At 69.6% G+C, this 57091-nt stretch carries 54 protein-coding genes and 2 pseudogenes (2 of these 56 only partly in view); 25 read left to right on the top strand and 31 right to left on the bottom strand.

Annotation, left to right across the window (positions count from 1 at the left end; translation table 11 throughout):
- The 10 genes and pseudogenes from CPY97_RS00535 to CPY97_RS00490 form a co-directional block, all read left to right on the top strand.
- A protein-coding gene (locus CPY97_RS00535; RefSeq protein WP_096419907.1) for a DctP family TRAP transporter solute-binding subunit crosses the window boundary here: on the top strand, positions 1 to 193 show its 3' end. 851 nt of this gene lie to the left of the window's left edge; the window shows 193 of its 1044 coding nt (coding positions 852–1044); its start codon lies off the left edge, out of view; its stop codon occupies positions 191 to 193.
- A 36-nt stretch (positions 194 to 229) separates the two neighbouring features.
- Positions 230 to 802 (top strand): TRAP transporter small permease, encoded by a 573-nt coding sequence (locus CPY97_RS00530; protein WP_096419905.1) that lies wholly within the window; start codon positions 230 to 232, stop codon positions 800 to 802.
- Positions 799 to 2094 carry a TRAP transporter large permease gene (locus CPY97_RS00525; RefSeq protein ID WP_231923978.1) on the top strand — a complete coding sequence of 432 codons (1296 nt, stop codon included), beginning with the start codon at positions 799 to 801 and terminating at the stop codon, positions 2092 to 2094. The genes CPY97_RS00530 and CPY97_RS00525 overlap by 4 nt, the downstream gene beginning before the upstream one ends.
- Before the next feature lie 35 nt (positions 2095 to 2129).
- Positions 2130 to 3590 carry an aldehyde dehydrogenase family protein gene (locus CPY97_RS00520; RefSeq protein ID WP_161494029.1) on the top strand — a complete coding sequence of 487 codons (1461 nt, stop codon included), beginning with the start codon at positions 2130 to 2132 and terminating at the stop codon, positions 3588 to 3590.
- Between the two features lie 39 nt (positions 3591 to 3629).
- Positions 3630 to 4790 (top strand): iron-containing alcohol dehydrogenase, encoded by a 1161-nt coding sequence (locus CPY97_RS00515; protein WP_096419901.1) that lies wholly within the window; start codon positions 3630 to 3632, stop codon positions 4788 to 4790.
- Positions 4781 to 5881 carry an Ldh family oxidoreductase gene (locus CPY97_RS00510; RefSeq protein ID WP_096419899.1) on the top strand — a complete coding sequence of 367 codons (1101 nt, stop codon included), beginning with the start codon at positions 4781 to 4783 and terminating at the stop codon, positions 5879 to 5881. The genes CPY97_RS00515 and CPY97_RS00510 overlap by 10 nt, the downstream gene beginning before the upstream one ends.
- Complete coding sequence (locus CPY97_RS00505; RefSeq protein ID WP_096419897.1) at positions 5859 to 6554, top strand: RraA family protein; 696 nt, start codon at positions 5859 to 5861, stop codon at positions 6552 to 6554. The genes CPY97_RS00510 and CPY97_RS00505 overlap by 23 nt, the downstream gene beginning before the upstream one ends.
- Positions 6551 to 7513 carry a 2-hydroxyacid dehydrogenase gene (locus tag CPY97_RS00500; RefSeq protein ID WP_096419895.1) on the top strand — a complete coding sequence of 321 codons (963 nt, stop codon included), beginning with the start codon at positions 6551 to 6553 and terminating at the stop codon, positions 7511 to 7513. The genes CPY97_RS00505 and CPY97_RS00500 overlap by 4 nt, the downstream gene beginning before the upstream one ends.
- A gap of 99 nt (positions 7514 to 7612) precedes the next feature.
- Positions 7613 to 7849, top strand: a pseudogene (locus CPY97_RS00495) (helix-turn-helix domain-containing protein); the annotation flags it as partial.
- 68 nt (positions 7850 to 7917) lie between these two features.
- A pseudogene (locus tag CPY97_RS00490) lies at positions 7918 to 8687 on the top strand (IS3 family transposase); the annotation flags it as partial.
- A 25-nt stretch (positions 8688 to 8712) separates the two neighbouring features.
- Here the strand turns inward: CPY97_RS00490 and CPY97_RS00485 are convergent.
- The 7 genes from CPY97_RS00485 to CPY97_RS00455 all read right to left on the bottom strand — a co-directional run bounded on the left by CPY97_RS00485 (position 8713) and on the right by CPY97_RS00455 (position 15391).
- A complete protein-coding gene (locus tag CPY97_RS00485; protein ID WP_096419893.1) occupies positions 8713 to 10158 on the bottom strand; it encodes an FGGY-family carbohydrate kinase in 1446 nt (481 codons plus the stop codon).
- 1 nt (position 10159) lies between these two features.
- Entirely contained in the window at positions 10160 to 11005 is an 846-nt protein-coding gene (locus CPY97_RS00480) for a class I fructose-bisphosphate aldolase (protein ID WP_096419891.1), read from the bottom strand.
- The gene (locus CPY97_RS00475; protein WP_197702235.1) at positions 11002 to 12096 is read right to left on the bottom strand and encodes an alcohol dehydrogenase catalytic domain-containing protein; all 1095 of its coding nucleotides are present in this window, start codon (positions 12094 to 12096) and stop codon (positions 11002 to 11004) included. The genes CPY97_RS00480 and CPY97_RS00475 overlap by 4 nt, the downstream gene beginning before the upstream one ends.
- Entirely contained in the window at positions 12093 to 12932 is an 840-nt protein-coding gene (locus tag CPY97_RS00470) for a DeoR/GlpR family DNA-binding transcription regulator (protein WP_096419890.1), read from the bottom strand. The genes CPY97_RS00475 and CPY97_RS00470 overlap by 4 nt, the downstream gene beginning before the upstream one ends.
- A gap of 730 nt (positions 12933 to 13662) precedes the next feature.
- A complete protein-coding gene (locus tag CPY97_RS00465; protein ID WP_096419888.1) occupies positions 13663 to 14817 on the bottom strand; it encodes a glycerate kinase in 1155 nt (384 codons plus the stop codon).
- Positions 14814 to 15080 (bottom strand): hypothetical protein, encoded by a 267-nt coding sequence (locus tag CPY97_RS00460; protein ID WP_150129148.1) that lies wholly within the window; start codon positions 15078 to 15080, stop codon positions 14814 to 14816. The genes CPY97_RS00465 and CPY97_RS00460 overlap by 4 nt, the downstream gene beginning before the upstream one ends.
- Before the next feature lie 47 nt (positions 15081 to 15127).
- Entirely contained in the window at positions 15128 to 15391 is a 264-nt protein-coding gene (locus CPY97_RS00455; protein WP_150129147.1) for a hypothetical protein, read from the bottom strand.
- Between the two features lie 194 nt (positions 15392 to 15585).
- Between CPY97_RS00455 and CPY97_RS00450 the strand changes: the two genes are divergently transcribed.
- On the top strand, positions 15586 to 16758 hold the full coding sequence (locus CPY97_RS00450; protein ID WP_150129146.1) for an IS701 family transposase: 1173 nt from the start codon (positions 15586 to 15588) through the stop codon (positions 16756 to 16758).
- Between the two features lie 176 nt (positions 16759 to 16934).
- Here the strand turns inward: CPY97_RS00450 and CPY97_RS00445 are convergent, their stop codons facing one another.
- From CPY97_RS00445 to CPY97_RS00405, 9 genes are all read right to left on the bottom strand, one after another.
- Positions 16935 to 17339: a PGPGW domain-containing protein gene (locus CPY97_RS00445; RefSeq protein WP_231923976.1), complete on the bottom strand. Its 405-nt coding sequence runs from the start codon at positions 17337 to 17339 to the stop codon at positions 16935 to 16937.
- A gap of 547 nt (positions 17340 to 17886) precedes the next feature.
- Positions 17887 to 18960 carry a threonine aldolase family protein gene (locus CPY97_RS00440; RefSeq protein WP_096423235.1) on the bottom strand — a complete coding sequence of 358 codons (1074 nt, stop codon included), beginning with the start codon at positions 18958 to 18960 and terminating at the stop codon, positions 17887 to 17889.
- A gap of 77 nt (positions 18961 to 19037) precedes the next feature.
- Positions 19038 to 20129, bottom strand: coding sequence for an ABC transporter permease (locus CPY97_RS00435; protein ID WP_096419880.1), 1092 nt, complete (start codon positions 20127 to 20129; stop codon positions 19038 to 19040).
- Positions 20129 to 21010 carry an ABC transporter ATP-binding protein gene (locus CPY97_RS00430; protein ID WP_096419878.1) on the bottom strand — a complete coding sequence of 294 codons (882 nt, stop codon included), beginning with the start codon at positions 21008 to 21010 and terminating at the stop codon, positions 20129 to 20131. The genes CPY97_RS00435 and CPY97_RS00430 overlap by 1 nt, the downstream gene beginning before the upstream one ends.
- Before the next feature lie 109 nt (positions 21011 to 21119).
- Positions 21120 to 21824 (bottom strand): response regulator, encoded by a 705-nt coding sequence (locus CPY97_RS00425; RefSeq protein ID WP_096423234.1) that lies wholly within the window; start codon positions 21822 to 21824, stop codon positions 21120 to 21122.
- Between the two features lie 5 nt (positions 21825 to 21829).
- Positions 21830 to 22966 (bottom strand): sensor histidine kinase, encoded by a 1137-nt coding sequence (locus tag CPY97_RS00420; RefSeq protein ID WP_096419876.1) that lies wholly within the window; start codon positions 22964 to 22966, stop codon positions 21830 to 21832.
- Positions 22967 to 23084: 118 nt separating this feature from the next.
- The gene (locus CPY97_RS00415; RefSeq protein ID WP_096419874.1) at positions 23085 to 23735 is read right to left on the bottom strand and encodes an SDR family oxidoreductase; all 651 of its coding nucleotides are present in this window, start codon (positions 23733 to 23735) and stop codon (positions 23085 to 23087) included.
- Positions 23735 to 25213, bottom strand: coding sequence for a DUF6421 family protein (locus CPY97_RS00410; RefSeq protein WP_096419872.1), 1479 nt, complete (start codon positions 25211 to 25213; stop codon positions 23735 to 23737). The genes CPY97_RS00415 and CPY97_RS00410 overlap by 1 nt, the downstream gene beginning before the upstream one ends.
- 199 nt (positions 25214 to 25412) lie before the next feature.
- The gene (locus CPY97_RS00405; protein ID WP_096419870.1) at positions 25413 to 25820 is read right to left on the bottom strand and encodes a hypothetical protein; all 408 of its coding nucleotides are present in this window, start codon (positions 25818 to 25820) and stop codon (positions 25413 to 25415) included.
- 80 nt (positions 25821 to 25900) lie between these two features.
- Between CPY97_RS00405 and CPY97_RS00400 the strand changes: the two genes are divergently transcribed.
- Entirely contained in the window at positions 25901 to 26824 is a 924-nt protein-coding gene (locus CPY97_RS00400) for an AEC family transporter (protein ID WP_096423233.1), read from the top strand.
- Here the strand turns inward: CPY97_RS00400 and CPY97_RS00395 are convergent.
- Both CPY97_RS00395 and CPY97_RS00390 read right to left on the bottom strand, forming a co-directional pair.
- A complete protein-coding gene (locus tag CPY97_RS00395) occupies positions 26821 to 27450 on the bottom strand; it encodes a DedA family protein (RefSeq protein WP_231923975.1) in 630 nt (209 codons plus the stop codon). The two genes, CPY97_RS00400 and CPY97_RS00395, sit on opposite strands and share 4 nt — an antisense overlap.
- 72 nt (positions 27451 to 27522) lie before the next feature.
- Positions 27523 to 28362 carry an exodeoxyribonuclease III gene (locus CPY97_RS00390; protein WP_096419868.1) on the bottom strand — a complete coding sequence of 280 codons (840 nt, stop codon included), beginning with the start codon at positions 28360 to 28362 and terminating at the stop codon, positions 27523 to 27525.
- Positions 28363 to 28389: 27 nt separating this feature from the next.
- Here CPY97_RS00390 and pyrE point away from each other — a divergent pair, with 27 nt between their 5' ends.
- Positions 28390 to 28938 carry an orotate phosphoribosyltransferase gene (gene pyrE / locus CPY97_RS00385; RefSeq protein ID WP_096419866.1) on the top strand — a complete coding sequence of 183 codons (549 nt, stop codon included), beginning with the start codon at positions 28390 to 28392 and terminating at the stop codon, positions 28936 to 28938.
- Positions 28935 to 30179 (top strand): hypothetical protein, encoded by a 1245-nt coding sequence (locus tag CPY97_RS00380; protein WP_096419864.1) that lies wholly within the window; start codon positions 28935 to 28937, stop codon positions 30177 to 30179. Before pyrE ends, CPY97_RS00380 begins: the two co-directional genes overlap by 4 nt.
- 33 nt (positions 30180 to 30212) lie before the next feature.
- Here CPY97_RS00380 and CPY97_RS00375 read toward each other — a convergent pair whose 3' ends face one another.
- The 5 genes from CPY97_RS00375 to CPY97_RS00355 form a co-directional block, all read right to left on the bottom strand.
- The gene (locus CPY97_RS00375) at positions 30213 to 31034 is read right to left on the bottom strand and encodes an HAD-IIA family hydrolase (RefSeq protein WP_096419862.1); all 822 of its coding nucleotides are present in this window, start codon (positions 31032 to 31034) and stop codon (positions 30213 to 30215) included.
- Positions 31035 to 31044: 10 nt separating this feature from the next.
- Complete coding sequence (locus tag CPY97_RS00370; RefSeq protein WP_096419860.1) at positions 31045 to 31962, bottom strand: DNA-methyltransferase; 918 nt, start codon at positions 31960 to 31962, stop codon at positions 31045 to 31047.
- Complete coding sequence (locus tag CPY97_RS00365; RefSeq protein ID WP_096419858.1) at positions 31959 to 34667, bottom strand: DNA methyltransferase; 2709 nt, start codon at positions 34665 to 34667, stop codon at positions 31959 to 31961. The genes CPY97_RS00370 and CPY97_RS00365 overlap by 4 nt, the downstream gene beginning before the upstream one ends.
- A 2-nt stretch (positions 34668 to 34669) precedes the next feature.
- Positions 34670 to 34927, bottom strand: a complete 258-nt coding sequence (locus CPY97_RS00360) for a hypothetical protein (protein ID WP_096419856.1) — start codon at positions 34925 to 34927, stop codon at positions 34670 to 34672.
- A gap of 159 nt (positions 34928 to 35086) precedes the next feature.
- Positions 35087 to 36475: an HNH endonuclease signature motif containing protein gene (locus CPY97_RS00355; RefSeq protein WP_161494028.1), complete on the bottom strand. Its 1389-nt coding sequence runs from the start codon at positions 36473 to 36475 to the stop codon at positions 35087 to 35089.
- 171 nt (positions 36476 to 36646) lie between these two features.
- On the opposite strand from CPY97_RS00355, the gene CPY97_RS00350 reads away from it, so the two are divergent.
- Positions 36647 to 37342 carry a TrmH family RNA methyltransferase gene (locus CPY97_RS00350; RefSeq protein ID WP_096419852.1) on the top strand — a complete coding sequence of 232 codons (696 nt, stop codon included), beginning with the start codon at positions 36647 to 36649 and terminating at the stop codon, positions 37340 to 37342.
- Positions 37343 to 37373: 31 nt separating this feature from the next.
- On the top strand, positions 37374 to 37742 hold the full coding sequence (locus CPY97_RS00345; RefSeq protein ID WP_096419850.1) for a nuclear transport factor 2 family protein: 369 nt from the start codon (positions 37374 to 37376) through the stop codon (positions 37740 to 37742).
- Between the two features lie 5 nt (positions 37743 to 37747).
- Here CPY97_RS00345 and CPY97_RS00340 read toward each other — a convergent pair whose 3' ends face one another.
- Both CPY97_RS00340 and CPY97_RS00335 read right to left on the bottom strand, forming a co-directional pair.
- Positions 37748 to 38200 carry a DUF2256 and DUF3253 domain-containing protein gene (locus CPY97_RS00340; RefSeq protein ID WP_096419848.1) on the bottom strand — a complete coding sequence of 151 codons (453 nt, stop codon included), beginning with the start codon at positions 38198 to 38200 and terminating at the stop codon, positions 37748 to 37750.
- Between the two features lie 34 nt (positions 38201 to 38234).
- On the bottom strand, positions 38235 to 39533 hold the full coding sequence (locus CPY97_RS00335) for an MFS transporter (protein ID WP_096419846.1): 1299 nt from the start codon (positions 39531 to 39533) through the stop codon (positions 38235 to 38237).
- Positions 39534 to 39632: 99 nt separating this feature from the next.
- Here CPY97_RS00335 and CPY97_RS00330 point away from each other — a divergent pair, with 99 nt between their 5' ends.
- A complete protein-coding gene (locus CPY97_RS00330) occupies positions 39633 to 40262 on the top strand; it encodes a TetR/AcrR family transcriptional regulator (protein WP_096419844.1) in 630 nt (209 codons plus the stop codon).
- An 89-nt stretch (positions 40263 to 40351) separates the two neighbouring features.
- Entirely contained in the window at positions 40352 to 41638 is a 1287-nt protein-coding gene (locus tag CPY97_RS00325; protein WP_096419842.1) for an adenylosuccinate synthase, read from the top strand.
- Here the strand turns inward: CPY97_RS00325 and CPY97_RS00320 are convergent.
- Complete coding sequence (locus CPY97_RS00320) at positions 41635 to 42471, bottom strand: glycosyltransferase family 2 protein (RefSeq protein WP_096419841.1); 837 nt, start codon at positions 42469 to 42471, stop codon at positions 41635 to 41637. The genes CPY97_RS00325 and CPY97_RS00320 overlap by 4 nt on opposite strands.
- Before the next feature lie 179 nt (positions 42472 to 42650).
- On the opposite strand from CPY97_RS00320, the gene CPY97_RS00315 reads away from it, so the two are divergent.
- The 4 genes from CPY97_RS00315 to CPY97_RS00300 all read left to right on the top strand — a co-directional run bounded on the left by CPY97_RS00315 (position 42651) and on the right by CPY97_RS00300 (position 45726).
- Positions 42651 to 43715 carry an iron-containing redox enzyme family protein gene (locus CPY97_RS00315; RefSeq protein ID WP_096419839.1) on the top strand — a complete coding sequence of 355 codons (1065 nt, stop codon included), beginning with the start codon at positions 42651 to 42653 and terminating at the stop codon, positions 43713 to 43715.
- Between the two features lie 84 nt (positions 43716 to 43799).
- Positions 43800 to 44024: a CDGSH iron-sulfur domain-containing protein gene (locus CPY97_RS00310; RefSeq protein ID WP_096419837.1), complete on the top strand. Its 225-nt coding sequence runs from the start codon at positions 43800 to 43802 to the stop codon at positions 44022 to 44024.
- A gap of 19 nt (positions 44025 to 44043) precedes the next feature.
- Entirely contained in the window at positions 44044 to 44349 is a 306-nt protein-coding gene (locus CPY97_RS00305; protein ID WP_096419835.1) for a chorismate mutase, read from the top strand.
- 345 nt (positions 44350 to 44694) lie between these two features.
- Positions 44695 to 45726, top strand: a complete 1032-nt coding sequence (locus CPY97_RS00300; RefSeq protein WP_331716214.1) for a DMT family transporter — start codon at positions 44695 to 44697, stop codon at positions 45724 to 45726.
- Between the two features lie 46 nt (positions 45727 to 45772).
- Here CPY97_RS00300 and CPY97_RS00295 read toward each other — a convergent pair whose 3' ends face one another.
- The 4 genes from CPY97_RS00295 to CPY97_RS00280 are packed head-to-tail and all read right to left on the bottom strand — an operon-like array spanning position 45773 to position 49744.
- On the bottom strand, positions 45773 to 47350 hold the full coding sequence (locus tag CPY97_RS00295; RefSeq protein WP_096423230.1) for a cation acetate symporter: 1578 nt from the start codon (positions 47348 to 47350) through the stop codon (positions 45773 to 45775).
- A gap of 29 nt (positions 47351 to 47379) precedes the next feature.
- The gene (locus tag CPY97_RS00290) at positions 47380 to 47766 is read right to left on the bottom strand and encodes a heavy metal transporter (RefSeq protein WP_096419833.1); all 387 of its coding nucleotides are present in this window, start codon (positions 47764 to 47766) and stop codon (positions 47380 to 47382) included.
- Complete coding sequence (locus CPY97_RS00285; RefSeq protein ID WP_096419831.1) at positions 47763 to 48542, bottom strand: LytR/AlgR family response regulator transcription factor; 780 nt, start codon at positions 48540 to 48542, stop codon at positions 47763 to 47765. The genes CPY97_RS00290 and CPY97_RS00285 overlap by 4 nt, the downstream gene beginning before the upstream one ends.
- Complete coding sequence (locus tag CPY97_RS00280; protein ID WP_096419829.1) at positions 48539 to 49744, bottom strand: sensor histidine kinase; 1206 nt, start codon at positions 49742 to 49744, stop codon at positions 48539 to 48541. The genes CPY97_RS00285 and CPY97_RS00280 overlap by 4 nt, the downstream gene beginning before the upstream one ends.
- Positions 49745 to 49918: 174 nt before the next feature.
- Between CPY97_RS00280 and CPY97_RS00275 the strand changes: the two genes are divergently transcribed.
- Positions 49919 to 50320, top strand: a complete 402-nt coding sequence (locus CPY97_RS00275) for a DUF485 domain-containing protein (protein WP_231923974.1) — start codon at positions 49919 to 49921, stop codon at positions 50318 to 50320.
- Positions 50317 to 51939, top strand: coding sequence for a cation acetate symporter (locus CPY97_RS00270; protein WP_096419827.1), 1623 nt, complete (start codon positions 50317 to 50319; stop codon positions 51937 to 51939). The genes CPY97_RS00275 and CPY97_RS00270 overlap by 4 nt, the downstream gene beginning before the upstream one ends.
- A 338-nt stretch (positions 51940 to 52277) precedes the next feature.
- Here CPY97_RS00270 and CPY97_RS00265 read toward each other — a convergent pair whose 3' ends face one another.
- On the bottom strand, positions 52278 to 54752 hold the full coding sequence (locus CPY97_RS00265) for an HAD-IC family P-type ATPase (protein WP_231923973.1): 2475 nt from the start codon (positions 54750 to 54752) through the stop codon (positions 52278 to 52280).
- Positions 54753 to 55061: 309 nt separating this feature from the next.
- Here CPY97_RS00265 and CPY97_RS00260 point away from each other — a divergent pair, with 309 nt between their 5' ends.
- Positions 55062 to 57091, top strand: the 5' portion of a protein-coding gene (locus tag CPY97_RS00260; RefSeq protein ID WP_096419825.1) for a hydantoinase/oxoprolinase family protein. Its footprint extends 19 nt past the window's final position; the window shows 2030 of its 2049 coding nt (coding positions 1–2030); its start codon is at positions 55062 to 55064; the stop codon falls past the right edge of the window.

Below are 57091 nucleotides of genomic sequence, written 5' to 3'. Positions count from 1 at the left end.
GAAGCGTGAATCGGACGACTCTGAAGCGCAGCAGCTCCTCGCCGATCTGGAGGAACAGGGCGTGCAGATCAACGAACTGACCGAAGATGCGCGGCAGCGATTCCAGGCGCTCGCGCAGGACCTGTACCCCGAGTTTGAGGAGCTCGTGGGTGCGGAGTTCATGCAGGAGTCGCTGGACTTCCTGGGGCGCTGAACGAGCCGACTGGATCACGGACACGAGGGAACGCTCATGTCTAAGGAAAGCAGGGGAGCCGCAGGCGCTTCCGCTGAGGAGCCGCTGATCGCGGCACTCCCCGACGCCGACCAATTAAAGGAGAGCGGGCCGCTGTGGCGGGTGATCGAGGTGCTGCTCGGCATCGGTGTGCTCGGGATGCTGGTGCTCCTGTCGGTCCAGGTCGTCGGACGGCTGATCGGCTCCTCGCCGGCGTGGACAGAGGAGGCGGCACGCTTCCTGTTCATGGGTGGGGTGTTCCTCGGGTTCGCCGCAGGTTTCCGGGCGGCGGTCCACCCCCGCGTCTCCTACTTTGTGACGCGGGGGCCGGGCTGGCTAGCGAAGGTGAGCCTTCACGCGACGGTGGTCTGCGCGCTCGTCTTCTTCGGCATCCTTGCCTGGAAGTCGACCGAACTCGTCGCGCAGCAGTTCCGCAACAACGAGACGAGCCCCGCCCTGTCGATGAGCATGTGGATCGTCACGGTCCCGCTCGCGGTCGCGTCGGTCCTCGCGCTCGTCGGTGTGATCCAGTCCGTGTACTTCGACAGGAACCTCCGGCAGCGGATGTTGAAAAGCGAGGTCATCGCATGATGAGTTTGACGGTCATCGCGATCTTCTTCCTCTTGCTGGTCCTCGGCGTGCCGCTGGCGCTGGCGCTCGGAACGGGAGTGGTTGTCGCCCTGCTCGTCTTCGGGCTGCCGCTCGAGATGATGGCGCAGTCGACGTTCAGTTCGATGAACAGCTTCCTGCTCATCGCGGTGCCGCTGTTCGTTCTGGCGGGGAACGTGATGGCTGGAGGCGGTATCTCCGAGCGCATCTTCAACGGCGCATCCGTGATGTTCGGACGATTCCGCGGGGGGCTTGGGCAGGTCAACATCGCTGCGAGCGCCATCTTCGGCGGCATCTCCGGCTCGTCGGTGGCCGACGTCGTCAGCCTCGGCAAGATCGAGATCAAGGCGATGACGGACCACGGGTACCCGAAGCCCTACGGAGCGGCACTGACCATGGCGACCTCCGCCTTGTCGTCGGTCATCCCGCCCAGCATTCTTATGATCATCGCCGCGTCCGCGTCGGGGGTCTCCGTAGGAGCCGCGCTCGCGGGAGGCTTCGGGGCGGCCGTGATCTTCATCCTCGTGCTCATGGTGATGAACTACTTCATCTCGGTGTGGAAGAAGTACGGGGAGATTTCCCGGGAGTCGCTGAGGGAGAGCATCAAGACGGTCGTCGTCGGCATCCCCGCGCTCGGTGGCCCTGTCGTCCTCCTCTACGGCCTCTTCGGTGGGCTCTTCACCCCCACGGAGGCCGCGGCCGTCGCTGTCGTTTACAGCGTCGTCGTCGCCATGTTCGTCTACCGTGATATGAAGCCGCGCCAGCTGCCGGCCATGCTGATCGAGAGCGGTGTCACCACTGGGACCATCCTCTTCATCGCGATGGTCGCGAGCGCTGCGTCGTACATCTTCACGATCGACGGGCTGCCCGCTCGCGTGAGCGCCGGGCTGACGACGCTGACCACCGATCCGTTGCTGATGATGCTCCTCATCGGCGTGATCCTGCTGATCATCGGGGCCATCATGGATATCACCGCCGCGATTCTACTGACGATCCCGATCCTCATGCCGACGGCGATCGCCACGGGTATCGATCCGGTGCATTTCGTGGTGTTCCTTGTTGCGGCGCTCTCCATCGGACTGGTCACCCCGCCGGTCGGCGTGGCGCTGTTCGCGACTGTGTTCGTCGCGAAGCTCCCCATGGAGACAATCGTCAAGTCCGCACTTCCCTACTATGCGGTCCTCGGGGGCGCGGTCATTCTCCTGGCCGTCTTCCCCGACCTGGTGCTGTTGCCCGCGGAGTGGCTCACCGGCTACCAACCCGTCGGGCGCTGAACCGATCACACCGTCTCGAGACGAAAGAACATATCGTGACCTCCACACTGCTGTCCACCCGTTCCAGCTACGTTGCGGGACGCTGGCTCGATAACCCGGATGCGAAGACCGTCGAGACGCGCGATCCCGGGCGCCCGGACGAGGTCGTCGGCCGCTACGCCCTCGCCACCGAGCGGGAGACCCAGGAGGCGATCGCGTCGGCGGCCGCCGCTGCGCCGGCGTTCGCGCAGACCAACGCCGCTGAGCGCAGCGACCTCGTTTACGATTTCCTCCGATTGTGGGCGGACAGACAGGACGACCTCGCCGACATCGCCACGCGCGAGATGGGCAAGACGCGCGCCGAGTCGTATGGCGAGACCAGCCGTGTGTTCTTCGAGGCGAGGTTCTGGGCGGGCGAGGCGTTGCGTGGTGGCGGGCAGACGTTCCCGAGCACGCGGCCGAACACCGACATCCGCACCATCCGCCAGCCTATCGGCCCGGTCGCCGCGATCACGCCATGGAACTTCCCGATCCTGACCCCGGTGCGCAAGGTCATCCCCGCCCTGGTCAACGGGTGCCCCGTCCTGCTGAAGCCCGCCATGCAGGCACCGGGCACGACCGTCATCGTCGCCGAGATCCTACACGAGCTGGGGCTCCCGGCGGGCGTCTTCAGCCTGCTGCTGGGTTCCGGCCGCGAGACGGGCTTACTGCTCGTCGAATCACCCGAGATCGCGGGGATCACTTTCACAGGGTCCACCGAGGTTGGACTCGGGATCGCGACGCGTGCCGCCGCACGCAACGCCCGGACCCAGCTGGAGATGGGGGGCAAGAACGCCGCGGTGGTGTCCCAGGTCGAGGACGTCGACCGAGTCGCCAGCGAAATTGCGGGTGCAGCCTTCACCGCCTCCGGTCAGCGGTGCACCTCAATCAGCCGCGTCATCGTCGTGCCGGAGATCCGCGAGGCGCTTGAGCAGGCACTCGCCCGTGCGGCGCAGAAGTACGTGGTCGGGCACGGGCTAGAGGAGGGCACCACCATGGGGCCGGTCGTCGATCGGGCATCGTTCGAGCGGACCCAGCGCTACATCGCCGAAGCGCAGAGCAACGGCGCGCGCGTGCTGGTGGGCGGAGAGGTACTGGACCCAAGCGGCGAGAGCGGCTACTTCGTACCGCCGACCATCCTCACCGACGTCGCGCCGGGTAGCCCGCTCGCCGTCGACGAGGTCTTCGCGCCGGTGCTCGCGGTCATCCCGGTCGCAGACATCGACCAGGCCATCGCAGTCACCAACGAGACGCAGTATGGGCTGACTGCCTCCGTGTTCGCCGACAACGGAAGCGTCGCTCGCCGCGTCGCGATGGCATCCCGGTCCGGCATGGTGCACGTCAACCACGGCACGGTGAGCGAGGGTCACATTCCCTTCGGCGGGGTGGCGCAGTCTGGGCAGGGCGCGTTCGGGATCGGCGCGACGTCGACCGAGTTCTTCACCAGCCTGAAGGTTATCTACGACCAGCAGCCCTAACTTTCCGACCGATATGACGCATGACAGCGAGAGAATCACATGAAATACCATCGCCAATTCACCTTCGAGCTTCCTACTCGCATCACCTTCGGCGTCGGTGCTCTGGCCGGGCTCCCGACTGAGGTGGCAGCGCTCGGCGGTTCGTCGGTGCTACTCGTCTCCGACCCGGGCCTCGTCGCTGCCGGCGTCGTGGACCGCGTCGTCGATCTGCTCAGCGACAGCGGTCTCGAGCCGGCCGTCTTCACCGACGTCGAGCCCGAGCCCGATGCCAAGGGGGTCATGGCCGCCGCCGAGCTGGCGCGGACCTCTGGCGCGGACATAGTCGTAGGCGTCGGCGGAGGGAGCGCCCTCGACACGGCGAAGTCAGCGGCGCTGATGGCACGAAACCCCGGGCACATCCGCGACTTCGTCGGTCTGAACATTCCGAGCGCGCCGGGTCTGCCGGTCATCGCCATTCCCACCACCGCCGGAACAGGCAGCGAGTGCGCCATCTGGGCGGTCATCTCCGAGAAGGAGAAGTCGGACAAGTACGGCATCGGCGGCCGGAATATGACCGCGACTGTTGCGCTTTGCGACCCCGCGCTGACCCTAACTTTGCCCGCCCGGCAGACCGTAGGCACCGGTGCTGACGCACTCGCCCACGCGCTTGAGTCCTACGTCAACAAGGCCACGCAGCCGATTTCGGAAGCGCTCGCCGAAAAAGCCGTCGAGCTCATCGCCGGTTCCCTCCGGCAGGCGACCTTCAACGGCGCTGACCTCGACGCGCGATCCAACATGATGATCGCCGCGACGATGGCCGCCTGTGCGTTCGCACCGACACGTCTTGGCCTCGCCCACGCGATGGCGATGCCGCTCGGAGCGTTCGCGAAGATCCCGCACGGCGACGTGATCGCGATCCTTCTGCCCGAGGTGATGCGCTATAACGTGGTCGCCGCGCAGTCGAAGTTCGCCGAAATTGCCCGGCTCTTCGGCATCGACACCCGTGGAATGACGCTGCGGCAAGCTGCCGACGCCGGTGTCACGGCAGCCTCGGACCTGCTCGTCGACATTGGGGCGCCATCGAAGCTCTCCGCCTACGGGGTCACTGAAGCCGACCTTCCGAAACTCGCCGAGGAGAGCATGTCGTCGGGCAACGTCGTGGTCAATCCGCGCCCGGCGCGCGCGGCGGATCTCGTGGAAATTATGCGGAAGTGTCTGTGAACGCCCCGGAATCGTATCCCGTCCCGGCGGCGGTGTTGCGCGAGTACTGCGCCAGCATCTTCGTCGACGCCGGCGTCCCCGCCGCCGACGCCGAACTCGTCGCCGATTCCCTGGTCGAAGCGAACCTCCGCGGCATCGACTCTCACGGGATCAGCCGCGTGCCCATCTACATCGAGCGCATCCGACGGGGCCTGACAAATCCCGATCCCGACGTGCGCGTCGTCTCCGAGCGCGGCGGCGCCCTGCTCATTGACGGCGACAACGGCATGGGACAGGTCGTTACGCAGCGCGCGGTCGATGTGGCGTTCGACCGGCTATCTGAGCAGCGGGTCGTTTCGGTCGGGATACGAAATTCGAATCACTACGGGGCCGGCGCCTACTTCGGCCGCCGCGCGGCGGAACGTGGGGCCGCCGTGTTCCTATACGGCAATGCGCCGTCCACGATGGTTGCTTGGGGCGGCCGCGAGCGGTTCCTGGGCACCAACCCCTACACCTTCGCCGTTCCGGCAGGGGACCGGGCGCCCGTGGTGCTCGACATGGCCACCAGCGTCGTCGCGAGGGGCAAGATCATCCTCTCTTCACAGCTCGGCCAGGACATCCCGGAGGGGTGGGCGGTGGATGTGGCCGGCCAGCCGACGACGGATGCCGCCGCCGCTCTGGAGGGTAGTGTCCTGCCTTTCGGAGGTCCGAAGGGCTACGGGATTGCGCTGATGATCGAGATCATGGCGGCGGTGCTGTCGGGCGCGAATTGCGGACCCGAGGTCGGAGACCTCTACGACGAGCTCGAGCGACCGCAGGGCGTGGGCGCTTTCCTCAACCTGACCGACATCACCGCCTTCCAACCGCTCTCCGGGTTCGGCGACCGTATAACCGGGCTGATCGATGCCATGAAGCTCACCGCCGCAGAGGGGAGCGAGGTGCTGATCCCCGGCGAGCTTGAGCAGCGGGCCGCGGACGCCCGGTCGCGAGACGGGGTCCCGGTGCCGCCAGCCGTTGCAGCCGCCCTCGAGAAGGTCGCGGCGAAGCCATTTCCTACCGACAATGCCAGCCAGACCGCGAAGGAGACCCATGAACATCGTCCGCGTCCATGACCGTGCCGAGCCCATCGATCCGGAGATCATCCAGCGATTCGCGGAGCTACCGACGCCCGCCGTCTCCGACAGCACTCAGCGGAGCACGGGAGCGACCGCGCTGCGTCCGATCGGTGCGTCCCTGTCGTCCCTCGCCGGCAAGTCGATGGTCGGAACGGCGCTGACCGTGCGCACGCGGCCCGGCGACAATCTCGCCGTCCACATCGCCCTCGACATGGGGCGGCCAGGCGACATTCTGGTCGTCGATGCCCGAGGCGAGACAACCAACGCCATTCTCGGCGAGTTGATGACGAGCTATGCCGAGACGAAGGGCTTCCACGGGATCGTCGTCGACGGTGCTGTTCGCGACCACGATCTCATCTCGAGCGCCGGCTTCCCCGTGTTCGCCCGTGGCATCTCGCACATGGGCCCGTACAAGAGCGGGCCCGGCGAAATCCACGGAACCGCGACGATCGGGGGTGTCCCGATCGAGGACGGCGATCTTATCATCGGCGACGCGGACGGAATCGTCGTCGTCCCCGCCCGGCGCGTGCACGAGGTCCTCGAGCTGGCGGAAGCCGTCGTCGAAAAGGAGGAGGGTCAGCGCGCCGACATCGCCGCCGGGCGGTGGGATCGGTCCTGGATCGCGCCGAGCGTCGAGCTGGTGCGCGTGCACGAGCGGGCTGACGGTTGAGCAAGCGCATCGTCCTCACCCGCTTGCTGACCGAGGCGGCTATGTCGGCCGCCCGCGATCTGCCCGGCGAACTCGTCGTCCTGGGCGAGGGCGCACCGGAGCGATCGGCGCTCCTCTCCGCCGTATCGGGCGCGTCCGCCATCATGTCGCTCGTGACGGAACGGATCGACGATGAGGTACTAGCCGCGGCGGGTCCCGGCCTGCGGATCGTCGCGAACGTGGCGGCGGGCGTTGACAACATCGACCTGGCAGCTGCGGCCCGGCGCGGTGTGGCCGTGTCGAACACGCCGGGCGTCCTCGATGACGCGACAGCCGATTTGACTCTGGCACTGATCCTCGCCACGACGCGGCGCGTGGTCGAAGCCGATCGGTTTCTCCGCGCCGGAAATTCGTGGATCTGGGGGCCCAAGGAGTGGATCGGTCTCCAGCTAAGCGCAGGCGCGACGCTCGGCATCGTCGGTCTTGGGCGCATCGGCATGGCAGTAGCGCGACGCGCGCGGGCGTTCGGCGTTCGCGTCGTCGCGACGGGCTCCCGGGCGAGCGGGGACGAAGCAGCGGCTCTCGACGTCGAGGCGGTGGATCTCGACGACCTTTTCGCACTGTCGGACATCGTGACGCTGCACTGCCCCTTGACCCCGGACACCCGGGGCCTGGTCGATGCACCGCGGCTGGCGACGATGCGCCGGGGCAGCTATCTCATCAACACCGGGCGCGGTCCGCTCGTCGATGAGAACGCGCTAGCGGACGCCCTCGAATCCGGCCGTATCGCGGGCGCCGGACTAGATGTCCACGAGCACGAACCGCTGGTGAACGAGCGGTTGCGCGCGTCCGAGCGGGTGGTGCTGCTCCCTCACATCGGCAGTGCGGGCGCGGCCACCCGCGACGCCATGGGGAGACTGGCCGTGCAGAACGTCGCCGAGGTGCTCGCCGGCCGCAGCCCACTGACCCCTGTGCGCTAGGTGTACTGACCCGGATCGTTGTGATCGTGGGATGAGGTGAGCGGAGACCTCCGGCACGATGTGGGTTACCACACTCACATCACTGAACCGGAGGTCTCCGTGACTCACGCTAATGCTCCGTTGGCTCCTGAGGGTCGTCGTCGTCTTGTCCTGTTGATAACTGAAGAAGGCTGGTCTGTGCGGCGTGCTGCCGAGCGTTGCCGGGTGTCGCCCGCGACCGCGTCCCGGTGGGCGCGACGGTATCGGGAAGGGCTGCCGTTGACTGACCGCAGTTCACGGCCGCACCGGTCTCCGTCCCGGTTGCCGCAGCGCACTGAGCGGCGGATCGTCGGGGTCTGGTGAAGGTTCGGTTGAGTCCTTGACCGCGTGATCCTGGGGAGGGTTGCGCTGGAAGGATGGCAGTCATGCCGATCAAGTACACGGACGAGTTCAAGCGGGATGCTGTCGCGCTAGTGGAGTCCGGCATCGCGCAGAAGGTGGTGTGCAAGGACCTCGGGATCTCGAAGACCGCGCTGCAGACCTGGGTGCGTGATGCGAAGTTCCAGTCCCATGGGATGACCCCGTCGACCGATCCGCAGGAGCGGCGTGAGATGGCGGCCGCGCTCAAGCGGATCCGGGAGCTCGAGATGGAGAACGAGGTGCTGCGGCGGGCCGCGGCGTATCTGTCGCAGGTGCATATCACGCCCCCGAAATGATCTACCCGCTCGTCCGTGAGATGGCCGCGGCCGGTGCCCCCGTCAGGGTGCCGGTCGCGGTGGCGTGCAGGGTGCTCGGGTTCTCCGAGCAGGCGTACTACCAGTGGCTGCGCAACCCGGTCTCGGCCCGGGAAGCGGAGGAGCAGCACCTCATCGAGGTGCTGCGGCAGCTTCACGAGGAGGACCCCGAAGGCGGGTATTGGGTGCTCGCTGACGATCTCGCCGATCTCGGTGACCGGGTCTCGGAACGGCGCGTGTGGCGGCTGTGTCGCCTCGCGGGGATCCGGTCGGTGATCACGACCCGCAAGCGCCGCTACCGGAAGGCGGGCCCGCCGGTGCACGACGATCTCGTGCAGCGCGACTTCACCGCCGACGGCCCGAACCAGCTGTGGCTGACTGACATCACCGAGCACTGGACCGCGGAGGGCAAGCTGTACCTGTGCGCGATCAAAGACGTGTGGGCGAACAAGATCGTCGGCTAGGTGCATGGTGGTCGGACGGCCGTCAGGAGCCGAGGCGCGCGGCACGGTGCGTGCGCCAGGTCTCCCACCGGGTCTCCACGAGATTCCGGCGTTCGTAGCGCGGTGCGACGACCAACTCAGCTGAGTCGGCGGGTATGTGGATCCCCTCCGCGGCCGCCGCGTGCCGCGCGGCGCCGAGGGCCGACAGGTGCGATTCGGATACTACGCGAAGCTCCCGCCCGAAAGCGTCGGCAACCAGCTGGACGATATCGGCGCCCCCGGACAAGTCGGCGGAGACCCGGATGGGCCCGGTGAAGTGGCCTTCCACTTGACCCAGCACGAGCCGGTCTGCGAAGAGCACCCCCTCAATGACGGCCCATGCGGCCATCCGGGTTTCGACCGCGGCGCCGTCCCTCACGCCGACGAGGCCGGTGGCCGGCTCGGACATCCACAACGGGCCTCGCTCCGGGATAACGTGCGGAAGCCAGTACGGCGCCATCGCGATCTCCGCCGGAGGAAGCGCGGCGGCGGCGGCGATCACATCGGCCACCGCGCCCTCGGCCTGTCCACCCATCTTCCGCACGCCGACGGAGAGCGCCAGCCCGCCGTTCGTCGCCCCATGTGCCAGCCACGCTCCGTCTACGAGGTGTGCGCGCTGCAGTAGACGGCGGTTCCGGGCGTCCGGCGCGGTGCGCAGCCGGGTGACCACGTGCGTCGTGCCGAGAGTCAGCAAGGTCGCGGCATCCGAACCGAGCCCGACCGCGACGGCCGCGCTCGGGGTGTCGCCGCCCGGCACGCAGACACGGATCCCGGGAGTGAGGCCGAGGATCTCAGCCGCGTCCGGGAGGAGCGGGCCGAGCAGCGATCCGGACGGACGGACCGGCGGAAGCCGCTCGAGGGAGACGCCAAGCGCCGCCGCCGCCGGAGCCAGCCACTGCGCTCCGCCGACCACGTCGAAGCAGCCGTAATACGAAGCCTGGCTCGGATCGATCGCGACCTCGCCGGTCATGCGGTGACCGAGCACCGATCCGACGGAGCCGAACCAGCGCAACGCTCCCACGCGATCACCGTGTTCCCGTTCGAAGAGGCGGGACGCGACGACGATCGCCGTAGCCGGCGTGTACGGGTTGCCAATGCGCGCGAGTGCATCGGAACCGATCGCCGTCGCGGCGGCTGAGACAAGCCCGGGCAGGCCTGGGGCATCGAACCGGTACCCATCCGAGAGCGGTCGCCCATCCTCGCCCATAGGGACGAGGACCGGCGCATGCACCGAGATCCCGACAGTCACCGCGCGGGCGCGGGCGCCGCCGAGCTGCACGACCGCGTCCACGACGCTCGCCCACCAGCATGCCGGATCGACTCGCCCCGCAGAGAGGGAGGCGTCGTGAGCGGCTCGGCCGCGCGCGACGACCTGCCCATCGACGTCCACCAGAATCGCCTTCGTGGCGGTCGTGCCTACGTCCACACCGACGTACAGCTCGCCGCTCACGTCAGGCCGTCGTGGCGATCAGGTGCGAGCGAGCAGCTTCGGATGCCGAGACACCCTCGTGCACGATCGCACGGAGTGCCTTCACCATGCCTGCCGGGTCGGCCGCGCCCCAGACGTTGCGGCCGATAGTGAGGCCCGCGGCTCCAGCGTCGACGACCGACTCCGCGAACTGCAGCACCTCGAGGTCGGTGTCGAGCTTCGCCCCGCCGGCCACCATGACGAGGCCGGGCGTGCCGTCCACGACCTCGCGGAAGCTCTCGGCGGAACCGGTGTACCAGGTCTTGATGATGTCGACACCGCACTCCGCGGCCGCGCGCGCTGCGTAGAGGACGGACTCCACCGAGCCCTTACGGTCGCCCCATAGCTCACCGCTGGGGTAGGCATGGCAGACCGTGGGCAGTCCCAGTTCCGCGGCCCGCTCGGTGACCCGGGAGAGCATCTCGAGCATCTGCGCCTGCACCGAAGAGCCGGCGCTGATGCCGACAGCGACCGCGTCGGCTCCGAGGCGGACGGCCTCGTCCACTGACGCCACCGTCGCGTCGTAGGTGAGGTGGAATTCCACCGAGAACGTACTCGCCTTGAGAATCCACGGGCGGGAGCGTCCTCTTCCGCCGAAGAGGGTGGCGGCGATGCCCTTCGAGACAGTCACTGCGTCCGGCTCTCCCGCGTCGATCTGGGCCCAGGTGTCCCGGATAGCCGCGAGCCGGGGGGCCACTCCGCGCGGCACGGCTTGGTCAAGCGCGACGACAACCGCCTTGCCGTCCTCGCCGAAGAGGCGGCGGAGGCGGATCGAGCGGCCGAGGGCGCTCCCGGCTCCAAGCTGAGGGATGTAGCTGTCGGTGGTCATGTGGTCTCTCCTTCGGTGGCGCCCGTCGCCGGTGCGGTGGTCGCGTCGATGCTGATGCGCAGGTCGACGCCTTGTCTGGCGCGCTCGAGTCCCTGCTCGAGCTGGTCGATGGGAAGGTGCGCGGTGACGAGTCCCTCGCCGGGGATCGTTCCGGTGCGGATCATCTCGGCGACCTTCTGGAAGTCGCTCAGCTGGCACGAGGAGCTGCCCACGATGAGCGTCTCGTTGTAGTGCACCGAGTTCGCCGGGATAGTCACCTGATCGGTGCCGGTCGGGAACCCGGCGAAGATATTCACCCGTCCGCCTGGGGCGAGCATCTGTAGATACGGTTCCATGGCATCGGCTCGCCCAACGGCGACGACCATGGTGTCGAACCCGACTCCGTCGGTAAGCTCGGCGACGACCTCGGCAGTCACCTCGGACGGGTCCAGGGCGCTGGACGCTCCGGACACGACGGCGATCTCACGCCGATGGGGAGCGGGATCGACCGCGACGACGGTCGCTACGCCGAGCGCCCGAGCGAGCCGCACGTGCAACTGTCCGAGCGGACCGGCACCCACGACGAGCATCGAGCGAGCGGATGCGGCGTTGATGAGCCGTTGACCGTTGTAGGCGCACGCCAGGGGTTCGATCACGGCGGCGATGTCCGCAGGTGTGTCGCCGACCGGGACCAGGTTTCCAGCCTGCACGGCCACCGCCGGCACTCGCACGTACTCGGCGAATGCGCCGTCGATTTGGTATCCGAAGGCCTGGCGGTTGCGGCAAATGTTGCCGAGCCCCCGGACGCAACTCGCGCAGTGGCCGCATTGGACGAGCGGGTAGACGGCGACCCGGTCCCCCAGCTCCAGCTCGTCGGGGAGCCGGCCCTCGCAGGCGACGATCTCGCCCGCGAACTCGTGACCGAGTACCGAGGGGTAGACGACATTCTTGGTCTTGGTGCCATCGACGATTCTGAGGTCGGTGCCGCAGATGAGTGCTGCCTGGACACGCAGCAGCACGTCGCCCGGCTCGAGCGCCGGCACCGGGACCGTTTCGATCCGCAGGTCGCGCGGTGCGTTCAGCACGGCGCGCTTCATGGTTGTGGTGGTCACGCGATTCCTTCGCTGGTTGATCGGCTGATTGCTGCGCGGCCCGACGATGCGTCGGCCTCCGCGAGAAGGATGTTCCACGCGCCAGACTCGACGAGCGGGGTGATCATCTCCTCGGTGGCGCCGCTGTCGGTGAGCAGCTCCACTCCAGGCGGCGGCATGAACCAGTGCGTCGACCAGTTCGCGCCGAGCTTGGACGAATCCGCGACGATGATCGGCCGCCGCGCCTGAAGGATCATGAGCGACTTCATGGCGTTCTGCTCGGATGTCCGTGAGGACAAGCCGCGCGAGCTGTCGACGCAGTCCGATCCGATGAAGGCGATGTCGGCGTAGATAGACCGGACGACGTTTTCGGCGAACGGACCAAGGAGCGCTTGATTGACCTTCCGGAGGGTGCCGCCGGCGCTGATGACCGTAGCGTCGGTGTCCGACTCAGCGAGCACGGCGAGCACGTTCACACCGGTGGTGACGATGGTCAGTCCGGTGATCCCCGCGAGCTCCGCAGCGAGCCGGCTGGTGGTCGTCCCCGCGTCGAGCAATACCGTCGCGCCGGGTGGCACCAGGCGCGCGCCGGCGACGGCGATCTCAGCCTTCGCGAGCGCGTTGGTGTCCTGGCGCTCGAGGATGGAGCGTTCTGGCCTCAGTGAATTGATCAGCGCGCCACCGTGCGTGCGGATGACGAGACCGGCCTGTTCGAGGGCCTCGAGGTCCCGCCGGACAGTCACCAGGGACACCCCTAACTCCGAACGGAGATCGTCAGCGCTCACCGGCCCCTCTCGGGTCGAGAGGAGGTCGACGACCCGACGTCTACGCGACGCCGGCGAGACCGACCCGTTCACGCCGTCATCCGATTGATCATATCGATCACCATAAGTGATCTAAAAGATCAATGCAACCGGGGCACTCACGCTGTAGCTAACGCCCCGAGGAGCCGACGGTATGGTGCCCCTTAGGCCTTCACCAGGGAGGCTGCGCTGGCGGGCTTACGACAGGTGTAGGCGGAGTCGGCGGCGCGAACGCGAAGATCGCGCACGCCGAGCGTTCTCTAGACATCACGGTGGCGAGCGACCACGACACCGCCCTGGCCGGGCGAACTGTCGCTTGGGTGGCGGCAGACCCGGGTTTTCGACGGCGGTCCTCGCGACCGTGGGTCGCGGCGATCTCGTCGGCGACGCTTCGACCTGGCCGAGCATCCGGGGCCGTGGGTGCCGGACGGCGACGGAAAGCTGAGCCGATCGGTCGCGCCGGCGGCGGTGCCCGCGCCGGCGGTAGCTCACAATGCAGCTTGCGAGGGTGAGGACCGACCCGAGGCCGAGACCGGCGAAAGACACTTGCGCGCGAGGTGACCATTCGGGATGCGCGTGGGTCCGGGAGACTTACACTGCCGCGAGGTGACGACGAATCACAACTCCGCCGGACGTCGAACGGAACGTCCGGTGAACACCGGTATCGCCGGTCTCGACTGCGCTCCACGTCCCATAATCAGGTCTCACCGCGGCGTGGCTCGAGATCCCAGATCCCAGATCCCACTCCCGGCGATACTGAACGCGCCGAACCGCGGGGGCGGCATCAGAGGTTGCGCGCGAGCGCGGCGCCGGCGGCGCGCAGCCAGCGCGCGGGTTCGGCGAGGCTCGACGCTGCCGAACCCGCAAGCTGTGTGAGCGAGACGGACGCCGCGAACGCCGACGTGTCCGCGTCGCGGGCGATTCGCCCCGCTACGAGCGCGACGGGAACGCCAGCCGCGTCGGCGAGGCCGGCGACGAGCGTCGGCACCTTCCCCGCCGCGGACTGCCCGTCGAATGATCCCTCTCCCGTGACGACGAGGTCTGCCCTGGCGATCGCGGCGCGCAGCCCGACGAGGTCGGCGACCTCGGCCGCTCCCGGCCGGAGCGCGGCACCCCAGGCGAGGAGCGCGAAGCCCGTGCCGCCGGCGGCCCCCGCCCCGGGAATCTCGGTGTGCAGGCCGAGCGGCACGGTGTTCGCTCGCCGCGCGCCCGCCGAGACCGGCACCCCGCTCCGCGCCGCGATGACGAGATCCGCGAAGCGAGCGAGGGCAGCATTGGCTGCCTCGACGTCCGCGGCGTCGAGGCCCTTCTGCGGGCCGAAGACGGCGGCCGCGCCGTGGGGCCCGATGAGCGGGCTCGTGACATCGCTGAGCACCACAACGCCGCCGGACGGCAGTGGACGGATGCCGGAGAGATCGACCGACGTGGCGTCGCGAAGACCTCGTGCGCCGGGACCGATCGGCTCTCCGCTCCCGTTGAGGATGCGCGCGCCGATGGCCGAGAGCATCCCGGCACCGCCGTCCGTCGACGCGCTCGAGCCGATGCCGAGCACGAGTCGCTGGACGTCGGCGTCGAGGGCCGCAGCGATAGCCTGCCCGAAACCGATCGTCCCGGCATCCCATGGCCGGCGGTCATCGCCCAGGAGCTCGATACCGCTCGTCGAGGCGAGCTCGACGACACCGGTGCCGTCGGGCAGGCGCAACCAAGACGCGTCGACCGAGCGTCCGTGAGGGCCCGTGACCGCGACCGGAATGCGCGTGGCCCCCGCGACCGCCTCGGCGAATGCCGCGAGCGTGCCCTCACCGCCGTCGGCCATGGGTCGCAGGTCGGTCCCGACGAGGGGGTCGACGCTCCGCCACCCCGACGCAATCTCGGCTACGGCGTCGGCGGCCGCGATCGACCCCTTCAGGCTGTCCAAAGCGAGGACGATCCGTCTCATGCGGCGGGCTCCCGACGTGTCGTGTTGTCGCGCAGGCGGACATTGAAGCGTAGGGCGTCGGGATCCTGCTCCGACGCGGGGTCGACCAAGGCCTGGAGCGTCTGGTAGCCGACTTCCTGCAGCGGCCCGCAAACGGTCACGGGCGGCGAGACGTCACGGCTCGTCCGGATGTCTTCGGAGCCCGTGGCGGCGATGTCGGCGTCCACCGCGCGGCCGGCGGCGCGGATCGCAGTCATGGCTCCGATCGTGACGACGTCGCTCACGCCTAACACGACGGTCTCGGCCGGCACGGCGTCCGCGAGCGCCGCCCTCATCGGTCTGTGCCGGCTTCCCGCCTGAAACCGTCGCGGTGCATGCGATGGTCGGCCAGGCTGAACTCGGTGAAGTCCGCCATGACTTCGGCAAGCCGGGCGTCGCTCGTCACGACGCCCTCCGCCGCGGCGAGCACGATGGCAGGTGGCGCTGGAAGGCGAAGAGGAAGTCCTTGCTCCACGAGCTTCGCCACCTCTCCGGCGATCTGCGTCCGCAGACTGGCATCCCGGATTCGCGCGATGAGGTCGTCGACGTGAGCCACGGTCTCCACGATACCGGCGCGGACGAGGGCAGTTCGAGTCCGATTTGTGCGCCGTGAGGTCGGGAGGGCGTGAGGGAAAGAGAGCGGTGAGCTCGGATTGGACGATGAAGGCGCCTAGTACTACAGTCGCGTTTATTTCGCGTGGTGCGGCGCGTTAGCGTCGTTGTAGGTGATGATCGTGTTAACCCTTGGCGGTGGGTGACGATATTGCTGTGGCGGATGTGCGGGAGTGGGCGGCGGAGCTGGATGAGGTCGCTGGTCTGATCGGGCCGCGGTTCGCTCGTTCGGAGCCGCGCCGGAACGCTGTCGCGTATGTGCGAGGGCTGCTGTCGGAGCAGGAGCGGAAGAACTCGTGGACGCTGTCGGAGCACGCCGGTCAGGTGACGCCGGATCCGATGCAGCGGCTGTTGTCGACCACGGACTGGGATCCCGACCTGGTCCGTGACGATCTCCGCTCCTACGTGGTCGAGCACCTCGGCGACCGTGCCGGGATCCTGATCGTCGATGAGACCGGGTTCTTGAAGAAGGGCGACCGGTCCGCGGGCGTCGCCAGGCAGTACACGGGCACGGCGGGACGGATCGAGAACGCGCAGGTCGGCGTCTTCCTGACGTACTCGACACCCACGGGCCGGACGTTCCTGGACCGGGAGCTGTATCTGCCGAAGACGTGGACCGAGGACCGTGCCCGCTGCGCCCGCGCCGGTGTCCCGAAGGAGCGCGGGTTTCAGACGAAGCCGGAGCTCGCGATGGGCTTGCTGGCCCGCGCGATCGATGCCGACGTCCCCGCATCATGGGTGACTGGCGACGCCGTCTACGGCCAGTACTACCGGCTCCGCAAGGCGCTCGAGGATCGCGGGATGTCGTACGTGCTCGCCGTGCCGTCCAGCCAGCGGGTGATCGCGAAGACCACCGTGTCGATCCTCGGGAAGGAGTACCGCGCCGACGCGCTCATCGGCGAGCTCCCAGCCACGGCGTGGCGGACCAGGTCCGCCGGCGCGGGCTCGAAAGGCGACCGCCGATACGCGTGGGCACGCGCCCGGATCAACGGGGAACGCGACCCGGATGCCGAGTACTGGCTCCTCGCCCGCCGCAGCCTCACCGACCCGTCAGAGCTCGCGTACTACCTCTGCCACGGCCCCAAGCGCGTCGCCTTGGGCGAGCTGGTCCGCGTCGCCGGCGCGAGATGGGCGATCGAGGAGACCTTCCAAACGGCGAAAGGGCAGACCGGGCTGGACCACTACCAAGTCCGGCAGTACACCGGCTGGTACCGGCACATCACGCTCTCCATGCTCGCCCACGCCTTCCTCACCGTCACCCGGTCAAAAAGGGGGCTCGAGGAGACGACGACGGAGACCTCGTCGAGCTGAGCCTGCCCGAGATCCGACACCTCATCGCCGCGCTCGTGCTGAATGCACCCGCCGACCCCGCGCGAGTGCTCCACCGGTCACGCTGGCGCCGAAAACACCAACACACCGCCCGACGACACCATTATCTACGCCGCGGACACACGCCATAAACGCGACTGTAGTACTAGGCGGGTTCGCTAGTCGCGTGCGGCGCGGAACGGGCGTTGCGCGCGCGCCGCACGCCGCGCATCCCGTCGTCGGGCCGCCGCTGCGGCGGCCGCCTTCGCGGCACGAACGGCGTGGTCGTTGAGCTTCTTCGCGTTCTCGCTCTCGGTGCCGAGAATTGCGAGGCCCCCCAGGGCAATGAGGGTGCCCGGGCCGGGAAGCGGCATGAGTACGATGCCGAGGCCGACGGTGGTGCCGCCGACGACTTTCACGCCGGTGCGGTAGACCCTGTCGAGCCCGGGGCGCCGCCGGATCGCCTCGCGGGCCGCCGCAGCCCGCCCGCGCACCGGGCCGGTGCGGCGTGCCTCGTCGGCGCGCTCATACCCGGGGTCGCCGGGCTGCAGAACGCGCTGCTGGCCGGGTGAATCCGTGCTCACCCGGCCAGTGTGCGTCGCAACGCTTGGGAAGCGCTGACGCTCTAATTCGTGTCTGCAGAGCGATATAGCTCTGCTCAGCAGCAGAGTCCGCCGCCGCAGCCGTCGAGTTCCTCCGTCGCGTTTCTCTTCACATAGACGCACATCGATAGAGGGGCACCTCATGCGGCTATTCATCGATGAAGATCAACGAATGCGCGGTCGTGGTGATGAGCGCCGTGGTCCCGGTCGGCCGGGAACGTGGGCTGCCTGGCTGGAAGCGGCCCGACCAGGCTCCGCAAAATCAGAAGGAGGATGCGGGTTTAGTGAGGATGCGGGTTCAGTGTGGCGCGGCGATTCCGAGCTGTTTATCAACGAGAGACCGCCGCACAATCGGCACACGGGACTGTCGCGTCAACCCGGTGGGCTGGTAGACAAGCCGGTCAGCTACCCCCACACGCCGGTCTTGTCGATGATGACCGGGGCGATGCGACACCTGCCCGGGCGCACTCCTGCCCGGGCGCACTCCTGCCCCGGCCCACTCCGGTCGCGGGCGGCAGCGACTGACCCGCTAGCGCGTCAGCTCGTGGTGCACGACGCGCAGGAAGGCGTCGATGTCGTCGGCGCTCGTGTCGAAGGCGCACATCCAGCGCACCTCGCCGCGGGCGCGATCCCAGTCGTAGAAGCGGAATTTCTCCCGAATGCGGTCGGCGACCGCGTTGTCGAGCAGCGCGAACACGGCGTTCGCCTGCGTGTCCTGACTGAAGCCGAGCGAGCCGGCTGGCACCTCGCCGCTCGCGACCATCCGCTCGAGCCCCTGGCGCAGGCGCGCGGCCATGGCGTTCGCGTGCCGAGCCGAGCGCAGCCCGAGCTCGTCGTCGAAGAGCGTCAGCAGCTGCGCCGAGATGAAACGCATCTTGCTCGCCAGCTGCATGTTCATCTTGCGCAGGTAGGTGAGGCCGGGCGCGCGCTCGGGGTCGATCACGACGATCGCTTCCGCTCCGAGCAGGCCGTTCTTCGTGCCGCCGAGCGAGAGCACGTCGACCCCCGCCTCCGACGTGAACGCCGACAGTGACGTTCCGAGCGACGCGGCGGCGTTCCACACGCGGGCGCCGTCGAGGTGCAGAGCCATGCCGTTCGCGTGGGCGTGGTCGGCGATGGCGCGCACCTCGTCGGGTGTGTAGACGGTGCCCACCTCGGTTGAGTTCGTGATGCTCACGGCGAGCGGCTGCGCCCGGTGCTCGTCTCCCCAGCCCCAGGCTTCTGTGTCGATCAGTTCGGGGGTGAGCTTGCCGTCGTCGGTCGGCACGGTGAACAGCTTCAGGCCGCTGACCCGCTCGGGCGCCCCGCCCTCGTCGGTGTGGATGTGCGCGACCCCGCTCGCGATGACCGCACCCCAGCGCGGCATCAGCGCGGTGAGCGCGAGCACGTTCGCCCCGGTGCCGTTGAACACCGGGTACACCTCGGCCTGCTCGCCGAACTCGGCGCGCACCACCTCGAGCAGCCGAGCCGTGTAGTCGTCTTCGCCGTAGGCGATCTGGTGGCCCTCGTTCGCGTCGGCGAGCGCGGCGAGCACCTCGGGGTGCACCCCCGCGTAGTTGTCGCTGGCGAATCCTCGGCGGGCGGTGTCATGCAGTCGGCTCACGCGCTCATTCTCGCACCCGGATGCGCGGGGCGCGCCGTCCGTGGCGGCCACGCCCCGCGCATCCCGATTCGCGTGCTTTACCCCTTCAGCGCCTCACCGAGCTTCACCCGCGAACCCGTGCGCAGCAGCGAGTTGCGGTAGATGCGCGCACCGAGGGCGACGATGATCACCGTTGACACGGCGAGCACCACGAGCGACAGGATCGGCTCCCACCAGGCGGCCTGGTCGAGGAAGATCCGCATGGGCATTCCGACCGGAGCCGAGAACGGCACGTACGACATGATCGTCAGCACGAGGGCGTTGTCGAACAGGAAGATTACGAGGAAGTACGGAATCATCACGAGGTACGTCACCGGCGTGAGCACCGAGCCGACGTCTTCCATGCGCGACACGAGCGAGGCGCTCGCCGCGTACATGGCCGCGAGCAGCACGAAGCCGATCGCGAAGAACCCGAGGAACCAGCCGACCGCGGGCCCGAGGTCGGTCACGAGCACGTCTTGGCCGGTGAGCACGAGGCCGAGCGCCGCGAGCGCCGCGATAGCGATGATCTGCCCGAAGGCGAGTATCGAGTTGCCGACCACTTTCCCCGCGAGTAGCGCCCTGGCCGAAATCGACGACAGCAGAATCTCGACGATGCGGGTCTGCTTCTCCTCCACCACGCTCTGCGCGATCGTGCCGCCGAAGGTGACGGCCGAGAGGAAGAAGACGATGCCGAAGCCGAACGCGACGAGGTAGAGCAGGCCGAAGGGCAGCCCCGGCTCTTCCAGCAGGCGCACCTCCGGCGTGATGGACAGCGCCGTGACGAGACCGCCGGGAGCCTCGTCGAAGCCGATCACCTCGAAGGGAACAGCCGAGTCGCCGTCGAGCGGTACGACGGCCGCGTCGACCTCCTCATCGCGAACGAGTTGCTCGGCCTCGGCGATCGTCGCGGCCTCGACGACCTCGACGCCCGGCAGCGTCTCGAGTTCGGCGATGGCGGCGCCGACTCCGGCGATGGGCGCCGTCGAGTCGGCGTTCGCGCGCGAGATGAACCCGCTGATGAGGATCGACCCGAGCACGATCGCGAACAGGATGAGCGTCGAGATCACGAACGACTTCGACCGCAGGCGCTGCGTAATCTCGCGCCCGGCGACGAGGAAGACGGATTCGCGGAAACTGGTGGCGTTCATCACTGCACGACCTCTCGGAAGATTTCGGTCAGGGTGGGGCGGCGGCGTCCGAAGCGGTGCACGGCGTCGCTCGCGGTGGCGCGTTGCAGCACGGCCTGGGCGGCCGCCGGGTCGGCGTCGAAGACGACGTGGTCGCCGTCGAACTCGATGACCTCCACGCCGGTCGCGGTGCGCACCCAGTCGAGGTCGCCGTCGACGGTGAGCTCCCAGCGCGAGCCGGCGTTCCGCTCGCGCAACTCCTCTCGACTGCCGGCGGCGAGGATGCGCCCGTCACCGATCACGACGATGTCGTCGCAGAGCCGCTCGACGACATCCAATTGGTGGCTCGAGAAGAGAACCGGTGCTCCGTCCGCGGCGAACTCGCTGAGCACGCCGAGGACCGTTTCGACGGCCATGGGGTCGAGCCCCGAGAACGGCTCGTCGAGCACGAGGAAGCTGGGCGCGTGGACGAGCGCCGCGGCGATTTGCGCGCGCTGCTGGTTGCCGAGCGACAGCTTCTCGATCGGGTCGTTGCGCCGCTCGGTGAGTTCGAGCCGGTCGATCAACTCGTCGGCGCGCTCGGCCGCCTCCCCGGCGCGCATGCCGCGCAGTCGTGCGAGGTAGACGAGCTGCTCGTGCACCCGCATCTTCGGGTAGAGCCCGCGCTCTTCCGGCATGTAGCCGAAGCGTCGCCGTCCGTCGGCGCCGAGCGGCGACCCGTCGAGTCGCACCTCGCCGGCATCAGCCCCGAGGACCCCCAGGATGATGCGCATCGTCGTCGTCTTGCCCGCGCCGTTGCCACCGACGAAGCCGGTCAACCGGCCACCGCCGACGGTGAAGCTGACGTCGTCAACCGCCGTGCGGTCGCCGTAGCGCTTGGTCACACCCTCGATCTCAAGCATGCTGCCCCTTTCGTTGGTTCCCACGCTACGAATGGCCGGGATGCTCGCGCATCCGCCCGAAGGATGGTTGCCACCGCGCGCCCTCCCCCCGACGGGTGAACGGGGGCGCCTACTCGGTCGGGCTTTCGCCCGGAACGGCGCAGCCGTTCTCGTACGCGAACACGACCGCGTGCACCCGGTCGCGCAGCCCCAGCTTCTGCAGGATCTTCGACACGTGCGTCTTGACGGTCGCCTCGCCGAGCCACAGCTCGCGCGCGATCTCGGCGTTGGCGAGACCGCGGGCGAGCAGGGTGAGCACCTCGCGCTCGCGCTCCGTGAGCTCGGCGAGGCGAGCATCCGGTCCGGGGATTTCGCCGTTCGCGCCGCCGACGCCCCGCGCGCCCGTCCCCGTCGCGCGAGCGATGACTCGGCGGGTGACGTCGGGGGCAAGCAGGGCATCGCCGCTCGCGACGACCCGCACGGCCTCGACGAGCTTCTCCGGGCTGGCGTTTTTCAACAGGAACCCGGCGGCACCGGCCTCGAGGGCGGCGAACAGGTAGTCGTCGCGGTCGAACGTCGTGAGCACGAGAACGCCAGTGCCCCCGGCGGCGTCGGACGTGATCTGCCGCGTCGCCTCGAGCCCGTCCATGCCGGGCATCTGCACGTCCATACAGATGATGTCGGGGGTGAGCGCCGCGGCCTGAGCGACGGCCTCCTCGCCGTTCGCGGCCTCGCCCACCACGGCGATGTCGGGCTCGCTCTCGAGGATCGCGCGGAACCCTGAGCGCACGAGCGCGTGGTCGTCGACGAGCAGCACGCGGATGCTCGTGGCCACGTCGCTCACGCGCCCTCCTCCACAATCAGCGGTACCCGGGCACGCACCAGGTAGCCGCCGCGCGGCTGGACGGCCGCGGCGCGCGCGCCCACACCCGTGTCGGCGACGTCAAGCTCGACCGCGTCGGGCGTGAAGCGCAGGCGCAGGTCGACGCGGGCGCTCGCGCCCGCGTGCTTGAGGGCGTTCGTGACGGCTTCCTGCGCGACCCGGTACAGCGTCGTGTCGACGACGGGGCTGAGCGGTGTGGGCTCGCCGATGGTGTGCAGGGCGGCAGCGCGGCCCGCGGCTTCGAGCTCGCGCACGAGGTCGCCCAGCTGGGCGGTGCCGCGGGTGCTGGGGCCGTCGCCGGCGCTGCCGGCGGAGCCCCGAGCATCCCGTGTGGCGCCGGTCGCGCCGTCGCCGTCAGCCGCGCCGGCGGTCAGCGCCTCGGTGTCGCGCAGTGTCGTGACCAGCCGGTGCAGCTCGTCGACGGCCTGCCGCGCCGACTGCTCGATCGAGCCGAGCGCACGGGTCGCCGTGTCGGCCCCGTCGGCGCCGCGGGTTTCGAGCGCGCGGCGGGCGGCGCCGGCCTGGATGCCCATGACCGACACGTGGTGGGCGACGACGTCGTGCAGTTCGCGGCCGATGCGCACGCGGTCGAGCGCGACAGCCTGCGCGGCGGTACGTTCGCGCTCGGCCGCGAGTTCGCGGGTGCGGGCTTCGAGCTCGGCGCGTTCGCGTGCGGCGTTCCAGGCGCGGTCGCCGAACGCCCAGGCTCCGGCGAAGTAGAGGATGTTCGTGATTACCGCGATGAGGCCCGCCGCGACGCCGGGCGCGATGAGGCCGATGCCGGAGTCGTCGGGGGCGAGGCTCGTGTCGAACGCCGCGCTCGCGAGCCCGTAGAAGAGCCAGCCGAACATGGCGACGACGATCAGCGTGCGCGAGATGAGGGCGGCGCGACGCGAGGTGCTCCACGCGCCGATCGAGTACATCGCGGCGAACAGTGCGATGTTGCTGAACAGCACCTCCGGCACCTTGTTGGTGACGCCGATGATGTAGACCGCCGAGACGACGATGGTGACGGTGATAGGCGCCGACGGGCGCTGGCGGCGAGTAGCGCGTCGGGGCGCAGCTCGCTGAGGGCGGGCGGGGGGCGCCGCCAATGCCCGTCGGCGTCGGTCGCCGGCGCCGTCCCGTTCACGCTTTTCACCCGACGACGCTAACCCGCCGCATGGATGCGCGTCATCCGTCGCGCGACGGATTCTGCGCGCAGACGGCTCGCTACTCCGCGTCGTCGAGGCGCGCGACGACGCCGTTGAGCTCGTCGGCGGGGAGGTCCCACAGGGCGACGACGGATTGCGCGAGGGCGTCGATGACTCCCTCGTCGTCGAGCGCGCGGACCACGAATGTCACGGCGGCGGCCGGCTTCGTCGTCACCCGCCAGCCGTTCGCGATCGCCTGCACCCAGGTCTCGGCCGCCGCCTTCACGGCGACGTAGTTGGCCATGCCCCAGCGCGGGGCAGCCACCGATGCCGAGCTGACGATCGCGAGCCGCCCGGCGTCTGACGCGCCGAGGTCATCGCGTAGCTCGCGCGACGTGACCCGCAGCGTGGTCAGCACGCGGTGCTCGAGCCACTGCCAGTCGTCGTCGGAAACGCCCGGCCGCCAGCCGCCCACCAGGTGGATGAAGCCGTCGATACCGCCGCGGCGCTCGCGAAGGTCGGTGGCGAACGACGCGACGGCGGATGCGTCGCCCAGGTCGAGCGCGTGCGTCTCGGCCGCCACGATCTCCTCGAGCGCGTCGGCCCGCGAGGTGACGGCGACGACGTGGGCGCCGGCCGCCGTCAGGGCCGCGCACACCTCGCGGCCCGCGGTGCCGCCCGCCCCGCCGACGACGATGGTGCGCCCGGCAACGCCCGCTGTGTCAGCCACTAGACCTCGGAGGTGCCGGTGATGCCGGCGGTCGACTCGATCACGCCGGCCATCTTCTTCTGCAGCGCCTCGTAGAACATCGACAGCGGGAACTCGTCGTCCATGACGAGGTCGGTCCAGCCCTTGAGCGGACCCTCGAGCACCTCCTGCGGCAGCCCCTTCGCCCACTGCGAGGCGGGGTGCGGGGTCAGGGTGGAGGACACGAGCTCGTAGGCGGCGAGCCAGTGGGCGCTCTTCGGCCGGTCGATCGAGCGCCAGTAGAGGTCGTTGACGGCGTCCGACAGGGCGACGACGACGTCGGGCACGTGCTCCCAGTCGATGGCGAGCTGGGTGTCGGTCCAGTGCAGCACGCCCTTTTGGTGCATCCAGGCGAACAGCAGCTGTCCGCCGACGGCGTCGTAATTGCGGATGCGCGTGCCCGTGATCGCGAATCGGAAGATGCGGTCGAAGATCACCGCATACTGCACGAGCTGCGCGTGCTGGCGGGTGACCTCGTCGGTCGCCTCGTCGCGGACGAGCGCCACGGACTCGCGGAAGGCCGTGAGGTCGCAGCGCAGCTCTTCCAGCGAGTAGAGGAAGAACGGCATGCGCTGCTTGATCATGAACGGGTCGAACGGCAGGTCGCCGCGCATGTGCGAGCGGTCGTGAATCATGTCCCACATTACGAAGGTGCGCTCGGTCAACCCCTGGTCGTCGAGCATGGCGGCGGCGTCGGCGGGGAGGTCGAGCTTCGTGATCTCGGCGGCGGCGCGCACCACGCGTCGGTAGCGGGCGGCTTCGCGGTCGGCGAAGATCGCGCCCCACGTGAACGTCGGCAGTTGGGCGGCCGTGCCCTCGGGCGCCCCGGCGGGAACGCGCGGGGTGACCGCGACCGACTCAGGGAACAGCGTGGCCGAGTTCGTGTCGTAGCCCGGCGTGAAGTCGGCGAAGCGGATGCCGAGGTACAGCGGGTTGCCGTACTTCGTGGCCTCCAGCTCGGCGACGAAGTCGGGCCAGATGACGTCGAACACGACGGCTTCGACGAGCCGGTCGCTTGAGCCGTTCTGCGTGTACATGGGGAAGACGACGAGGTGCGCGACGCCGTCGCGACGCTCGGCGGCCGGGGTGAACGCGTCGAGCGCGTCGTAGAAGTCGGGCACGCCGAAGCCGCCGTCGCGCCAACGCTCGAAGTCGGTGGCCGCGGTGACCAGGTACTCGCGGTCGTAGGGGATCAGCGGCGCGAAGTGACGCAGCGCATCGACGATGACCGCGACGTTGTCTGCCGCCTCGCCGTGTGCATCCGCCTCGGGGATCGAGCCGTCCTTGATCTGGTGCGGGCGAATCGCGATCGCGGCGGCCTTGAGGGCTGCCCACTTCGGGTCGGCGACGATCTCGGCGGCCGACGGACCCTCGACGCGGGCGTCTTCCACGACCTCGGGCTCTCCGATTACGGTGGCGCCGGCGGCGCGGCTGGTGGCGCGCTGAGCGGTGTCGGTCATGGTGTCCCTCCCGTCGAGATCGTGGTGTCGGCGCGCGTGGTTGCGCCCTCCTTCGAGGGTAGGCGTAAAGCCGCCCACTTTGATTGCCCACTACACAATAAAAGCGCTCTGGATGCACGCTGAGCGCATCAAGATTGCACCAGGCTCGTCAGCGTGCAGATTTTGCGCGCGAACGGGAGCCGCTCCGACCCGGTGGTAACTAGCCCTGCGACTCCTTCTCGGCGATGATGTACTGCACCGTCACGGTCGAGGTGCCGTCCTCCGACGGGCTGGCGCTCACCGAGACGGTGTAGACATCGTTTTCGTAGACGCGGCTCGCGAGCCCGCCGAAGTCGGCTTCGGAGATCAGCGTGTAGCCCGCGCCCTCCAGGTCGCCGTAGATCGCGTCGACGACGCCGGCGCCCGCGACGATGATGGTCGCGGCCCAGTTACCGGGCGTGCCGAGCGAGAAGATGACGTCGCCGTCGGGCGTCGGAACGTCGCTCGGCCAGCTCGAGGGCAGCGTCGAGGGCGGTGCGCGGGGTGCGACGCATGGGAACTCCTGGGGTGGTGTGGGTGGACGGGCCGCTGCACCTCCAGTGTTCTCCGCTCCGCGTCGCGTCGCCATAGGTAGTCGCTACCCATGCCCGAATCGTGACCACCTCCCGCGTGCGCGAGACGCGACAGAACGTGCGCGAGACTGGTTCCGTGCTCGGAGTGCTCACGGGATTCGCCATCATCGGCGCGGTCGTGGCGACGGGCTACCTGGTGGCACGCATCCGCCTGCTGCCCGACACCGCGCAGCCGGTGCTCGGTCGCCTCGCCTTCTTCGTGTTGTCGCCGGCACTGCTGTTCACGGTGCTCGCTGAGGCCGACACGTCAGAACTGTTCTCGGCGCTCTTGCCCGTGTCGATCGCGGCCGCCGTCGCGTGCTTCGTGCTGTACGCGGTCGTCGCGCGCGTGCTCTGGCGCCGCGCGGTCCCCGAGACGACGGTCGGGGCGCTCGCATCGGGGTACACGAATGTGAACAACATCGGGTTGCCGGTGGCCGCCTACGTGCTGGGCGATCCGGCGCTCGTTGCCCCGGTCATCCTCTTTCAGCTGGTCGTTGCGGGGCCGCTCGCGCTTACGGTGCTCGACGTGTCGACGAGCGGCCGGGTGTCGCTCGGCCGCATCCTCAGCCAGCCGGTGCGCAACCCGATCATCATCGGGTCGGTGCTCGGCGTCGTCGTGTCGGTGACGGGGCTCGAGCTGCCCGACCCGGTGCTCGAGCCGTTCCGGCTGATCGGGGCTGCTGCCGTGCCGGTCGTGCTGCTGCTGTTCGGCCTGTCGTTGCATGGCCGCCGCGTCCTCGCCGCCGGCACCGGTCGGCGGGATGTTCTGCTCGCGCTGGTACTCAAGGTGGCCGTCATGCCCGTTGTCGCCTGGGTGGTCGGCGCGCTCGTGATCGGGCTCGAGGGGGCGGCGCTGTTCACCGTCGTCACGCTCGCGGCGCTGCCGACGGCGCAGAACGTCTTCGTGTACGCGTCACGCTTCGAGCGGGGAACGACGATCGCGCGGGATGCCGTGCTGCTGTCGTCGGCGCTGTCGGTGCCGGCGCTGATCGTGATCGCGGCGTTTCTCGCGCCCTAGTTTTCGCCGCGTGCCTGGCGCTCACGACGGTGTCGCCGAATGGCGAGCCCGATGAGCACGATGCCCACACCGATGAGAACGACCAGCAGTACATCGCCGTACTGCGAGGCGACCTCCTCTACGACGCGCCAGTTCTCGCCGAGGATGAAACCGAGCACGACGAAGATCGTGTTCCAGATGCCGCTACCGAGCGTCGTCAGCCCCAGGAACAGCCACACGTTCATGCGCGCGACGCCCGCCGGAATCGAGATCAGGCTGCGAACGAGAGGCACGAAGCGTCCGACGAACACTGCAACGGCGCCGCGCCGCATCTCGAACCAGTGAACCGAGGTTCGAACGTCGTCACCATGCATGAGGGGGATGCGGTCGGCGATGCGCGCAAGCCGCTCAGTGCCGAGAACGCGGCCAAGCCAGTAGAGCACGAGGGCACCCGCAACCGAACCGATCGTCGTGGCGATGATCACCGCGGTGACGCTGAAGGTTCCGCGGCTCGCAGTGAACCCAGCGAGCGGCAGGATCACCTCGCTCGGGATCGGTGGGAAGAGGTTCTCGAGCGCCACCAGCAGGCCGGCACCGAACACGCCGAGGGTCTCCATGACGGAGACGATGATGTCGTCGAACTGCACGGCCGAAGCCTAGGGCCGATGCCTATGCGGTGACCCGGTGGGCAGGCCTCGCCTCGCCGGGCTGGGCACGTCCTAGAAGATCATCGGCCGGTCGTCGTCGTCCTCGTCGTCATCCGCGAGGTCGACGACCACGGGCACGTGGTCGCTCGGCGAATCACCCTTGCGCTCGTCGCGCGCAATGTGGGCGCTGTCGACGCGGTCGGCGAAGCCGCGAGACGCGAGGATGAAGTCGATGCGCATCCCCTCGTTGCGGGGGAAGCGCAGCTGCTTGTAGTCCCAGAACGTGTAGCCCTCGGGCTGGTGCGGCCGCACCACGTCGGTCAGCCCCGCCTCTTCGAGGGCGGCGAACGCCTCGCGCTCGGCGGGTGAGATGTGCGTCGACACGCCGGGCACGAAGCTGGGGTCGCCCATGTCGTCGTCGAGCGGGGCGACGTTGAAGTCGCCCATCAGGGCGAGGGGATGCGCGGGGTCGGCCTTCAGGGTGCGCGCGGCGTCGTCGGCGAGCGCGCGCAGGAAGCGCAGCTTGTACTGCATGTGCGGGTCGTCGAGGGCGCGGCCGTTGGGCACGTAGAGGCTCCAGAGCCGCAGGCCGGCGACGGTGACGCCGAGGGCGCGCGCCTCGAGCGGGGCGTCGTCGCCGTCGTGGCCCTTCAGGAACCCGGGCTGCCCCGCGAACGAGGTTTCGACGTCGGTCATGGGCAGGCGGCTGGCGATGGCGACGCCGTTCCACTGGTTGAGGCCGTGCGCGATGACCTCGTAGCCCGCGGCCTCGAAGCCGTCGAGCGGAAACTGTTCGGGCTTGCACTTGATCTCTTGCATGGCGAGCACGTCGACGTCGGCGTTCACCAGGTAGTCGACGACGCGGCCGTGCCGGGTGCGGATCGAGTTTACGTTCCAGGTCGCGATGCGCATGGAATCACCCTAGTTAGAGTTGTATCCGTGACCGATGTGCGCCAGCAGCTGATCGACTTCATCCGCGAGGAGGCCGTGTTCCACGGCGACTTCACCCTGACGAGCGGCAAGAAGGCCAGCTACTACATCGACCTGCGCAAGGTCAGCCTTGACCACCGCGTTGCCCCGCTGATCGGCCAGGTCATGGTGCCGCTGGTCGACGAGTTCGACGACATCGCCGCCGTGGGCGGGCTCACGATGGGCGCCGACCCGATCGCGGCCGCCGTGCTGCACCAGGGCGCCGCGCTCGGCCGCACGTACGACGCCTTCGTCGTGCGCAAGGAGCCCAAGGATCACGGACGCGGCAAGCAGGTTGAGGGCCCGGACCTCGCCGGCAAGCGCGTCGTCGTGCTGGAAGACACGTCGACGACGGGCGGGTCGCCGCTGGCGGCGGCGCGCGCGCTCGAGAAGGTGGGCGCCGAGGTGGTCGCCGTCGCCGTCGTGGTCGACCGTGCCACCGGAGCCCGCGAGGTCATCGAAGAGGCCGGCTACGCGTACCGCGCCGCCATTGGCCTGGAGGATCTCGGCCTGGCATGAGCGAGAGCACGGGTCGCCCGCCGGGCGCAGACGACGACGAGGATGCTCGGGGCGAGCCCCCGGCGGAAGGCGCGTCGCGCTCGCCGCTCGCCCCGTGGCACCCGAGCGACGCGCGCGCTGAACCACCGGTTGCGCCGCCCGCTGCGCCTCCGGTTGCGCCGCTCGCGGCGCCGCCGACTGAGCCACCCACGTTCACCGAACTGATCTCGCAGGCGGCCGACCCGGCCGAGCCCGCCCCGCCCTCGCCGCTGATCGAGCCGGTGCTGCCTCCGCCGGCGATTCAGCCGCCGCCCGCGCTCCTCCACCCGCAGTCGCCGCCGATCGTTCCCCCCGCCGGGCCTCCGGTGCCCCGCGTCGAAGACATTCCCACCGAGGCGATGCCGGTCATGCGCGAGCCGGCGCCGACGGAGGCGATGCCCGCCGCCGAGGTGCCGAGCGACGCGGCGACCGAGCTGCTGCGCGCGCCATCACCACCCGGCGTGGGCGACGCCCCTATTGACGGGGATGTCGATGGCGACGCGCTCGACGCCGTGTTCGGCGAGCAGAACTTCCGCGAGTACGAGCCAGAGTCGCTGCTCGTGTCGCCGACCCCTCCGCCGGCGCTGGGCGTGACGGCAGACGCGCCCCGAGCATCCCGCCTGGATCGCACGCAGCGCACGCTGCTGTGGGTGGCGGGGTCGCTGGCGGCCATTTTGGCGCTGATTGGGCTGTTCCTTCTGGGCACCCGCATCCCGGAGTGGACGGCCGCCGAGCCGGAGCCCGAGCCGACGGTCGAACCTCTGCCCGAGCCGGAGCCCGAACCCGAGCCCGACCCGCTGGAGGGTGTGCCCGACGGGGTGCCGCTGCCGCCCGGCGAGTGGGAGTGGTCGCTGCTGCGCGGCGGCGAGTGCCTCGAGCCGTGGGTGTCGCCGTGGGAGGAGCAGTTCACTGTCGTCGACTGCGCCGAGCCGCACGCCGCGCAGCTGATCCTGCGGCAGGAGTTTCCGGAGGCGCCGGCCGAGTATCCGGGGCCGGAGGCGCTCGCGGCCCCGCTGTCGCTGATCTGCTCGTCGCCCGACGTGCTCGACTTCGCGGCGGCCGCCGCCTATGACGACATTCAGATTCAGACCGCCTACCCGGTCACGGCCGAGGAGTGGGACGGGGGCTACCGCGACTTCTTCTGCTTCATTTCGCGGGCCGGGGGCGAACCGCTCGAGGGCAACCTGTCGCTGGTCGCGCCCACGGCGGACGCCGGCGAGTAGAGCTTGCTCGCGCAGCGGGGCTGAGCAGTCGCGTCAGCCGGGCAGCCCTGCCCCGTCCTGCTCCTCGGTTTCGACAGGCTCGGGGCTGACGAGTTCGTGCACGCCGGCGAGCACCTCGCTCGGGCGGAACGGGTAGCGCTCAATCTCGGCCGTGTCGCTGATGCCGGTCATGACGAGCACGGTGTGCAGCCCGGCTTCGATGCCGGCGACGATGTCGGTGTCCATGCGGTCGCCGATCATGCCGGTGTTTTCGCTGTGCGCGCCGATGCGGTTCATCGCCGAGCGGAACATCATCGGATTCGGCTTGCCCACCACGTAGGGCTCCTTGCCGGTCGCCTTCGTGATGAGGGCGCTGATGGCGCCCGTCGCGGGCAGCACCCCGTCGGCGCTGGGGCCGGTCGCATCCGGGTTGGTGGCGATGAACCGGGCGCCGTTGTTGATGAGGCGGATCGCCTTCGTGATGGCGTCGAACGAGTAGTTGCGGGTCTCGCCGACGACGACGTAGTCGGGGTTCGTCTCGGTCATGATGAAGCCGGCCTCGTGCAGGGCGGTTGTGATGCCGGCCTCGCCGATGACGAAGGCGCTGCCGCCCGGCATCTGGCTGGCGCAGAAGTCGGCGGTGGCGAGCGCGGAGGTCCACAGCGCTTCCTCCGGCACGTCGATGCCGGAGGCACGCAGGCGCGCCGCGAGGTCGCGCGGGGTGAAGATCGAGTTGTTGGTGAGCACGAGGAACGGGGTTCCGGTGTCGCGCCACTGCTGGATCAGCTCGGCGGCTCCGGGCAGGGCGTGGTTCTCGTGGACGAGCACCCCGTCCATGTCGGTCAGCCAGCATTCAACGTCGCGGCGATCGCTCATGAGGTCAAGGTTAGTCGGCGCGGGTTTCGCGTTCGATGCCAAGGCGTTTCTCAATGGTGACCAGAGCATCCGGGTTCTCATCGATGCTGAGGCTTCGCCGCCCGAGCGCGCGGGCGACGGCGGCGGTCGTGCCGGATCCGGCGAAGGGGTCGAGCACGAGGTCGCCCTCGCGACTGGAGGCGGTGACGATGCGCCGCAGGATGCCTTCGGGTTTCTGCGTCGGGTAGCCGGTCTTTTCGCGGCCGGAGGTGGTGACGATGGTGTGCCACCAGACGTCGGTGGGCAGCTTGCCGCGGGCCGCCTTCTCGGGGGTGACGAGCCCGGGGGCCATGTACGGCTCGCGGTCGACGGCGTCGGAGTCGAAGTGGTATCGCTTCGGGTCTTTCACGTAGACGAGGATCGTGTCGTGCTTCGTCGGCCAGCGCCGGCGGCTCTTCGCCCCGTAGTCGTAGGCCCAGATGAGTTCGTTGAGGAAGCAGTCGCGGCCGAACAGCCGGTCGAGGGCGACCTTCGCGTAGTGCGCCTCGCGGTAGTCGAGGTGCAGGTAGAGCGTGCCGGTGGGGGCGAGCAGCCGGTGCACTTCGGCGAGCCGCGGGGCGAGGAAGGCCTCGTAGTTGTCGAAGCGGTCGGCGTACTGCGCCTCGCGGTCGACGTGCATCGTGTAGCTGGTGCCGGCGTATCCGGTGCGCGCGCCGTCGGGGTCGCGCTCGTGGCGGGTGACGCGGCGCAGCTGCGTGCGGCCCGTGTTGAACGGAGGGTCGAGGTACGCGAGGTCGACGCTCTCGTCGGGGAGGACCCGCAAGAGGGGCAGGTTGTCGCCGGCGAACAGGCGGTGCGGATGCTCGGGGCCTGGCAGCAGGGACGGGTCGCGGTGCGGGTCGGGTGCCGGCGTCTCCGTGGTGCCGCGCCTGGTGCCGCGCTCCGTCATGCGGTGAACGGGTGGTATTCGCGCCGACCCTCGATGATGTCGCGGTTGAGGGCGGTGAGCCGGGCGACGAGCTCGGTCGGGTCGTGGGCGACAGACGCTGGCCAGCCGTAGGCAGCGGCAACGGCCGCGTCGAGGTTTCTGTGCAGGGCGGCGAGGTCGGTGAAGCCGCCTTCGTCCATCAGGTTGTAGAGCGCGGTCAGACCCATGTTGTGCTCACGGCACAGCTCGCTGCGACGGACATACAGGGCGGATGCTGCGCTCGCCACCGCCTGCCGCTGGTCGTCGCTGACCGGGTCGGGCCACGGGAAGGTCGCGAACACGGTGGTCGGCGTGTAGCGGAGGTCGCCCTTTAGGGTCGATGACTGAGCCCACGCCCACGCGTCGTGAGCCTTCGACAGCAGAATGCCCATGCTGTAGTCGTCGTCGAACGCGAACGCGTTCGTCGCGTCACTCGCGATTGCTGTTGTTTCAACACTCGCGATGGCCACTCGCTTGCCGTGGCGTCCCACCGCCAAATAGCGACTCAACTCGGCGATCGCATCACGCAGTTCGCCACGCGGCCGTCCGAACTGCCACCATTTCTGTCGGAATCCTGGATCGGCATTCTCATCGCGCAGAGGCTTCACCCGCTCCCGCACGATCGCTAGCGCCCTCGGAAACCCTGTCGTCTGTTCAAGCGCCATTTGTCCAAAGTCGATGATCCACCGACTGGGTGACTGGTCTGGACGGGAGGCGATGTCGTCACTCGTCAGGAACGGCCGAACGACCCGCGAATAGTCTGCCGTAGCGTCGTCGAGCATCGCCCGCGCCTCTTCCGCCGAGACGATGAACCCTTTTCCGACAGGGATCGGCCCCTGGAAGCACTTGTTGCGGTTCGCGGCCAGTTGCTGCGGCTTCCAGTCGTCGGCGTGCCCCTCGCGCAATGAACTCGTGATGCCCGAGACCTCTTCGCCGTCGAGAACGAACCGGTCCACTGGCTCAGTCGGCTGCTTCACCCAATTCACGAGGCTGACGTGCACCTTCGCGTCTCCGGGCCAGCGCTGCGACGACACTGCGTCGGTGATGACCCCACCGTTGTCGACGATGTACTCAAGCGATGCCGCGCGCGCTGTGTTTTGCGAGACAGAGTTGGTGCCGACGAGTCCGGCGCGCTGGCCGGGCTTGAGGTGGTCATGTGCCTTACGGAACCAGTACACGCAGAGGTCCTTGATGCCGACCCCGAAGGTCGAACCAAGCCATCGCAGGTAGCTGTCGCCGAGGCTGGCGCGCAGTAGCTGTGAACCGAGGAACGGCGGGTTGCCGATGATCGCGTCGACCTCAGGCCAGTCGGCCTGGAGGGCGTCGATCGCTCTCACGCCGGAGAGGTTTGTCAGGGGCAACACCGGCTCTGCCGGGCCGTACCGGTCGACCATCTGTCGGTGACCCATCCAGAGGGTGACGCGTGCCACCATGACGGCGACCTGCTCAATGTCGAGACCGTAGATGTTCGTCAGCGGGTAGTAGGGAAGGTCGGCGTCGGCCGGTACTCCCTGTTCGGCGCAGAGGCGTGCATACCGCTGCTTGAGGTCGAATTCGAGCCCGCGCAGCTCGCGGTAGGCGACGTACAGGAAGTTGCCGCAGCCGCAGGACGGGTCAAGCACACGGAAGGTGATGAGCTCGTCGAGTAGCGCACGCACCTCGGCGGGGGACGAGGCGACGTCGATGCGTTCACGCCAGGGCCGCACGATGGTCGGCACGACGATCTTCATGATGTCGGCCTCGTGCGTGTAGTGCGCGCCGAGTCGTTCGCGCCGCTCGTCGCCGAGGATCCCTTCCATCAGCGAGCCGAAGATGGTGGGGTCAACGGCGCGCCAGTCGAACTCGGCGGCCTGCTTGAGGTGCTCGAGCTCGGGCTTCGTCATGAGCACTTTGGCCGGACGCGCAAACAGTTCACCATTGACGTAGCGCGTGCCGGCATATCGCCCCTGCCGGTTGTGATTTCCCTTCTGGTTGAGCAGTTCAAAGAGGTAACCGATGTCGCGAGCACTGTCGGGTTGCGATGAGGCGAGCAATTCGAGAATCGTGGCCTGCAGGGGGTAGCCATCGAGCATCCCGAGGTCTTCAGCAAACAGGCACCACACCAGCTGCATCGTGAAGCGCTGGATCTCGTCAATCGGCGCCGCCGCCCGATCGGCAAGCGACGTGTACAGGTCGGCGATGTGGCGGGCCGCGTCTTTGGTCAGCTCGCGCCGGTGCTCAGCGAAGACCGGCTCGATGGTCTCGCTCTGCAAGAAGAGGAACGCGTCATAGCGGTCGGGTAGCTCTTCGAGCGTGAACCGGGCGCGGGCCTCGCCGGGGAAGCGCCCCGGTTCCCAGATCTCGAACTCGCGGAAGTTGCACGCGACGACCCACCGTGCAGCGGGGACGCCGTCGGCGGCGTTCGACGACTCGTGCCAGTACCGCTCGCGCTGGTCACGCGCCTTTTCGAGTTCGACGGAGGGCGCCTTCATTTCGACGATGAGCACGCCGGGCCAATGCAGGTCCATGAAGCCGGCCGAAGTGGCGAAGTCTTCGAACAACGCACCGACCTCGGAGCGGTCGCTGCCGTAGCAGGCGAAGAGCTCGTTGAGGAAGGTTTGCGCTTCAGCCTTTTCGGTGCCGGCGAAGCCGGACCACTTGGCGACGAAGGTGGCGAGGGCTGCTTGGATTTCGAGACCGCTGCGCACGGTCAGATGAGACGAAGCGTGTCGCCGGCGTAGTACGTGTCGTGCATGAAGCGCTTGTGGTTGCGTTCGAGGTCGGCAATCAGCTCGGTGAGCGCGAGTTCAATGTTGTGGTCACCACCCGACTTACGCACCCGCTGCAGTGCCTTCTTGGCACGCGCGAGGGTGTGTTCGAGGTTGAGCAGTACGTCGCTGATTTCACCAAGTGCACGTTCGCGGGCGACTTCGGCCGGGCTGCGGTCCTGTGGGGCCGGATTCGTCATGGGAGCTCCTTCGATGTCGCTGTCGGCCAGTCTAGATATCCCGGGTCAGCCGGGACGAAGATTCTCGGGAGAGTGGCGAAGTCATAGGTGGATGGCACAGTTGCGGAGGGATCGGTCATCTGTTTGCGGGGAGACCTCGTGGCAGTAACACGCACCTCATCACCCCGACGGCAGCGCGTGGGCCGGTTCGGTGCGGTAGGTGCGGCCCGAGGGCGCCGTCCAGAGCAGGGTGCCCCCGCCGTCGTGCTGCACCCGCCAGCGGGTGTGATGTTTGAGCCGGTGGTGGCTCGGGCAGAGGTGGGCGAGGTTGTCGGCGGAGGTTGTTCCGCCGTGCTGCCAGTCGCGCGTGTGGTCGACGTCGCTGTGGGATGCTGCGCGCCCGCACCCGGGGAACCGGCAGTACTCGTCGCGCACCCGCAACCACATGCGCAGGTCGCGCGGAACGACGTAGCGGTCGCGCCCGACCGACAGGGTCGCACCGGTCTCGGGATGGGTCAGCACGCGGATGAAGCTCGGCGCCGTCGCCGCGAGGCGCCGTGCTTCCGCGTCGGAGATCGGGCCGTGGCCCTCAATGCTCGCCACCTCGGCGGTGTCGTGCCCGAGCAGCGTCATGACCGGGACCGTCACGAGAACCGTCGGGCGGATGCCCGTGCCGGTTCCGTGCGCCGGCATGACGCCGTCGAACAGGAGGTCTCGGAAGACGTCGGCCCGACGCTGGGGAAGGGTGCGGTCGTCGGGCACGTCGCCTGAAGCGTCGACGCTGTCGGACCGCCGGTCGGTGCGGCCGAGCTGGTTCGCGATTTCGCTGATGCGGTTGTACGCGGCCCACGCGTCGGCGGCGGGGAGGTAGGCGGTGAGGTAGGCCATGCCGTCGCGGGCGGGCTCGACCCAGACTCCGCGCTCGGCGACACGTTCGGCGCTGCGCCGCTCGCGGGTCATCGGCTCGAGTCGTTCGCGCAGTCGTCGCGCCCGCTGCCGGAACCGCCCCGGACTGGTCGTTTCGGCGTGCCGCAGCGCCTGCCGCTCGAACTCGGCGACTACCTCTGCCGCGCTCGGCAGTTCGCCCGCGTCATCGGGGCCAGCGTCGACAGCCTCCGCGAGCATCCGGCCACGCTCGTCGACGACGGTCGACATGGTTGCCGCCTCGTCGACCATGGCGGCCGCGTGCCCCAGCGCGATGCGGCCGGCAGCCAGCGCCTCGCGGGTCGCGGGGAGGCGTGTGGCGAGCGCGCGGCTCTGCTCGATGAGGTCGGTGGCCTGACGCTCGCTGATGCGCATGGCGCAGGCGAGCTCGCTCGCGGCGACGCGGCGCGCGCGGGTCTCGGCGTTCCACCCGTCGGCAGAGCCCGGCGCTGGCAACGGGCGACCCGCGGCCGCATCGGTGAGCCGCTCACTGTGCAGCACATTCTCGAAGAGCTGGTTGATCGCGGTGGCGCGCATCGCGTGCACGCTTGCGACGACCCGGTCGGTCGCGAGGATCGCGTCGAGCAGTTGGTCGGTCGCCCCGTCGGCGAGGTTCGTCAGCGCGAGCGGGTCGGGGGTGGTCATGAGAGAAGTGAACCAGTGACCACCGACATTGCGACGGGCGTGCATCCACACCCCCGATGGTCTGTGAAAAGCGGGATGACCGGGCAATTTGTGAAGGAGGCGCCGCCTCCCCACGGCCTCATCCACACTCGCCGTCGACCCCCGAGACGGCGGCGCACCTACGCTTTACCCATGCCCGCCGACCCGCCCGCCGACGCACCGCAGAACCCCGCACAGAACCCCACGCGAACCCCCGCACAAGACCCCGAACCCACCCCCACCCCCGAGCACACCACCCACGGCGTCGGCCCGCACCCCCTGCCTCACCCTGCCGACCCGCACTTCGACCCCGAGCTGCTCACCCACGGCGACACCCGCAACGTCATCGACCGCTACCGCTACTGGCGCATGGAGGCCATCGTCTCCGACCTCGACACGCGCCGTCACCCGTTCCACGTGGCGATCGAGAACTGGCAGCACGACCTCAACATCGGCTCGATCGTGCGCAGCGCGAACGCGTTCCTCGCAGCCGAGGTGCACATCGTCGGCCGTCGTCGCTGGAACCGCCGCGGCGCCATGGTCACCGACCGCTACCAGCACGTGCGCCACCACGAGACGATCGCCGACCTCGTTGACTTCGCCCGCCAGAACGGGCTGCCGATCGTCGCGGTCGACAACGTCGACGGATCCCGCCCGGTGGACGCGGCCCCCCTCCCCGAGGCGTGCATCCTGCTGTTCGGGCAGGAGGGCCCCGGCCTCAGCCCCGAAGCACTCGCCGCGGCCGACGAGGTGATCGAGATCACGCAGTACGGCTCGACGCGCTCGATCAACGCGTCCGCCGCCGCCGCGATCGTCATGCACGAGTGGGTAAGAGCGCACAAGTCTTGACGCGCCCCGCCCGCTCCGGTGGACTAGCCGCATGACCGTGATCACCGATGATCTGCCCGCCCAACTGATCCGCGCCGAGCATGACGGGTGGGATGCGGTCTGCCGCGGTGACGGCGGAACCTTCTACAACCAGGCGATGACGTCAGACGGAGTGATCATCGTCGAGGACGGCATCATCGAGCGTGACGCGGCCCTCGCCGCCCTCGAGGGTCAGTCCTGGGAATCGTACGAGATGAGCGAGCACCGCGTCGTGCGGCTCGGCGACCGAGCGGCGACCCTCGTCTACCGGGTGCGGGCGCAGCGCGGCGAGCAGGTCTTCGAGCGACGCCTCGCCACCACGTACCTCTATATCGAGGGACGCTGGCGCGTCGCCGTGCATCAGCAGACGCGCATCCGCTAGCCCCGTCAGCGCACCTTCCGCACCCGGATCGGCCCCTTCGCCGTCGACGGGTCGACCACCCGGCCGCCCTGGGTGATCTCCATCTCGCCCGTGGCCACCAGTCTCCGCGCCGCGCGTCGGGCGGGTTCCATCAGCTCGCGCCACGGCTCGTCGCCGGGCAGTCCGCGGGCGGCCGCGACGGCGCGCGCCGCCTCCGACGGGCAGATCGTTGCGTACGCGGCACGAGCATCCAGCAATGATCGGATGCTCGCCTCCAGTTCGCGATCGACCTCGCGCACGCCGCGGGCCCGGCACGCGTCGCTGCAGTACCTCACGGATCCCCAGTCGCGCGCCCACGTGGCGCGCCACTCGATGCGCCGCCCGCAGGAGGCGCAGGTCTTGTCGGCGCGGTCCTCGGGCGCGGGAGCCGCGGAGTCGGCGCGATCGCGCGCGTCGCGCCCTGGCCGCTGTCGTCCCATGGGTACAGGGTGCGGCACGCACCTGCGACGCAGCTCAGCGACTCCGCCGCACCCGCATCCGCGCGAGCAGCAAACCCACCCCGGCGACCACCGCGACCACCACGGCCGTGCCGCCGAACAGCAGCGCCTGCCCGCCGGCCTGGTACGCCACCCCCGAGACGGCGGCCGCGACGGTCGCCGCCGCGAGCCCGATGCCGCGCAGTAGCCCTTGCGCCGTTCCGGCTCGCGCGGGGTCGACCGCGTGCGCCATGGCCGCGGCGGCTCCGACGAAGGCGAGCGCCTGTCCGGTCGACTCGATGAGCCCCATGCCGGTCGCGACGAACGGGTTGCCCACCACCGCGTACAGGGCGATCATCGGCAGCAGAATGACGAGCCCGCGCCAGAACGCCGACACCCCTCCGCGCCGGTCGGCGAGCCTCCCCGCCCAGCCGGCGAGCAGCACGTACGGCACGGCGAAGATCGCGTAGCTCGCGGCGATCAGCACGGGCCCCGCACCGATGTCGGCCATGTAGCGCGGCCAGATGCCGTCGTATGCCCCCGTCGGAATCATCACCGCCGCGTACAGCAGCACGATGCCGACGATGCGCGGCGAGTGCAGCAGGTCGAGCCCCGTGCGGGGTGCCGCCGAGCCGAACCGCTGCGTGCGGTCGGCGTCGGTCACGTCGAATCCGAGCACGCCGGCGGCGATGCCCCCGGTCTCGGGATGCGCGTGGTCGCCCTCGAAACCGGTGCGGCTTCGCGACGGTTTGGCGTCCGTCGCCGCCGCCTCTCGGAACCCGAGCAGCACCGGCACGAGCGCGAGCATGACGACACCCGCCGACACGGCGAGGATCACACTCGGCCTGGCCACCGCCAGCGCCAACCCCGACGCCAGCGGCCCGAGCGCGATGCCGGCGAGCTCGCCGGCGCCGAGGCGCCCGAGCAGTTCGCCGCTGCGCTTGTGGTCGTGCCGCACGAGCAGGGCGCTCGCCGCGATCACGAAGATGCCGAAGCCGAAACCGCCGACGGCGCGCCCGGCGATCAACTGAAGTCCGCTCGTCGCGAGGGCGCTGAGCGCGAGCGACCCGGCGACCATCACGACGCCGATGATCGCCATGAGGCGCGCGTGCCCGCGGTCGGCGGCGGGCGCCACGATGAGTTCGGCGATGAGGGCCGCACCGAAGCCCGCGGCGGCGAGGTAGCCGATCTGCGCGGTCGAGACCCCGAGGTCGTCCTGTAGCGACGGGATCAGCGGGAAGATCACGAACGACGCCGCCGACAGCGTCACCATGGCGCCGACCACGCTCGGGACGAGCAGGCGGGCACGCCGCGCCTCTCGCTGCTGCGCGTTCACGATCAGACACCTTTCGTTCGTTATTGTCCAGTTGGACAACACACTAGCATCCCGTTATCCACCCGGACAAGACCGCGCACAACCGCCTATGCTCGACGCATGGCCGAGCGCAAGACGTCGGATGAGCGGCGCGAGCAGATTCTGCGGGCGACCCTCGTCGTCGTCGCCCAGAAGGGCTTCGCCGGCGTCACCCTGCGCGACGTCGGGGCCGAGGCGGGCATCGCCCACGGGCTCATTCGCCACTACTTCGCGGGGCGTGACGAGCTCGTCGCCGCCGCCTTCGACTACGCCGTGACCGCCGAGCTCGCGAGCGACCACGCGCTGCTCGACGGCCTCGAGCCGGTCGCCGCCCTCGCCGGCTGGCTGTCGGCCACCCCCGAGAACCACTACCTGGTGTGGATCGACGCGTGGAGTGAGGCCCCACGAACTCCCGCGCTGGCCGCTGCGCTCGACCGGCACCACCGCGACTGTGAGCGCATCCTCGCTGATCAGATCGCGCGCGCGGTCGCCGCCGGCGCCGCGACGAGCGACAACCCCGACGAGGATGCTCGGATGCTCACCGCCATCGCGGACGGCGTCGCCGTGCAGCACCACGCCATGGGCATCGTCGACGTCGACGAGGCCAACGCGATCGTGTTCGCCGCCGCCGAGCAGCGCCTCGGCCTCGAGCCCGGCAGCCTCGCGCGCGCCAACCCGGCGCCCGCCCGCGGGCAGTGGGTCGAGGGCTGATCGGCGCGAGCGACCGCCCTCCGCCTGAATCGCCCCGAGCATCCCCGATAGACTCAGGAGTCATCCCCGTCTATTGAAAGGGACCAGCCATGCCTGCCGCTGTCATCATCGGCGCCCAGTGGGGCGATGAAGGAAAGGGCAAGGCCACCGACCTGCTCGCCGGGCGCATCGACTACGTCGTCAAGTTCAACGGCGGCAACAACGCCGGCCACACCGTCGTCGTCGGCGACGAGAAGTACGCGCTGCACCTGCTGCCGAGCGGCATCCTCACCGACGGGGTCACCCCGGTCATCGCGAACGGCGTCGTCATCGACATCGAGGTGCTCTTCGGCGAGCTCGAGGCGCTCAGCGCCCGCGGCGTCGACGTCTCGAAGCTGCTCATCAGCGCGAACGCGCACGTCATCACGCACTACCACCGCACCCTCGACAAGGTGACCGAGCGCTTCCTCGGCAAGCGCCAGATCGGCACGACGGGGCGGGGCATCGGGCCGACGTACGCCGACAAGATCAACCGGGTGGGCATCCGCATTCAGGATCTGTTCGACGAGAACATCCTTCGTCAGAAGGTCGAGGCGGCCCTCGACCAGAAGAACCACCTGCTCGTGAAGGTGTTCAACCGCCGCGCGATTACCGTCGACGAGATCGTCGACGACCTGCTGTCGTACGCCGAACGCCTGCGCCCCATGGTCGCCGACACGGCGCTCGTGCTGCACGAGGCGCTCGAGCGCGGTGAGACGGTGCTGTTCGAGGGCGGTCAGGCCACCATGCTGGATGTTGACCACGGCACGTATCCGTTCGTCACTTCCTCGAACGCGACCGCCGGCGGCGCCGCCACCGGCGCCGGCATCGGCCCGAACCGCATCGATCGCGTCATCGGCATCGTCAAGGCATATACGACCCGCGTCGGCGCCGGGCCCTTCCCGACCGAGCTCTTCGACGAGTCGGGCGAGTTCCTGCGGAAGACCGGCTTCGAGTTCGGCACGACGACCGGCCGCCCGCGCCGCTGCGGCTGGTACGACGCCCCCATCGCCCGCTACACGGCGCGCATCAACGGCGTCACCGACTTCGTCATGACGAAGCTCGACGTGCTGACCGGGCTCGAGCGCATCCCCGTGTGCGTGGCCTACGAGGTCGACGGCGAGCGGTTCGACGAAGTGCCCGTGTCGCAGAGCGACTTCCACCACGCGACGCCGATCTACGAAGAGTTCCCCGGCTGGTCGGAAGACATCACCGGTGCGCGGACGTTTGAGGACCTGCCCGAGAACGCGCAGAAGTATGTGCTCGCCATCGAGGCGATGAGCGGCGCGCGCATCTCCGCCATCGGCGTCGGCCCGGGCCGCGACGCGATCGTCGTGCGGCACGACCTGCTCGACTAGCGCGAGGGTTCGGCGGTTCGCGCGCGGTAGTGCACTCGGGCCCGACGCATCCACCGGTTGAGCGGCAACTCCTGCGGGTAGTGCTTCGCCAACGAGTAGACGCCGCGCCACACGCGGTAGGCCATCGAACGCTTGGAATCCATCGGGCGAGCCGAGACCGCGATCGTGAGCCGCGCATCCCGAACCACAACCGCCTGCGGCGGGAGATGGATGCTCAGATCCATGTCGTCGTGGACCGTCGCGTCGTGGCGGCACACCTCGCCGCTGATGCGCTCCCACGCCCAGCGTCGGATCGCCATCGCCGAACCGAACACCGGCTCGTGGGCGAGGGCGAGGCGCACGAGTGCGAAGTAGGGGTCGAGGTAGGCGCGGCTCGCGTGCGGGCGCTGCTCACCGTCCTCCGTCTCGAGCACGCCAGAGCCCGTGACCGCAACCGCCTCGGGATGCTCGGCGAACACCCCGACGACGTTCTCGATCCAGCGCTCGTGCGGCACGCTGTCGGCGTCGAGCCGTGCAATGAAGCGGCCCGAGGCGGCGTCGTAGCCGGTCGCGCTCGAGATCGGGATGCCCACCTCGGTCTGCGTGATCACGCGCGCGCCCGCCTGCTGGGCGACCACGGCGGTCGAATCGGAGCTGTCGTTATCGACCACGATCACCTCGCGCGGGCCGACCGTCTGCGCGGCGAGCGCGTCCAGACAGCGGGAGAGGAACTCGGCGTCGTCGCGCACCGGAATCACGATCGACAGGTCGGCGATCGGGCGGTCGGAGCCGCCGCGCGCCACCTCGGTCGGACCCGTGTCGGCCGCAGACGGCAGAGCGGAATCGGAATACATGGTCACCGAGCAGAGTGCACCCGAGGGGGTCGTGTCAACCCCCCCCTCGTTCGGCCCGTGCCGGGGCGTAGGGTCGCCCCCAGCACGACCAGGGCGAGCCGGCCACGCCCGACACCCACGACGACGCCGGCCTGAGCGCCGCGGAAACACCCGTCAGTGCTGTCGCCACGCGGCAGCCCATGCGCCTCCCCCTGCCGCGCGGCCCCGTCAGCGCCGCCCTCTTCGCTGTTATCGGCTCGCCCGTCGGCGCCCCGCCGATCGTCTCCGACCTTCCCGAGCAAATCGACCGCGCCGTCGGCGCCAGCGGCGACATCCTCGTCGACGGCGACCTGCAGTTGAGCCTCTTCGTGCTCTACGAGCTGCACTACGGCGGTATCGCCGGCGTCGACGAGCGGTGGGAGTGGGATCCCGCGCTGCTCGCCTGCCGGGCTAGCATCGAGGCCGGCTTCGAGGCGGCGTTGCGCGAGCGCGTCGAGACAATCGCCCAGACGTTGTTCGCCCTCACCGCCGAAGGCGACGAACCGGGGCTCAGCCACTACGTGCGCACGGAGGCAACCCACGACCAGGTGCGCGAACTGTTCATCGCCCGCTCCATCTACACGCTGAAGGAGGCCGACCCGCACAGCTGGGCGATCCCGCGGTTGAGCGGACGCGCCAAGTCGGCGCTCGTTGAAGTGCAGTCCGACGAGTACGGCGCGGGCCGCGTCGACCGCATGCACGCCGTGCTGTACGCGCGGGCCATGCGGGGTGCCGGGCTGGAGACGCAGTACGGGCACTACCTCGACCAGGTGGATGCGCGCATCCTCACCTCCGTCAACACGATGAGCCTGTTCGGCCTGCACCGGCGCCTGCGCGGTGCCATCGCCGGCCACCTCGCCGCGTTCGAGATGACCTCGTCACTGCCGAACCAGCGCATCGCCGCCGGGCTGCGACGCCTCGGCTACGGCGACGACGTCGTCGACTACTTCGACGAGCACGTCGAAGCCGACGCAGTGCACGAGCAGATCGCCGGCCGCGACCTCGCCGGCGGCCTCGTCGAGGCCGAGCCCGAGCTCGCGGCCGACGTGCTGTTCGGCGCCGCAGCCTGCCTGGCCGTCGACGGCTGGGCATCCGAGCACATGCTCGCGGCGTGGCAGGACGGGCGCAGCGGTCTGCGGCCGGCGCCGCGCATCCACCGCGCGACGATCAGCGTGCCGAAGCGGCGCATCCCGTCGACGCGGCGGAAGACGAGCCGCGGTGCCTGAGCCGCGGCGAAGCCGGGACGCGCAGTGCCCGCCCCACTTTCGTCGCTCGCGGCGATACGCAGGCACGGGCGCGGAGCTCGCCGCATGAGCGACGAGGCCGTTGAGGTCTTCGCCTGCCCCAACGGTCCCTTCCTCGTGCGGGGCGACATCACCCTCGACGTCGACGACGCGGACAACCCCGGCGGGGGTGCGCAGCGTGACCAGCGACGCGTCGTGGCGCTGTGTCGGTGTGGGGCGTCGAGCATCCGGCCGTACTGCGATGGGACGCACAAGGTGATCGGCTTCCGGACAGTGCCGCCCGCCCGGTAGAGACGATTAGGCTCGGTGTATGGACGACGCCGCCCGCACAGAGCTCGCCTCGCTGCGCAAAAGCATCGACAACATCGACGCTGCCCTCGTGCACCTGCTCGCCGAGCGGTTCAAGTGCACGCAGGCCGTCGGCCGCCTCAAGGCGGCGACCGGCATGGCTCCGAGCGACCCCGAGCGTGAGCGCGTGCAGATCGCGCGGCTGCGGGCGCTCGCCGAAGCGGCAGAGCTCGACCCGGCCTTCGCCGAAAAGTTTCTGACGTTCATCGTCGCCGAGGTGATTCACCACCACGAGCAGATCGCCGGGCAGACGCCGCACGCTGAGTAGGCCGCGTACCCGTTCTCGGGAACGGTGGGCCGTCGGCCGCTGAGTCGAGAGCGGTGTCGGCGCGCGCTGCGGGGGCGCGCGTGACGTTTCTCAGGAGTAGAGGGTGCGACGCGGCCCGGTTGCCGCGAATTCTGGGGGCCGCGGGGCCTGAACTCCTGAGAAACGTCACGGCCCCCGTCACGGGCGCCGGTCACGGCTTCGGGCGCCGCCCCCGTCACAGCCCCGGTCACCGCCGGAACACGGCCCCGGTGCGGGCCGCGACCGCGGGCGCGGGTTTCGGACGTCGCGGCCGCGTGCGCACCCGAGCGGTGCGGGGAGGGCGGCCGGCGGCAGTAGTGTCGGCTCGTGAGCGACGAACGTGCGGCCGGCGGAGGCGACGGCGACGAGGCCGAGCGGCTTCCGGCACCGGCGACGGCGGCGGGCGCGCTCGGACCGGCCGAGCCCGCATTGCCTGCGCAGCCGACGGGCGGTGGGCGAGCATCCGGTGACCTGCGCATCGCGCTGCAGTTCACGGCCGCGGGCGTCGTGTGGGGCGCCAGCTTCCTGTTCATCGCGGTCGGGCTCGAGGGGCTGAGCCCCGCCCAGATCGCGACCGGACGCACCGTGTTCGGCGCCCTCACCCTGGGGATCATCGTGCTCGTCACGCGCGAGAAACTTCCCCGCGAGTGGCGCATCTGGGCCCACATGACGGTGGTGGCACTGACGCTGTGCGTCTTCCCGTACCTCTTGTTCGGCTGGGCGCAGCAGTCGGTGTCGAGCGGACTCGCGAGCGTGTACAACGCGACGACTCCGCTGATGACGGCGCTTATGGCCGGGCTCGTCATCCGGGTGGAGCGGCTCACGCGCGAGCAGATCCTCGGGCTGGTGGTGGGCCTCGCCGGGGTGCTCGTCATCATCGCGCCGTGGGCGGGCGTCGACCTGCGCGGCGGGGTCGTGCCGCAGCTGGCGCTGCTCGGCGCGACCGCCTGCTACGGCTTCAGCCTCGCCTACCTGCGTCGGTTCTTGCAGGGCACGGGGCTGAGCGGCGTCATGCTCGCACTGCTCAACGTCGGCATTGCCGCTGTCATCATGCTCGCGCTTACTCCGATCATCGGCACCGACCCGATCACACTCGACATCTGGATCGTCGGCAGCATCGTGCTGCTCGGCGTCTTCGGCACCGGCCTCGCCTACGCGTGGAACCAGAACGTCGTGCGCGCCTGGGGCGCCACCCGTGCGGCGACCGTCACTTATATCTCGCCGGTCGTCGGCGTCGCGCTCGGCATTCTCGTGCTCGGCGAGGTGCTCGTGTGGAACGAGCCGGTCGGCGCCGCGCTGATCTTCCTCGGCATTCTGCTGGCGCAGCGCCGCCTGCGGCTGCCGCGCCGGCCACGCTGAATTCGGGATGCGCGGGGCGCGTCGCGCAGGACGGCGACGCGGGCACTCAGCGCGCCTCGGGGCGCCGGCGCTCGGGCAGGTGCAGGCGGGCGAGGATGCGGTCGACGTCGGCGGGAGGGGCTCCGCCGCCGAAGCGCGAGACGAGCACGGTGACGAGCACGGCGAGGGGGATCGTCCACGCCGCCGGGGTGGCCAGCGCCGACTGCAGCCACGGCGCCCAGTCCGCGGCGAGCGGGGCGGCCTCCGCCAGCGCACCGCCGGTGCCCGCGTCACCCGAGCCGCGGGCCCCCGGTACGCGCAGCACCCCGAGCCCCACCGCCAGTGCGCATGAGACGGCTCCGGTCAGCATGCCGGCGAGCGCGCCGCGCGCGGTGAGCCCCCGCCACCACACCCCGAGCACGAGCAGCGGGCTCAGCGTCGAGGCGGTGAAGGCGAAGACGAGCCCCACGCTGCCGGCGAGCCCGGCCGGCTCGATGAGCAGTACGACGAGGAGCGGCACGAGCGTCGAGGCGAGCGCCGCCACGCGGAACCCGCGCACCGTGCCGCCCGCGACCTCCTGACTGATGACCCCGGCGAGTGACACGACGAGCCCGGAGGAGGTCGACAGGAACGCGCCAAACGCGCCGGCGACGATGAGCGCGCCCAGCAACTCGCCGGCGAGCCCGTCGACGAGGCGCCCGGGCAACACGAGCGCGACCGAGTCGGCGGAGCCCGCCGTCGCGAGGTCGGGGGCGAAGGCGCGCCCGAGCATCCCGATGGTGGTGGGGAAGACGTAGAACGCGACCAGCAGGATGACCGTGATGAGGGTGGTGCGGCGCGCGGCGGCGCCGTCGGGGTTCGTCGTGAAGCGCACGAGCACGTGGGGCAGGCCGAGGGTGCCGAGCAGGAGGGCGAGCGCGAGCGACGCGGTCGCGTACGGGTCGACGGCGGCGGGGCCGAGCGCCGCCGGGAAGGCCGTCGCGGCCGCCGCCCCCAGGTCGCGGCCGCCGACCACGACGAGCATCACGACAGCCGGTACGGCCACCGCCGTCAGCTTCAGCCAGAACTGGAACGCCTGCACAAAGGTGATCGACCGCATGCCCCCGGCGGCGACGATTACGCCGACGATGACGGCGACCGCGACCGACCCCGCCCACGGCGGCAGGCCCGTCGCGATCGACACGGTGAGCGCGGCGCCCTGCAGTTGGGGCACGATGTAGAACCAGCCGATCACGATGACGAGCACGCTCGTCGCCCGGCGCACCGAGCGCGATCGCAGCCGCGCGCCCGTGAAGTCGGGCACCGTGTACGCGCCCGAGCGGCGCAGCGGGGCGGCGACGAACAGCAGCAACATGAGGTACCCCGCCGCGTATCCGATCGGGAACCACAGCCCCGCCGCGCCCTGCAGCAGGATCAGCCCGGCCACTCCCAAGACACTCGCCGCCGAGAGGTATTCGCCGCCGATCGCCGACGCGTTGAGCCACGGCGGCACCGTGCGCGAGGCGACGTAGAAGTCGCTCGTCGTGCGCGACAGCCGCACCGCGAGCGCGCCGACGAGCACGGTCAGCAGGGTCACGATGACGATCGCCGAGTAGCCGAACGCGGCGGGGGTCGCGCCGCTCGCGGGCGCGGCGACGACGCTCACCGCTCCGAGGATGATCGCGGTCGCGCCGGTCACGGATCCTCCCCGTCGCGCTCGGCCAGCGCCCGATACTGGTCTTCGGCGCGGTTCGCCGCGGTCACGGCGAGGGCGGCGATCGCCACGAGCGGTGGGTAGGCGCCGAACGCCAGGACGAGCCAGCCGACGGGGACGCCCGCGACCGTCGGGGCGTCGGCCGCGCTCAGCGCGGGCAGTGCCGCAACGGCGGCGACCGCGGCCAGCGCACCGGCGAATCCGAGGGCGCACAGGATCGCCAGCCGCAGCTGGCTGCGGATCAGCGTCGACACGAGCACCCGTTCGGCGCTGTCCGGGGCCGGTCCCACCTCGTCGGCAGCCACCGCGTGCAGCGGTTCGCCGGGCCTCGGGGCGGTGACGCGCACGCGCGCTGGGCGGGCGTTCACGAGCGCCGCACCGTCAGCTCGTCGAGCCGCTCGCGCAGCCCCGGCAGCAGTCGCCGACTCACCGGCAGCGCGGTCGCCCCCACCGTCACGGTCGGCCCCGAGCCGGCGAGCTGCAGCCGCGTCACGTGCGCAAGCGCGACGAGGTACGAGCGGTGCACGCGCACGAAGCCGGCGCCCGCCCAGCGCTGCTCCAGATCGCCGAGTGGAACCCGCACGAGGAAGCCTCCGTCGGCCGTGTGCAGCCGCACGTAGTCGCCCTGCGCCTCCGCGTACTGAATCGCGTCGCGCCGCACCATTCGCGTCGTCGACCCGAGCGTCACCGCGATCAGGTCGTCGGCGGGATGCTCGGGGCCGGCCCCGAGAACGGCCGTCGGCGCCGTCAGGGGCGCTCCCCGAGCATCCGCGACGGCGTCGACGAGGCGGCCGACCGCGCGGGCGAGGCGCTCCGCGCGCACCGGCTTCAGCACGTAGTCGACCGCCTCGAGGTCGAAGGCGTCGACGGCGCTCTCGTCGTCGGCGGTCACGAACACGACGGGCGGTCGGCGCTCGAAGCGGGTGAGGGCGCGGGCCAGGTCGAGGCCCGACAGCCCCGGCATGTGGATGTCGAGCAGCGCCGCGTCGATCGCCGGGTCGTCGCTGAGGATGCGCAGGGCCTCCGACCCGGTGGAGGCGGGAACGAGCTCGCCGACGCGGGGGTCGGCGCCGAGCAGCGCGAGCAGCTCGTCGAGGGCGGGTCGCTCGTCGTCGGCGACGAGCAGGCGCAGGGGTTCCGTCATCGCCGCACCGCCTGCGGGTCGTTCTCGGGCTGCGAGCGCGGCACCCGCATCAGCACCTCGGTGCCGGCGCCGACCTGCGTCTCGACGACGAGCCCGCAGTCGTCGCCGTACACCTGGCGCAGGCGCGCGTCGACGTTGCGGAGGCCCACGTGGTCGACCGTGGGCCGGCCTGCGAGCGCGGCCCGCAGCGCCTCCGGGTCGGTGCCCGCCCCGTCGTCGTCGATGCGAATCTCGGTGAAGGCGCCCGCCGCGTCGGCCGTGATCGTGATGGTGCCGCCGCGCTCGAGCGGCTCGAGCCCGTGCCGCACGGCGTTCTCGACGAGCGGCTGCAGGCTCAAAAATGGGATCACCGTCGGCAACACCTCCGGCGCGATGCGCAGCGTGACCGCCAGGCGCTCGCCGAAGCGCGCCCGCTCGAGCTGCAGGTACGAGTCGATCGACCGCAGCTCGTCGGCGAGCGTCGTGAAGTCGCCGGCGCGGCGGAACGAGTACCGGGTGAAGTCGGCGAACTCGAGCACCAGCTCGCGGGCACGCGCCGGGTCGGTCGAGATCGTCGACGCGATCGCCGTCAGCGCGTTGTAGATGAAGTGCGGGCTGATCTGCGCGCGCAACGCCTTCACCTCAGCCTCGGCGAGGGCGGCGCGGCTGGCGTCCAACTCGGCGAGCTCGAGCTGTGCGGCCACCCAGCCGGCGGCCTCCTCGGCCGCCCGCACGAGCGTCGGACGCACCGGCGGGGCGGCGAACGCCACGAGCGACCCGGCGACCGGGCCGGCCGCCTCGCGACCGGGCAGGCGGATGGGGGCGGCCACGGCATCCCGCCCCTCGGAGAGCGCCGCGGCCGACAGCACCTGGGTATCGCCCGCCTCGGCGGCGGCGCGGGCCAGCCGTTCGGCCGTCGCGGTCAGCGCGGCCGGCCCGTCGAGCGCGACCACGCCGTGCGGATCGGCCAGCGCGAGCGCGTCGGCGTCGAGCAGCTGCCGCAGCGCCTTCGCCGCCCGCGCCGCATCGGCGCCGGCCAGCCCCGAGCGCAGATGCCCGGCCGCGCGCGACGCCAGGTTCAGCGTCTCGTAGGTGGCCCGCTCGGCCGGCGTCGCGAGCGCCCGCCCCCCGCGCACCGCCCGCCAGCCGACCGCGAGCAGCACGATCCCGAGCGCCCCGAGCAGCACGCCGCCGACGAAGGCGATCAGCACTGACGGGCTCATGCAACATGACGATAGGCGACGACGAGCGGTCATGGGCGCCGCTCGTCGCACCGTTTCTACCGCTCGTCGATTCGGGATGCGCGCCCTCTTCACCGGCGCCGCATCCGCCCCGCAGAGTGTCCGACTACCAGACGGTGACAACGAGGTTGCCGTCGCAGCAGTAGGGAGCCACGAGTGTCCATCCAGGCCCCGGTCGATGAGACCGCCCACGATGTCGGCCACGCCGACGTCGAACCCGACATGGAGGCCCTGCGCGCCGTACAGCGCTCGCCTCGCTTTCGCGCGCTGAAGCGCCGCCACCGGCTGTTCGTGCTGCCCGCCACGGGCCTGTGCCTCGCGTGGTACCTCGCCTACGTGCTCACCGCGGGCTACGCGCCCGAGGTGTTCGCCATTGCCGTCAGCGGTTCGCTGAACCTCGGCATGGTCTGGGGCCTCGCTCAGGTCGCCACCACCTTCGCCGTCACCATGCTCTACGTCTGGTACGCGAACAAGCACCTCGACCCCGCCGCTGCCGAGATCCGCGCCGAGCTTGAACCGGCGCTGGCCGCGGGCGGCGCCGCGGAGGTGGCCCGATGAGCGCCGCGATCCTCGTTAAGGCGAGCGCCGCATCCGTCTCGCCCGGAGACCCGCTGCTGAACATCGCCATCTTCGGCGCATTCGTCGCCGTCACGATGGTGATCGTCTTCCGGGCGAGCAAGAACAACGCCACCGCCAGCGACTACTACGCCGCCGGCCGCTCCTTCACGGGTGGGCAGAACGGCTCGGCGATCGCCGGCGACTACCTGTCGGCCGCATCCTTCCTCGGCATCGTCGGCGCGATCGCGATCACCGGCTACGACGGGTTCCTCTACTCGATCGGGTTCCTCGTGGCGTGGGTCGTCGCCCTGCTCGTCGTCGCCGAGCTGCTGCGCAACACCGGCAAGTTCACGATGGGCGACGTGCTCGCCTTCCGCCTGCGGCAGCGCCCCGTGCGCATCGCCGCCGCCATCTCGACCCTCGTCGTCAGCTTCTTCTACCTGCTGGCCCAGATGGCCGGGGCCGGCGGGCTCGTCTCGCTGCTGCTCGGCATCGAAGAGCGGGTCGGGCAGTCGGTCGTCATCGCCGTCGTCGGCGCGCTCATGATCCTCTACGTGCTCGTCGGCGGCATGAAGGGCACCACCTGGGTGCAGATCATCAAGGCCGTCATGCTGATCGCCGGTGCAGGCCTGATGACCGTGTGGGTGCTCGCGCTCCACGGCTTCAGCTTTACCGGGCTGCTCGACGCGGCCGTCGCGGCCACCAACAACCCGGCGATCCTCGAGCCGGGGCTGAAGTACGGGCTCAACGACGTCACCCGCCTCGACTTCCTGTCGCTCGGGCTGGCTCTCGTGCTCGGAACCGCCGCGCTGCCGCACGTGCTCATGCGCTTCTACACGGTGCCGACTGCGAAAGAAGCGCGCAAGAGCGTCGTGTGGGCGATCTGGCTGATCGGCATCTTCTACGTCTTCACGCTGGTGCTCGGCTACGGAGCCGCCGCCCTCATCGGGCCCGAGCGGATCCTCGCCGCACCCGGTGGCGTCAACTCGGCCGCACCGCTCTTGGCGTTCGAGCTCGGCGGGCCGATCCTGCTCGGCGTGATCGCGGCGGTCGCGTTCGCCACGATCCTCGCCGTCGTCGCCGGTCTCACGATCACCGCCGCCGCGTCGTTCTCGCACGACGTGTACGCCTCCGTCATTAAGAAGGGGAAGGCGTCGCCGCGCCAGGAGGTGAAGGTGGCCCGCATCACCGTCGTCGTCATCGGCCTCGTCGCCATCATCGGCGGCATCGGAGCCAACGGGCAGAACGTGGCGTTCCTCGTCGCACTCGCCTTCGCGGTGGCCGCCTCTGCCAACCTGCCGACGATCGTCTACTCGCTGTTCTGGAAGGGCTTCACCACCCGCGGCGCCCTGTGGAGCATGTACGGCGGCCTCACCAGCGCGCTCGTACTCATCGTGTTCTCGCCCGTCGTGTCCGGCAGCGAGACGTCGATGATCCCCGGCGCCGACTTCGCGATCTTCCCGCTGTCGAACCCGGGTGTGGTCTCGATTCCGCTGGCGTTCCTGCTCGGCTGGCTCGCGAGCATCCTGGAGCGTCGGGTCGAGAGCGCCGACAAGCAGACCGAAATGGAGGTGCGCTCGCTGACCGGCGTGGGCGCCGAGAAGGCGACGGCGCACTAGGCGCCTCTGCCGGCAAAGCTTCCGGGGTGGGCGGGCATGCCTGGGCCTGCCCTCCCCGGAAAACGGTTCGGGCCCCGCGCGGTGGTCGCGGGGCCCGTTTCCTGTGTGCGGCCCGCACTGCGCCTGGCCACCGGCTGCGGCCCGCGCTCTATGTCGGCACACCGTACGTATTGCAGGAGTTCAGACGGCCGGTGCCCGGATTTCAGCGCCACAGACGCGCGGGCTCAGCCCCTACTCCTGCAAAACGTAACGAGCGCATGCGATGGCGGCCGGGATGCCCGGGGTGCGCTGGCAGGGATGCGCGGCGCGGCACGCGGGTACGCCCACGGCCGCGCGCCCTACGACGGCACGCGGCGGTGGAAGATCTCGATCACGAGGTTGCCGACCAGCGACGCACCGATCGAGACGGCGGCGAGGCGCGCATCCGGCATCTCGAACTGCAGGAATTCGACGAACCAGGGCACGAAGAGAACGACGGCGAGGCCGGCGTACGAGCCCGCGATGATGAGCGACGTGAGCCACGTGAAGGGGCGGGCGAGCGTCACGAGCACCCACAGCGCGGTGAGCGTGAGCGTGATGGTCGCCGCCGTCTGAATCTGCGCCAGCGAGTAGTCGCCCGCGAACCGCGCCCAGGCGACGACCGAGATCAGCACGACGCCGACGGTGAGGCCCTTCGGCACGCAAAACCTCGCCGCCCTGGTGAGGAATCCCGGCCGGTACACGCGGGTGTTGGTCAGCAAGGCGAACACGATCGCGGGCAGGCCGATCGTCAGCCCGTCGGTGATCGAGAACTGGCGGGGCAAGAGCGGGAACTCCCACAGCAGCACGCCGAACACGACCGCGAACATGACCGCGTACGTCGTCTTCGACAGGAACAGCTTCGCCAGCCGCTCGACGTTCGCGATCACCTGGCGGCCCTCGGCGAGAATGCGCGGCAGGCGCGAGAACTGCCCGTCGAGCAGCACGAGGCGGGCGACGGCGCGGGTCGCCGCGGCCCCCGACCCCATCGCGATGCCCATGTCGGCGTACTTGAGCGCGAGGGCGTCGTTGACGCCGTCCCCCGTCATGGCGACGGTGCGGCCGAGACGCTGCAACGACAGCACCATCTGCTTCTTCTGCTCGGGAACCACGCGGCCGAACACGCGAGTGTCGGCCATGATGGCGTCGAGGGCGGCGGGGTCGCTGGGGAGTTTGCGCGCATCCATTGCTTCGCCGTCGAAGGCGACGCCCGCCTCGCGCGCGACGGCGGCGACGGTGCGCGGGTCGTCGCCCGAGATGACGCACAGCTCGACGCCCTGCTCGGCGAAGAAGCGCAGGGTCTCGGGGGCGTCGTCGCGCACCTTCTCGCGGAACGACACGATCGCGACCGGTGCGAGCCCCGCGGGCAGGGGCGGCTGCTCGCCGTCGACGACGGGGGCGAGGGGATGCTCGGTGCGCGCCAGAACGAGCACCCGCCGCCCCGCTTCGGCGAGCGCCGTCGTGCGCCCGAGGGTCTCGGCGCTGAGCGGCTCGCGCACCGAGTCGGCGAGCACGATGTCGGGGGCTCCGACCACCCAGGTGCCGGCGGCGCGCGGGTCGTCGAGCTGCAGGGCGCTCCACTTGCGGTGGGAGGAGAAGTCGATCGTCGCGACCGGCGCGGGGGCGTCGGCGGCCGGGTACGGCTCGCGCAGGGCGGCTGCCGTGGCGTTGGCCTGCGGGTCGGCGCCGACGGCGGCGAGCACGGCCCGCCAGTCGTGACCCGAGCTCGCGAGTGCCGGGTCGTCGGCGGCGAGCGCGCGGCCCACCGGTTCGACCGCGTCGAGCACGAGCTGGCCCTCGGTGAGGGTACCGGTCTTGTCGAGGCAGAGGATGTCGACGCGGGCGAGCCCCTCGACCGCGGCGAGCTCTTGGACGAGCACCTGCTTCTGCGACAGTTTCACCGCACCGACGGCGAGCGAGACGCTCGTCATGAACACGAGGCCCTGCGGAATCATGGCGATGAGCCCGGCGATCGCGCCGACGCTGGCCTCGCGCCACGTGCCGTTCGCGATCGCGGTCTCCCACCCGCCGAGCGCTTGCATCTGCCCGTTGATGGCGATCAGGCCGACGGGAATGAGCAGCCAGCTGATCCACGTGATGACGCGGGCGAGCGCCTGCCGCAGCTCAGAGTTCACGAGGCTGAACTGCTTCGCCTCGGCCGTGATTTTCGCGGCGTACGACTCGGCCCCGACGCGCACGACGCGGGCGAGCCCGCGGCCGCCGACGATGGTCGAGCCGCTGAGCAGCTCGCGGTCGATGGGGGCGTTGATCGCGTCTGCCTCGCCGGTGAGCAGCGACTCGTCGACCTCAAGCCCCTGCGCCTCGATCACGACGGCGTCGGCGGCGACCTGGTCGCCGGCGCCGAGCACGAGTACGTCATCCATGACGATGCGGGCAAGCGGGATGCTCGTGGGCACCCCATCGCGCAGCACCGTCGCGTTCGGCGCGTTCAGCACCGCGAGCCGGCTCAGCGTGAGCTTCGCGCGAAACTCCTGCCCGACGCCGATCAAGACGTTGGCGATCACGAAGACGCCGAACAGCGCATCCTGCCAGTAGCCGAGCACGAGCAGCAGGATGAAGCAGCCCCCGACCACCCCGTTGAACAGGGTGAAGAGGTTCGCTTGCATGATGCGCCAGAAAGACCGCCCGGTGCTCGACGGCATGGCGTTGCCGAGCCCGCGCGCGAACCGGTCGCGCGCTTCAGCCTCAGTGAGGCCGCGCTCGCCTGTCGGGGCGTCGGCTGGCGCGCTGAGTGTCGCACCGGCTGCGGGCGTCGTGGCGTTGTCGCTCGTCACGTCGAGAGCCTACCGGCCAAGGTAGCGGCGCGGGTGGGCGTGCGGTCGGCGCTGATCTTGCCGGGGCAGAGTGCGACGAGGCGCGGAGTCGATCCACGAGCTCCTGGCTCAGCGCCCTTCCCGACAGAGTCACGTCGTGAGTGCGCGTAGCCGTGTGAAGGCCACGCACTCAGCTGTCGTCGAGCCTGACGAGGCACAGGAGTGCCGCCTCGACACCCTGCACGATTTTCGTACAACCATATGTGCAGCACACACATTTCGCGTGTTGGCCCCGAAGTTACCTTTTCCCCCACACGCAAAGGAGCGCACATGAACACACATCGAGTGTCGATGGACATCGGCGGAACATTTACTGACGTGGTGGCGTACAACACCGCGACCGGCGAGATACAGGCGACCAAGGCGTCGACGACACCGGGTGAGCTGAGCGTCGGTGTCTTGAAAGGTCTCGAGGCGCTTGTGCCGCAGCTCGATGACATTGAGTTCCTCGTGCACGGTACGACGCAAGGACTCAATGCGTTTCTTGAGCGGCGCGGTGTGCGCGTTCTCCTGCTCGCGACTGCGGGCGCCGAAGACACCTACTTGATCGCTCGCGGGCCGCGCCTCGATCTGTACGACGCTCAATATCGAAAGCCCAAGCCCCTTCTGGAGCGAAAAGACATTATCGGCATCAATGGCAGGCTCGGCAGTCAGGGCGAGGAGGTGCGACCACTCGATGAGGTCGCGATTCGCCACGCCGCTCGCCGAGCAGAGGCCGAAGGATACGGGGCCGTTGCGGTTGCATTCCTGTTCTCCTACAAGAATCCGGATCACGAGTTGCGCGCCGCCGAAATCTTGCGGGAAGAGCTCGGTGACGATTTCACGATCTCGCTCTCGCACCAGTCGGCGAAAGAATGGCGCGAGTACGAGCGAACCTCTTCCGCAGTGGTCGAGGCCTACACAGGTCCCGTTGTGCGTAACTACCTGCTTGCCCTCGAGGAGCAGTTGGCACAGCGAGGGGTGCAGGCGCCGCTGCACATCATGCAGTCGTCGGGAGGAGTGCTGACCGCTCGCTCGGCTCGTGAGCGGCCCTTGCAGACCCTCCTCTCCGGACCGGTCGGCGGGGCGATGGGTGACGTCGAACTCGCACGGGTCTCTGATCGCAAGAGTCTCATCGGCGTTGACATGGGCGGAACCTCGTTCGACGTCTCGCTTGTGGTCGACGGTCAACCCGATGTGTCAACCGAAGCAGAGCTCGAAGGTCTGCCCATGCTCATGAGCGTCGTCAACATTCACACCGTTGGCGCCGGCGGCGGCTCCGTGGCGTGGCTGGAGGCAGGCGGGCTTCGGGTCGGGCCTCGATCGGCAGGCGCGAAGCCGGGACCCGCATGCTACGGGCGAGGCGGAACCGAACCGACAGTAACTGACGCCAACCTCGTGCTCGGCCGAGTCGACGCCGCGTGGTTTGCCGGTGGCGCCATGACGCTTGACCGCGAGGCCGCCGTGACGGCACTCAGGACAGTCGGAGAACCACTGGGTCTCGATGAGATCGCTATCGCGGAAGGTATTTGCAACGTCGCCAACGCCCAAATGGCGCAAGCTATTCGTACGATCACGATTTCACGAGGTATTGAGCCTCGCGACTTCAGCCTCGTCGCTTTCGGAGGCGCGGGCCCGATGCACGCGGTATTCCTGGCGCAGGAGCTGGGGATTCCCGAGACAGTGGTTCCGCGGTTCCCCGGGGCGTTCTCGGCGTGGGGAATGCTCCAGACGGACATTCGACGTGATTTCGCCGAGCCATATTTCTCTGCTGACGCTGATCTTGACCTCGACGATCTCTTTAGCGTCCTGACACACATGCGCACGGTGGCGCTTGACTCACTCTCATCGGAGGGGATTCCGGAAGATCGCCGATCAGCAAACTCGTCGATCGATGTCCGGTATCAAGGTCAAGAGTTTTCCTTGCATGTACCACTCGAGTCGGTTGACGAGGTTCAGCAACCCGACTTCCTCGAGAGTTTCGCGCGTCGCTTCGCCGACATGTACCAAGACCGGTACGGACACTCGACTTTCGGAGCGCCGATTGAGATCACAACACTTCGCACGCGCGCCGTAGGCAGCCTGGGGCAGCTCAAGAACCATCAACTCGCTGAGGCGACAAGCACCGAGTTCGAGCATGAAGTGCAGCCAGTGGTCTTCGAAGGAGAACCGCGACCGACAGTTGTTGTTCGTCGATCTAACCTCGCGCGCGGCCATCAGTTCGACGGGCCAGCTGTCATCGTCGAAGAGACGGCCACAACGGTCGTCCCCCCGGGGTACCGCGTCACTATCGATGAGCTCGGCTCACTCATCATTCGCCA

It is taken from the genome of Microcella alkaliphila (assembly GCF_002355395.1).
In the GTDB taxonomy this organism is placed as follows: domain Bacteria; phylum Actinomycetota; class Actinomycetes; order Actinomycetales; family Microbacteriaceae; genus Microcella; species Microcella alkaliphila_A.
The sequence above is the reverse complement of the archived record's forward strand: the minus strand, read 5'-3'. Positions and strand labels throughout refer to the sequence as shown.

Bases quoted from the DNA above. Each gene is read 5' to 3' on its own strand.
- CPY97_RS00530 (WP_096419905.1), top strand. From the start codon at position 230: ATGTCTAAGGAAAGCAGGGGAGCCGCAGGCGCTTCCGCTGAGGAGCCG.
- CPY97_RS00525 (WP_231923978.1), top strand. From the start codon at position 799: ATGATGAGTTTGACGGTCATCGCGATCTTCTTCCTCTTGCTGGTCCTC.
- CPY97_RS00515 (WP_096419901.1), top strand. From the start codon at position 3,630: ATGAAATACCATCGCCAATTCACCTTCGAGCTTCCTACTCGCATCACC.
- CPY97_RS00505 (WP_096419897.1), top strand. From the start codon at position 5,859: ATGAACATCGTCCGCGTCCATGACCGTGCCGAGCCCATCGATCCGGAG.
- CPY97_RS00480 (WP_096419891.1), bottom strand. From the start codon at position 11,005: ATGACCACCGACAGCTACATCCCTCAGCTTGGAGCCGGGAGCGCCCTC.
- CPY97_RS00465 (WP_096419888.1), bottom strand. From the start codon at position 14,817: ATGAGACGGATCGTCCTCGCTTTGGACAGCCTGAAGGGGTCGATCGCG.
- CPY97_RS00435 (WP_096419880.1), bottom strand. From the start codon at position 20,129: ATGAACGCCACCAGTTTCCGCGAATCCGTCTTCCTCGTCGCCGGGCGC.
- CPY97_RS00430 (WP_096419878.1), bottom strand. From the start codon at position 21,010: ATGCTTGAGATCGAGGGTGTGACCAAGCGCTACGGCGACCGCACGGCG.
- CPY97_RS00410 (WP_096419872.1), bottom strand. From the start codon at position 25,213: ATGACCGACACCGCTCAGCGCGCCACCAGCCGCGCCGCCGGCGCCACC.
- CPY97_RS00405 (WP_096419870.1), bottom strand. From the start codon at position 25,820: ATGGCGACGCGACGCGGAGCGGAGAACACTGGAGGTGCAGCGGCCCGT.
- CPY97_RS00390 (WP_096419868.1), bottom strand. From the start codon at position 28,362: ATGCGCATCGCGACCTGGAACGTAAACTCGATCCGCACCCGGCACGGC.
- CPY97_RS00380 (WP_096419864.1), top strand. From the start codon at position 28,935: ATGAGCGAGAGCACGGGTCGCCCGCCGGGCGCAGACGACGACGAGGAT.
- CPY97_RS00375 (WP_096419862.1), bottom strand. From the start codon at position 31,034: ATGAGCGATCGCCGCGACGTTGAATGCTGGCTGACCGACATGGACGGG.
- CPY97_RS00370 (WP_096419860.1), bottom strand. From the start codon at position 31,962: ATGACGGAGCGCGGCACCAGGCGCGGCACCACGGAGACGCCGGCACCC.
- CPY97_RS00360 (WP_096419856.1), bottom strand. From the start codon at position 34,927: ATGACGAATCCGGCCCCACAGGACCGCAGCCCGGCCGAAGTCGCCCGC.
- CPY97_RS00355 (WP_161494028.1), bottom strand. From the start codon at position 36,475: ATGACCACCCCCGACCCGCTCGCGCTGACGAACCTCGCCGACGGGGCG.
- CPY97_RS00350 (WP_096419852.1), top strand. From the start codon at position 36,647: ATGCCCGCCGACCCGCCCGCCGACGCACCGCAGAACCCCGCACAGAAC.
- CPY97_RS00345 (WP_096419850.1), top strand. From the start codon at position 37,374: ATGACCGTGATCACCGATGATCTGCCCGCCCAACTGATCCGCGCCGAG.
- CPY97_RS00340 (WP_096419848.1), bottom strand. From the start codon at position 38,200: ATGGGACGACAGCGGCCAGGGCGCGACGCGCGCGATCGCGCCGACTCC.
- CPY97_RS00330 (WP_096419844.1), top strand. From the start codon at position 39,633: ATGGCCGAGCGCAAGACGTCGGATGAGCGGCGCGAGCAGATTCTGCGG.
- CPY97_RS00325 (WP_096419842.1), top strand. From the start codon at position 40,352: ATGCCTGCCGCTGTCATCATCGGCGCCCAGTGGGGCGATGAAGGAAAG.
- CPY97_RS00320 (WP_096419841.1), bottom strand. From the start codon at position 42,471: ATGTATTCCGATTCCGCTCTGCCGTCTGCGGCCGACACGGGTCCGACC.
- CPY97_RS00315 (WP_096419839.1), top strand. From the start codon at position 42,651: ATGCGCCTCCCCCTGCCGCGCGGCCCCGTCAGCGCCGCCCTCTTCGCT.
- CPY97_RS00310 (WP_096419837.1), top strand. From the start codon at position 43,800: ATGAGCGACGAGGCCGTTGAGGTCTTCGCCTGCCCCAACGGTCCCTTC.
- CPY97_RS00305 (WP_096419835.1), top strand. From the start codon at position 44,044: ATGGACGACGCCGCCCGCACAGAGCTCGCCTCGCTGCGCAAAAGCATC.
- CPY97_RS00285 (WP_096419831.1), bottom strand. From the start codon at position 48,542: ATGACGGAACCCCTGCGCCTGCTCGTCGCCGACGACGAGCGACCCGCC.
- CPY97_RS00280 (WP_096419829.1), bottom strand. From the start codon at position 49,744: ATGAGCCCGTCAGTGCTGATCGCCTTCGTCGGCGGCGTGCTGCTCGGG.
- CPY97_RS00270 (WP_096419827.1), top strand. From the start codon at position 50,317: ATGAGCGCCGCGATCCTCGTTAAGGCGAGCGCCGCATCCGTCTCGCCC.